The organism is Bradyrhizobium sp. CCBAU 25360 (assembly GCF_028128695.1).
GTDB classification, from domain to species: Bacteria; Pseudomonadota; Alphaproteobacteria; order Rhizobiales; family Xanthobacteraceae; genus Bradyrhizobium; species Bradyrhizobium ottawaense.
Map to the genome: position 1 here is coordinate 507,109 of NZ_LBJA01000045.1, position 51,859 is coordinate 558,967.

Consider the following 51,859-nt stretch of genomic DNA (forward strand, 5'->3'; position numbering starts at 1 on the left):
GGGAGATTGGTTTGGAAAACAAATCGAAATCCTCCGCGAACTGATACCCCATGCCGCAAAAATTGCGCTCTTAGTCAATCGCGACAACCCAATGCACAGGTTGCTGTTAGCTGAGGAGGTACCAAGCACAGCCCGAAAGCGCGGGGTCGCTCTGTCTATAGTCGAGGCGACTAAGACCGAGGAACTCGACACCGCCTTTGCTTCAGCAGCTGCCCAGCGCGCCGATGCAATGATTGTTTTTGGCGACATTCTGACCATTCGCCAAGCCCCGCGAGTTGTCGGGCTCGCGGCGGAGTACCATTTGCCCGCGATTTACTTCTTCCGACAATTCGCCGATGGCGGATTGGTCGTCTACGGCCCCGATATAGCCGATCTATTCCGCCGTGCAGGCGGCTACGTCGATAAGATCCTCAAGGGCGCCAAGCCTGCCGATCTGCCGGTAGAGCAGCCGACCAAGTTCGAGCTAGTCATCAACATGAAAACGGCGAAAGCGCTCGACCTCACTGTGCCGCCCTCGTTACTCGTTCGTGCCGATGAGGTGATCGAATAGAGATGGGATTTGCTGCGATGCATGAATCCAATGCCCGACGCTGCACCGATCACGAACGCAGTCTTTCCAGCGAGTTCCTTCACGCGCAGCCTTCCCGTGGAAGCGGACACCTGGCGCCAATAAGCCAAGTGTCCCCGGGCGCCATATGACCGCGTTTTCGAGCGATTGGGAAGCGTGCCGAATGTCCGCGCGTTGGCCCGTGGCTGACCTCGGTCGCCGCCTGTCGGATGTCAGCAAGCGACCCCAAGGGGACTATTCAATTTCCGTCAGGTACTCCGCGGAAATCCGACCACGCCTGTCAGGATCTCCATCTCCTGCCCACCACGTCACGACTTATTCTGTCTTGCCTCCACATATCGCGTGAAGCTGTCGAGGATCGCCTGCCAACCGCCTTGCTGTTGCTCGACGGAGTGCGTCGGTTCGCTATCGAAGACGACGCGGACGACAACGCCCTTTGGGCCGGGCACGAATTCAACTTCGGCCTTTCGATCGCCGAACGCGTATTCGATCCGCTTGTGTTCAACGATCTTCGTGTAAGTGCCGGCGAAGTCGAAACCCATGCTGCCGTCCTTGGCCTCCATGCGCGACGAGAACGCGCCGCCATCACGCAGGTCGACCGTAGCCCTGGTCGTATGCCAGTCGTCGGACGCTGCGTTCCACTTCACGATATCGGCAGGCGTCGTATAGGCACGCCAGACCTGATCGACGGGGGCTGCTACGTTGGTCTCGACGGTAATTCTCATGGGCATTGCTCCAGGTTCACTTTGACGGTTCGAGGCGACGACATCACTTCACGTCGCGGGTCCATACAGGGCACTTCCGGGAAGTGTCCACCCGAGGACGATCGAGACTGGCCCATGCCGACATGGTCACGCCGTTCATGTGTAAAAAAACGAAAGGGTGTCATCAAAACGCCTCTGGGCCATCCGCTATCGACCGCGATCAAATTCACGGGCACTATCTGTGGCGAGTTCGGTATCGGCGCCGAGGCAAAGATCATGACGCCGATGCCCGAGGCGGAAGTTGCTCTCGACGCGTCGAGGAACGGCCTCTAGCGCAGCTTGTTGGTCCGGGAAGCAGTCAGGAGGCGTGACCATGGAACGCATCAGCAAGGGCCAGATCCTCCTGCTCGCCGTTTTGGCAATGATCCTGATCCTGACCGGTGTCTGGGCCGTTTCGGTATGGAATGCCAGCAGCGGGGTCGAGATCGGCAAGCACGGCTGGATCGCGCTAGGCCTTGGCACATTTTTCTCCTTGCTGATCGGATGCGGACTGATGGCGCTGATGTTCTTCAGCAGCCGCAGCGGTCACGATGACAGCGCCGATCCCTTCCGCCACAAGCAAGACAAATCGGCCGAGTGACGTTCGAGGTCGCATCCAGCCCGCAACCAATTTCGGCGCGGCGAGCCGATCATGTCGCCTCCAAACTCAGAGGAAATGGCAATGATGCGGACGGTCGAGGTTTATGGGCCCCAGGCTGCGGGGTGAAAGGACGGAATTGGCACCCGGCAGGGCGGATCCGTACCCCGCCGGGCTTCCCCTGGGGGCCCGCATGGCCTATGACGCTGCAACGCAAAAATCCCCCAAAAGATACTCATGATCCGCCTCGACAACGTCAGCAAGCAAGCCGGCCACCAAATCCTATTCATTGAAGCCTCCGCCGCCCTCAACAAGGGCGAGAAGATCGGCTTGGTCGGGCCGAACGGTGCCGGCAAGACCACGCTGTTCCGGATGATCGCCGGTGAGGAACTGCCCGACGAGGGGCAGGTTTCGACCGATCGCGGCATCACCATCGGCTATTTCAACCAGGACGTCGGCGAGATGTCTGGCCGCAGTGCCGTGGCCGAGGTGATGGACGGGGCCGGTCCCGTCAGCGAGGTCGCGGCCGAGCTGCGCGAGCTCGAGGCCGCCATGGCCGACCCTGACAAAGCCGACCAGATGGACGAGATCATCACCCGCTACGGCGAGGTGCAGCACCGTTTCGAGGAGCTCGACGGCTATGCGCTCGACGGCCGCGCGCGCGAAGCGCTGTCCGGCCTCGGCTTCAGTCAGGAGATGATGGACGGCGACGTCGGAAAACTCTCCGGCGGCTGGAAGATGCGCGTCGCGTTGGCGCGTATTCTTTTGATGCGCCCCGACGTCATGCTGCTCGACGAGCCGAGCAACCATCTCGATCTCGAAAGCCTGATCTGGCTGGAAAAATTCCTGCACGACTACGAAGGCACGCTGCTGATGACCTCGCATGACCGCGAGTTCATCAACCGCGTGATCTCCAAGGTGATCGAGATCGATAGCGGCTCGCTCACCACCTATACCGGCGATTACGAATTCTACGAGCAGCAGCGGGCGCAGAACGAGAAGCAGCAGCAGGCGCAGTTCGAGCGCCAGCAGGCCATGCTCGCCAAGGAGATCAAGTTCATCGAGCGCTTCAAGGCGCGCGCCTCTCATGCCGCTCAGGTGCAGAGCCGGGTGAAGAAGCTCGACAAGATCGAGCGGGTCGAGCCGCCGCGCCGCCGCCAGAGCGTGGCGTTCGACTTTCCGCCGGCACCGCGCTCGGGCGAGGACGTCGTGGCGCTCAAGAACGTGCACAAGGGCTACGGAGCCAAGCGCATCTATGACGGGCTCGATTTCATGATCCGGCGTAGGGAGCGCTGGTGCGTGATGGGCGTCAACGGCGCCGGCAAGTCGACGCTGCTCAAGCTCGTCGCGGGCGCGAGCGAGCCGGACCAGGGCACGGTGGCTGTCGGCGGCAGCGTCAAGATGGGCTATTTCGCCCAGCACGCGATGGACCTGCTCGACGGCGAGCAGACGGTGTTTCAGTCGCTCGAATACGCGTTTCCGACCGCGGGGCAGGGCTCCTTGCGCGCGCTCGCCGGCTGCTTCGGCTTCTCCGGCGACGATGTCGAGAAGCGCTGCCGCGTGCTCTCGGGCGGCGAGAAGGCGCGGCTGGTGATGGCCAAGATGCTGTTCGACCCGCCGAATTTTTTGGTGCTGGACGAGCCGACCAACCATCTCGACCTCGCCACCAAGGAGATGCTGATCACGGCGCTTTCGGATTTCGAGGGCACCATGCTGTTCGTCTCGCATGACCGGCACTTCCTGGCGACGCTGTCGAACCGCGTGCTGGAGCTGACGCCGGAAGGCATCCATCAGTTCGGCGGCGGCTACACGGAATATGTCGCGCGGACTGGGCAGGAGGCGCCGGGGTTGCGGAGCTAATCTCTGCTCGTTCCCGCAACCTTGCCCGCAATCTTGGCGATGGCCTCGATCTCGTTGGTCCAGACGCCGCCGGAATAGTCTTGCGGCAACTGCGCGAACGCTTCCGGCGTATCGATGCCGGTGGAGAACTCTCCGCCGCTGTAGGGACCGAGCACGAACACCGCGCTGTTGACGCCGTTCATGCGTGCGAGGAAGCGATCGGGCCAGCCCCATAGCCAGGGTGCGGCGTTGATCGGCACCAGCACCATCGCGTTGCGGCAGGCCGCCGGGACCAGGCCGGTCCAGCCATAGCCGATATAACGGATCAGGCAGCTCCGGATCGCCGCACGCGAGATCGTGCGTACGTCGGGGGTGAGGCGACGGATCGCCTCGATGGGCTCGTCGCCGCCATAAACCATGACCGCGCGGCTCCGCTCGGCCGGCAGCGCATTCAGCACGCCGGCAAGTGTCTCGCCTTCGTTCGGGTCTCGGCTCTTCACGTTGATGAGGAGTTTCTTGTCAGGGAAGGTGGCCAACACCTCGGACAATGTCGGCATCATTCCAATCCCCTTGCCGCGGAAGGGGAAGGTCTTGCCGCCGTCGGCGGTGTAGCCGTAGCCGATATCGAGCATTTTCAGCTTCGCCATGCTCTGCTCGCGCGTGACGCCGTGGCCGTCGGTACGGCAGTCGAGCGTCCAGTCGTGGAACACGGCGAATTCGCCGTCGATCGTCGGATGCACGTCGATCTCGACCACGTCGGCGCCGGCGTCAAAACCGGCGCGCATCGATGGAATGGTGTTATCGAGATAATCGTGGGTCGGCGGCAACATCCGCGCGGCGGTGCAGGTGTCGTTCTTCACATCGCGCTCATCGAAGCGTTGCGCCATGCCGCGATGGGCAAGCAGCACCGGCTTGCCGCCCTGATGCGGCGCCAGAAGGCTGGTGTTGTTGATGTAGACGCCTGCCGCGACGGCGATGATGGCTGTCGTCGCGAATTTGAGTTTCCAGCCCACAGATGATTCCCAATTCCGCGATCACCCTCAGTGGTATTTGAGGTTGATTTGCGGCGATCGTTTCGCAGGGGCGCTGTCCGCATCGCACCGCTTGAACGGCCCCATGCCAGTCGCTACGCTCCTGCAAAAAAGGGAGTGAAACGGCGATGCAGCAACTCCGGATCGGAGACATCACCATCGACGCCGTGATCGAGCGGGAAGGGCCGTGGCGGCGGCCGCAGGATTTCTTCCCGGCCTATGACGAGGGCGTGTTCGCCCGTCATCTGCCGACGATGGAGCCGGAGGTCTTTGACGCCGCACGCGGCATGATGGTGATCACCTACCAGACTTTTGTGGTGCGCACGCCGCGTTATACGATCCTCGTGGACACCTGCACCGGCGAGGACAAGGGTCATCCGCCGCCGTTCGATTTTCCCGGCAAGGAGCGCTGGCGCAATGAGCTGTTCGCGCTCGGCATCGGATTTGAGCAGATCGCCTACGTGTTCTGCACGCATCTGCATATCGATCACACCGGCTGGAACACGACGTTGCGCGACGGACGCTGGGTGCCGACGTTTCCAAACGCGAAATACGTCTTTCACAGGGGTGAGTATGCGGCCTGGGAGGCGGAGAACGCCAAGGGCTGCAATCCGCCCGGTACGGTGTTTCGCGACAATTGCCTGCCGATCGTCGAGGCCGGGCAGGCGCTGCTGGTCGACGATGGTTACGCGCTCGACGACACCATCACGCTGACGCCGACGCCGGGGCATTCGCCCTGTCATTGCTGCGTGAACATTTTTTCGAAGGGCCAGCGCGCGGTGGTCGCGGGCGACCTCATGCATCACCAGATCCAGTGCCGCGAGCCAGACTGGTCGGCGAAGCCGGATTGGGACCCGAAGCAGTCGGCGCTCTCGCGGCGAAAATTCTTCGCCTCCGTGGCGGACACGGACACGCTGATCTTGCCGGTTCATTTCCCGGCGCCGACGGTGGGGCTGATCAGGCCGTTGGGCGATGCGTTTGATTACAAGTTCAAGCGGGAGTGAAGTGTCTCCGCATCGTCATGGCCGGGCTTGTCCCGGCCATCCACGAACTTTCAAGCGCCACGAAGAACGTGGATGCCCGGGACAAGCCCGGGCATGACGGAGTTCGTGGAGCGATTGTTCGCTAACCAGAGCGAATGCAAAGCGCCTTACGCGCCGACTTCGCACTTCTTCATAAAGCTGTTCTTGGCGGCGCCGGCGAGCGGCTTGCCGTCGGCGCTGACGGCCTTGGGCGTGCAGGCGTCGGCCTTGCACTTCTTCAGGAACGAGGTCTTGGCGGCGCCGGCCAGCGGCTTGCCGTCCTTGCCGACCGCCTTGCTCTCGCAGGTTTCTTGCGCGAAGGCCGAGCCCGCTGCAAAGGTGGCGACAATCGCAGCCAGGAAAATCCGCTTCATCATGGGTGTCTCCGTAAACCAGAAATGGCGGAGAGATTGGAGCCGGGAATCGTGGCGCAATCAAGCTGGATGAGGGCCTGCCATCCGGTCCGGCTGGCGATTTTTTCGAAGCGGAGTCGGCCAGGCTCGCTTCCTGTTGCACTGCTCGCTGACCACGGCGGGCAATGCTGCTAGGCTTGGCCAGCTTAGCCGGACGGAGCATCGTGATGGACGCCGTGATCCCGAAACGCCAGGAAGCCGCCGATCAGCATTCGCATCTGGTTCGGCCTCAAGACATGGATTGGCAGACCACGCGCTTTCCCGGCTGCGAGGCCAAGACGCTGCTGTTCGATCGCCGTACCGGCCTGATGACCGCCTTGATGCGGTTTGCGCCGGGATCGGTGCTGCCCGATCACGAGCATGTCGGCATCGAGCAGAGCTGGGTCATCGAAGGCACGCTCGTCGACAAGGAGGGGCCGGCCAGGGGCATCGCCTGCAAGGCCGGCGAATTCATCTGGCGCGAGGCAGGCAGCCGGCATGCCGCCTGGTGCCCGGACGGGGCCCTGATCCTGGCGATCTTCCAGGTGCCGAACAAGTTCTTCGAAGCCGACGGCCACGTGGTCGACGCCGCCGGTCAGGACTGGGACGAAACCTGGGGACACACGGCGGCGCAGCGGGCGCGGAGCGGGTGATAGGCGGTTCGGCGCGGCTCACGTCTTGCCGCCGATGCTTCTGACGAGCATGGCGACCTGAACGGCGATCAGGCGCCGCATCTCCTTGCCGCTCCTGGCCGTTTCCCGCAGTCCGCGCATGCCGAACACGAGGCAGCGCGCCAAAACTTCGGGCTCGTCCGCTCCCCTTGCAGACCGCACCTGATCGCCGATGAGCTCGACGACCAGGGACTGGAAATTGTCATAGACCTGTCTGACCGCGGGGAAGCGGAGGTCGAAGAGATCGGCCGAATCCGGATGCGCCTCGACCAGGTCGAAGCCATGGCATCCCCAGGATTTGCAGGCGTGGAGCAGCTTGGCGTGAAGCCCGTCGAGGCGGGCGATCGCGGCCCTGATCTCGCGATGCTTCTGCTCGTCCATTCCCCGGATGACTGCCGCGAACACCGCGTCCTTGTCGGGGAAGAGCAGGTAGAGCGCGGGTCGCGATATCCCCGCCTCAGAGGCGATGTCGCCCATCGTCGTGCGGGCATAGCCGTAGCGCGAAAAGACCTCGGTCGCGGCCGCGACGGCAAGCTGTTCTTTCGAGGCGCGGGATTGAACCATGGTCTCCCCATCAATCGTTCGCATCTTGACAAAATTTCGATAATTGTCAACTTGTCATAATCCGGCGAACCAAGAGGGTGTTGCGAGATGAACGACGAAGCGCGACTAAAGACGTGGAACGCCTATCAGGCCGCATGGGGGCCCGTTGGGGAAAGCGAGCGGCGTCGGCTGCTCGAACAGAGCGTGGCCGCGGATTGCGTGTACACGGATCCGGGCTCGCAGGTGGCGGGGCGGGAAGCCTTGATGGCCCGCATCGGGCAGACGCAGCTAAAATTTCCGGGCGCCTGCTTCAGGAACGACAGCTTCCTCGAACACCACGAGCAGGCGCTTTTCCGCTGGACCATGTACGACGGCACCGGCCGCGTCTTCGTCAAGGGCGAGAGTTTTGGGCGCTTTGGTGCAGATGGCCGCCTGGTTCAGGCGACCGGCTTCTTCGAGCTGCCGGCTGCCACGTCCTGATGGCTGGCCGACGGGCTCAAACGCCGCGCGCGAGCAGGGCCTTGAAGTCGGCTCGCGCGCGCTGCGCCTCGGCACGCGCGACGTCCGAGGCGTCGCCCATGCCAAAATAGCCGTGGATCAGGCCCGGGCCCTCGTGATGCTTGACCCGCACGCCGGCGGCCTCCAGCGCCCGCGCATAGGCAGCGCCCTCGTCGCGCAGGGGATCGAACCAGGCGGTGGTCACGACCGCGGGTGCGAGGCCCGCAAGTGAGGCGGCCCGCAGCGGCGAGACGCGCCAGTCCAGGGCATGGCCGGGATCGGCGAGATAATGGCCGCAAAACCATTCCATCGTGGCACGCGTCAGAAAGTAGCCCTCGGCATTCTCGGCGCGCGAAGGATAGCGCGCGTTCTCGCGCGCGTCGGCGTAAGCGCCGAGGACGTCGGTAACGGGGTAGACCAGCAATTGTGCGGCGAGCTTGATGCCAGCATCGCGGCAGGCGATCGCAGTGGTCGCGGCGAGATTGCCGCCGGCGCTGTCGCCGGCAACGCCGAGGCGTTTTGCCTCGCCGCCAAATTCCGCGACGCGGTCGAAGATATCACTCACGGCGGCGCAGGCGTCCTCGAACGCGCCCGGAAAGCGAGTCTCCGGCGGGCGGCGATAGTCGACGGAGATGACGACGGCGCCGGTCTCGATCGCAAGGTTGCGCGCCTGCCGGTCATGGGTCTCGAGGTCGCCCGCGACCCAGCCGCCACCGTGGAAGAACACCACGGTTGGCGCGGGCGTGCTGCCGATCCGATAAACGCGTGCAGGAAGCGGGCCGGCGCCGCCTTTCACCTTGATATCCTCGACGCTGTCGACGGGCGGCGGCGGGATGGCGGCGCGCGAGGCAGCCAGTGCGCGCAAGGAATCGCGGGCGCTCTGTGGCGTCATGACCGTGGGATCGCGCATCGGCATGAGCGGAATGATCTGGGCGATGACGGGATCGAGTGGCGCGGCCATGGCAGTTCCTCCAGGGTTCTTGGTCTTGCTTGCGAGTGAGCATAGATTCTGCGCGCCGCATCGGCAACCGGCCGTGTCGTCACGCCGATGGATGAAGGGCAGGGAGGTCCACGAGGTGGAATTCGAAACGCTGGTCCAGTCGCGCCGGAGCGTGCGCGGCTTCAGGAACGAGCCGGTGCCGCGCACGGTGATCGAGGCGATCATCGAGAGCGCCAAGCGTGCGCCGTCGTCGATGAACACCCAGCCCTGGCATGTTCATGTGCTGACCGGCAGCCCGCTCGAGGAGGTCCGCCGCCGCAACATGGACGAGATGATCGGCGGGGCCACCTGCGCTCCGACATCGTGCGCGAGGTCGCGAAAATTCCGGAGGACGAGGTGATCATGACCTGCGTCGCGATGGGCTATCCCGACGACGACTTTGCCGCAAACGCCGTTCGCTCGGACCGCGAGCATAACGAAGAGTTCGTGCGCTACGTGGGTTTTGCCGATTAGGACGATGAAGAGGAGATTATTCTCTCGCAAAATTTTTTTGGTGCGGAGTCGTTCGCAGGCTCTTGCAATCTCGAAAATGCGGGAGGAACAATAAGCCTCGTGATAGGTTTGTTGCTGGCGCGAGGGAATTGACATGCGGCGGCTGGCTAGCCTGGTTCGATGGTTCTTCGGCCCGCGGCTGCGGCGCCCCATCGATGCTGATCCAAGTCTTCCTTTCACACCCGAAGAGTTCGGCCGGCTGATTCGCAGCGGCCGGCATGAGGACATGAAACTGCTGGCCGATGGGCTGGCCTGCCGGTCCATCCCGCACCGCGCCAGCCATCGCGCCACGCATTAGCCGGGGCTCGCTTCGCGGCCATCGCCAGCCGCCGGCCTTATCGCGTGAGCGCGACCTGCCTGAACGAGGTCACCAGCACTTTTTCCAATTTTCCGCTCATCCCGCAGAGGACGTCGTAGGCTTCCGCACGAGGCATGGTGGGCTTGTAATGCCGGTACTCGATCAGCGCTGCGAAGATGTCGGAGATCGTGAGAATCCTTACGACGTCGCCGATGCTCTCGGCGCAGAGCGCATCGGGATAGCCGCTCCCGTCGAGATATTCGTGATGATGGCGAACGGCATCGAGGATCTCCGGCGAAATCTTGTCGTGGCCCTTTAGAAACTCATGGCCAGCGGCCGGATGGGTCTCGATCAGGGCACGTTCCTCCGCATCGAGGCGGCCCGGCTTGTCGAGAATGGCGAGCGGGATCTGCGCCTTGCCGATGTCGTGGAACATGGCCGCCGAGTAGAGGCGCTCCAGATCGGCTCTTCCGACACCGAGGCTCAGGCCGAAGTCGATGGCGACGCCGGTCACGAGCAGGCAGTGCTGATAGGTTCCCTCGTGATGGCGCCGCACCGTCGTGAGCCATTCCGAAAGGCCTCGCTGAGTTATGCGGTCGGCGATCTGGCGGCCGGCCTCCTTGGTGCCATCGACGTCGAGGGGCTGGCCAAGGGTGACGGCCGTAAACATCGAGGCGATCGCGGTTGCCGCGGCCTCGACCGCGTTGTCGGACCGTGCCATCTCGCCCGGCGCGGCGGAGGACGGATCCGCCGGATCGCACAGCGCAGACAGTAGTTTGGGCCGGTTGATCGTACCGGACAGGACGTGCGTCGCCCCGAGCGCGTAGGCTTGCGAGATACCGACGTGAGAGCTGTGCTCGAGGAGAAATATCCGCTTCTTCGCCTTGGCGAGCTTGCCAGCCCGTCTCTTGAGGGCAGCGATATTGTCGACGTCGCGCAGGTCCGCGCGGATGACGATGGCGGCGGGCACCTGCGACAGCTTGGCTTCGGCGTCCAGCCGTTCGCCGGCGACGGCGAAACGGTCCTCAAGGATCGTGCAGACGCCGGCCAGCCTTTCGGACGTATCCGCCAGCACATGCACGAAGGAACGGGCCGCTTCCTTCTCGCGGATGCCGTCCGCGTTGACGGGGCTGAGGATGGTTCGCGCGTCCTGCACGGCTCGACCTGGACTATCGTGGATTGCAATAATTGGGATGAATTGTTGGCCTATTTGCTCCGGGCGACGGTCTGCGTAGCGGCCGAGGGTGCGCTCGCCGGCTTCTTTTTGCCATCAGCGGTGACGAAGTGAATGCCGGCCGTGGTGCCATCGATCCAGACCAGCTCGCAGCGCCGATAGGCGAGCCCGGTCGACGACAGCAGCATGAAGAATTCCTTGGCCTGCAGCACGTCCAGCGTGCCCTCGACCTCGACCTTTGCGCCTGTCTGCGACACGTCGAGCAGAACGCAGCTGCGCCGCCATGTGCCGTCAGAGCCCATCAGATTGACGGCCTGCCTGTGGTCCATCCGCACGCGCGCCGCCTTGCGGCCGTCGAACTTCATCGGCTCCCCCCCGTTTTTGCGCCGCGATCTCGCCGACTGCTCTCCTTGACGCTTGCGGCGATTTCCCCCCACCGCACCGTCCACTGACTGGTCGACAGAAGCAGCGTCTCGAAAACGTGTTGTGCGCGTTCGCGCTCGGCAAAGGAAAGCCTGGTGCCGCTGCGGTTGCTCAGGATGGCAAGCGTGGTCTGCCAGTTCAGCCGCGACGCCCGGCAGGCCATCACCAGGCCCTCGCAATCGCCGTCGGTCATGACGTGCTCGACGATCTCGATGGGGGTCCCCGAAAGCACCGACAAGGCGGTGAACAAATTGGCGGTCTCGCCACGGATCGCGAAGCGGTTCACCGCAGAATCGTTGAGCTTGCCGATGCGGTTGAGCGCGACGATCTCCGGCCGTGCGCTTGCATAGGCGGCCGCGCTAGGCAGCTTGGGCACGATCGGCGCTGCCGCTCGAGGACACGAGACGGTGGAAGCCTTTGGCTCCGCGCGAGCGTCGGGGGCCGGCGAGGCCGGCAGCAACTTCCGCAGGACCGGATCTGGCGTGCCTGGTCTGAGCGCCAGGGCCTTCGTGAGTTCGTCATCGCTTGCACACGTCTCAACGAGCGCGACGTAGGCGGCATCGGAGAACCGTGCCCCTGCGTTACTGATCAGCGCAAGGTGAACGGAGCGGCCGCCGCGCTTGATGAGCGTCTCGGTCAATCGGGGTTCGATGCGCGCTCGGACAGCAATCGCGAGTTGCTGCGGTTCGCCACTCGAAATCGCGATTGTTTCGAGATCGGACGTGGAGAGCGCCTGCGATTTGAGCAGAACGGGGCAGGCCACGCCGGGATTGTCGTGTAAGGCAAGACGTTGCAGGGTCTTCGGCGGAGCCACTTTGAGCTCGGCAAGCGCCGCGCCGAGTTGAATCAATGCGCTGGCCTCGACTCGCTCCGTCAATCGAAGCAGGACGCCGTCGACCACACTGGCCAGCAATTCCTGAGGCCGGTCGCGGCTGCCGGTGAGCAGCTGCAAAATGCCTTCGAGGATGCGAGCGCAGCGGTCCAGCGGGCAAGTTGCGACCGCATCCTCCAACTCGACCAAAATATCAGCAGGCGAATTTGCCATCATGGCAGGAGCCTGAAATAAAATAGCTATACAATTTAACGAGCTTTATTGGGCCTCAAAGGTGTTAATTTTTAATTTTGATAATTAAATCCCAGGTGTTAATGCGCCGCGGCATTTCGGGAAATGCTATCGAAATTCGGCAAGGCTCGACGTCCGGGCTTGTCCTTTCAGTTGGACTCTTCCCAATTGATCAGGACACGTTAGGATTGATTCTTCAGGTCCGACGAAAACCAAAAAGGGGGGAGCGGATCGGCACCGTTGCCAAATGCGCGTCGATTGCGACGCCGGGTTTCGTATTTTCATGAACAGCATTGATGATGTGCCCAGGCTGGCACTCAAGACATTTCGTTTTTCAGATGTCGACGAATTTCGAAGCGCCATACGCGGGCTGAATTTCGAGTTCACGCCTTTCGTACGGAAGATTTCGTCTGAGCAGACAATTCTGTCGTTGCCCGGGTGCGACGTGAATTTGACGCGCGCGTTTCCCCGGGTCGTTGATGCACAGCTCGTCGGGAATTGCACGGCGATCGGCTTCACGATGGACGACCTCAACGTCCCCATTCGCTTCAATGGCTCGCAACGTGCACGTCCAGTCGTGGTCATTGGCAGCGGCGGTGCGGCCTACACCGTCATCGAGGAGGTGCAGCGGCAAATCGCCTCAGTGATTTTCAGCCCGGAGGTGAGGGACCGCGGCTGGCCCAGGGCTTCCCAGAGCTTCAAGATTTTCGAAACGAGTGCCGCTGGCCTGGACCGGCTGCGCCGTGTGGTGCGTGAGGTGCTGGCCGCGGCCTCAGAGCCCGTCGAGGCGTCAGATCTCCCGGTCAAGGCAAGAGCAATGAAGGAATCCCTGCTTGCGGCCGTCGACCACGTGTTGGGAGATGTCGTTTCGGTCCGCTGGACGCTGCGCCCCAATAACGAGCGGAACTTCAGGATGTTCCGGGATATCAGTGCGCTACTGTCCGATGACCTCTCCCAGCCGATCTACAGCGAGGAGATTGCCCGCAAGCTCGGACTGTCCGTCCGCACCATGCACGACGTCATCCGCCGCTATCGCGGCATGAGCCTGCACCGTTACTTGCGCCTGCGTCGGCTGTGGCTGGTGCGCCGGCGGCTGCTCGCCGGCGCCGACAGCGTCAAGGCGGTGGCTCTTGCGTTCGGCTTCTGGCATCTCAGCGACTTCTCCCGAAGTTACCGCGACCAGTTTGGCGAGACGCCGTCGCAAACGCTGGAGCGCGGACGCGGGCGATAGTTGACGGATCGAGTAGGGCCGGACGCCGGTTTGTGCTACCGTCCGGCCATGAGCAATCGCATCCTCGTCCTCTACGGTTCCTACCGTTCCGACCGCATGGGCATCCGCCTTGCGAATTTCGTCATCAATCGGCTGCGCGCGCGCGGCGACGATGTCACCTTCATCGACGCCAAGGCGATCGGCCTGCCGATGCTCGACCGCATGTACAAGGAGTATCCGAAGGGTTCGGCACCTGAAGCGCTGGAGATTCTGGCTGGACAGATCCGCGGCGCCGACGGATTTGTCTTCGTCACCGGCGAATACAATTGGGGTATCCAGCCCGGCCTCAAGAATCTCACCGACCACTTCCTCGAAGAGTGGTTCTGGCGTCCGGCCGCGATCGTGAGCTATTCGGCCGGCCGCTTCTCGGGCGCGCGCGCCGCCACCGCCTGGCACGGCACGCTGTCGGAGATGGGCATGGTGGTGGTGTCCAGCACCATCGGCGTCGGCCCGATCGCGCAGACGCTGTCGGCCGAGGGCGAGCCGATCGGTGATGGCGGCAAGGCCCTGGAGCGCTCGTTCCCGCGCTTTGCCGACGATCTCACCTGGTGGATCGAGGCGGCGAAGGCGCAGCGGGCGCGCAAGGCGCCGCCTTACTGAGGCTCGTTACGCCGCCCTGACCTCGCCGAGGAAGCGGTCGAACTGGCCGGCGAGATCGCGCGACTGGGTCGAGAGCTGCTCGGCGGCGCCGAGCACTTCCCTTGCAGCTGCGCCGGTGTCGTCGGCGGCGCGCTGCACGCCTGCGATGTTGGTGTTGACCTCCTGGGTGCCGCGGGCGGCCTCCTGGACGCTGCGGGCGATCTCCTTGGTCGCCGAGCCCTGTTCCTCGATCGCCGCGGCGATCGCGGTGCCGATCTGGTCGATCTCGCCGATGACGTCGGCGACGTTGCGGATCGCGGCCACGGTTTCGTCGCTCGCGCTCTGGATCGCCGTGATCTGCTCGGAGATCTCGGTGGTGGCCTTGGCAGTCTGGCCCGCCAGCGATTTCACTTCGGAGGCGACCACGGCAAAGCCGCGGCCGGCCTCGCCGGCGCGGGCGGCCTCGATGGTCGCGTTCAGCGCCAGAAGATTGGTCTGCTCGGCAATGCTCTGGATCAGCGTGACGACGTCGCCGATCTTCTGCGCGCCCTCGGCGAGGGTGCGTGCGGTGTCGCCGGTGCGGCGGGCGTTCTCGACGGCGCGGGCCGCGATCTCGGTGGATTGTGCGACCTGACGGCCGATCTCGGAGATCGAGGAGGTCAGCTCTTCGGTGGCGCTGGCGACGGTCTGCACGTTGGTCGAGGTCTGCTCCGACGCTGTGGCGACGACCGCGGCCTGGCTGTTGGTCTGGGCCGCCGTCGAGGTCATCGACTGTGCGGTGCTTTCCATGGTCGAGGAGGCCCGGGACAGGCCGCCGACGAGCTCGGTGACCTTGGCCTCGAACGCGCGGGTGAGCTCGTCGAGCGCCTGGGCGCGGCGCATCTTGCCGTCATTCTCGGCCTGCTTCTCGGCCGCGAGCCGGTCGGCCCGGATCATGTTGTCCTTGAAGACCTGGACGGCGGCAGCCATCGCCCCGATCTCGTCGGAGCGCGCGGCGCCGGGGATACTTTCGGCAACCTCGCCCTCGGCAAGCCGCGACATCCGGCTCGTCAGGCTGACGATCGGCGCGCAGACGCGGCGGCGAACCATCCCGATGAGGCCGACGCTCGCGACGAGCACGGCGGCAAGGCCTGCAAGCGCGATGGTGAAGCTGGTGCGCGCGGCCGAGGAGGCGCCGGCGAGGATCTGCTCGGCATTATCGTAGAACGCGTCGCGGACCTCGATGATGGTGCTGAGGCCGCGCTGCGTGGCGGCGTAATAGGTGTCCATGTCGTGTTCGTACTTGCCGCTGACCGCGCCGTCCTTGACGAGCTTGAGCTCGCGGCCAAATTCCTCGACATAGATCGAATTGAACTTTTCGAGCGCAGCGCCGACGTTCGCCGGCGTTGCCGGATTGCCGCGCAACTCCAGTAGTGCCATCACGAGCTGGTCGTTGCGGCCCTGCGAGCGGCCGATGTCGGCCTTCTCGGCGTCGGTCGCCGGCTTCTTGCCGCCGACGAGGTTCTTGTGCAGGCTGGAGTTGAAGCCGCCGACGTCGCGCAACGTCATGGCGGTATTGGCGTAGCTGGCCTGCCGGTAGGCATCACCGTTCAGGATCGCCATGCGGCGGACCTGCTCGTTCAGCAGCGCGGTCACGCCGCTGTTGAGCACGGCATTGTCGGTGACGATCTTCTTGGCCGCGTCCTTGCGGGCCTCCGCCGGCCCGGTGAGCGCCTTGTCGATGGCCTCGCGCAAGGCGGTGAATTTCGCATTGATGCCATCGATGTTGCTGCCGATGGTGTTGCCGTCGTCGAACGAGCCGGGCAGCTCCTTGCGCAGCGCGTTCATCCTGTCGCGGGCGCCGTCGGTCTGCTTGCGCAGCTTGTCCTGTTCGGCGAGCAGCGCAGGGTCGATGGTGGCAGGGCCGTAGAGGATGTTGGTGGAAAAGCCGCGCTCGGGGTTGAGATAGCGCGGGATGTCGCTGGCAGCGCGGACGATCGCCAGGCGGCCTTGCGCCTCGCTGATCCGCTCCATCGTCTGGTACTTGGTCACGGCAACATAGACGGCGAGGCCGCCGCCCACGGTCGAGAGCGAGACGATGGCGGTGGTCAGGAGCGTACCGATTTTCATGATCTATCCGGCAATTGGCGCGGGGGAGAAAGATATTCTCCGAAAGTTAGGATGCCCGTGTTAATCTCGGGTTTACGCTCAGGCCGATGGCGCCCTCTCAACTGTAGGTCGCGCTTACCGATCCCAGCGGACCAAAATCGGCAACGTAGGTTTCGCCAGCCTTCGGCCGCAGCATGCCAGTCAGCGTGCCCGTGCTGATCGTCTGGCCGGCCTTGAGACCGATGCCTGTCCGCGACAGCTCGTTGGCAAGCCAGGTCAGCGGCACCAGCGGATGGTCAATCGCCTCTGCAGCGGAGCCGCGGCGCCTCTCGGCGCCATTGCAATTGAGGATGACGTGCTGATTGGCGATGTCGCGGTGGCGCCAGTCGGTGATGGGCTCTCCGAGCACGATCGTTCCCGATCCAGAGCCGTCCGCCATGATCGCCGGCATTGCGGGAAATGCCGCATCGTGAACGAAGCGGCACTCCGCTAGCTCGATGCCGGGATGCAACGAGGCGACGGCGTCGCCGACCTCACCCACCGCATAGGGCTTCGCGCGCGGTGGCAGGTCGGCGCCGAGACGTGCCTGATACTCGACTTCCGGTATCGGGCTGCATTGCCTGGCGTGCTCGACGCTGGCGGGCGAGCTCTTGATCAGAGGCGCGAACACTCGCCCATAGATCGGCGAAGAGATGCGGAGCTGGCGCTGGAGTCCGGGCTTCATGCCGGCGATCTTCCAGCCGACGACATCCCAGCCCAATTCCTCTTCCACCATCCGTGCAACGTGGTACGCCGTGTCTGCATCCGGCGGTACCAGCCGTTCTTCGAGGCCGCTTTGTTGCCGGCCCTCGCGGCGCAATTTGGCGAGATGACGGGCGAGTTCGCGCTGTCGGGAAAGGTCCACGGTGCGTCTCCAATCTATCCGTTGGTGCGGGCGAGGGCGGCGTCCAGCACCGTCTCCAGTTCCTCTTGAACCTGATCGAGCGCATCGGCACTGCGGTTGGCGCGGCACATGGCGACCGTGCCTTCGATCGCGGCGACGACGAGTGTCGCTAGCCGCTCGGCGCGCTCTGCGGCCAGCCCTTCGCGCAGCAAGGCTGCGCGCATGATTTGCCGCCACTCGGCGAACACCCCGTCGGCGAGGTCGAGCAGATGCTGCTGCGCCGCCTCATCGTCCTTGTCGGAGGCCTCCCCGACATAGCCATCGACGGCGACCGCCAGCACCGGACATCCGGCCTTGAAGCCGGTCGCCTCGAGCCGGCGGCGCCAGGACGCGACGAAGGCCCGCAGGCCGTCGATCACGCCGCGATCGCGCATGGCTTTCTCCAGAGGAGTAGCGACCTCCCTGCCGGCGAAGGTCACGGCCTCGGCGATCAACTGCCGCTTACCGTCCGGAAAGTGGTGACTGATTGAGCCGCGCGGCGTCGCCGTATGGCGGACGACGTCGCGCATGCTGGTGGCGTTGACGCCGCGGCGGCTCATCAAATCGGCGGCGCCGGCGATCATCTTGTCGCGGGTAGTGGAGGTCATGGGAAATCCCTGGTCGGCGTTCTGATCTAGACTATGACGCTTGACATAAGCAAGCGGGACTGAAATATGACGATCGTCATAATTCTCTTGGAGGGCGCCTTTTGACCATCATTACCGTGACCGCGCCTGCGGGCCGGCTCAGCCTGACCCAGCGCCGCCGCCTCGCGGAAAGCCTGACCGATGCCGTGCTCGAGCCTGAGATCGGCCAGCACGTGGCGGCCGCGCGAATGGGCTTTCAGGTCCATTTCCACGACTTGGCGGCTGACTGCATGGCGATCGGCGGCCAGCTCCTGTCCGATCAGCACAGCCCTCGCGACATCATCACCGTCAGGATTGCGGTGATGAACGCGGCCTGGCCGGCGGAGGTGCGCGCCGAGGTGATCCGCAACGTGCTCGCGCGGCTCGCGGAGGCCTGCGGCATGCAGACGCCGGCGCCCACCTGGTGGGTCAATCTCGAGGTCATCGACGAGGGAAGCTGGGGATCGCGGGGTGGCGTGCTCTCGATCCTTCAACTGCTCGAATCCGGCGTGTTCACGCCGGAGCGGATCAAGGCGATCCGCGGGGCGATTCAGCCGTCGGCCTGACGCCCGCCGACACCGAACGACAATCATGGAGAGACACACATGAGCGAGGGACAGATCCGCACCGAGGTGCACGGCCATGTTCTCAAGATCCTCATCGACAATGCCGCGAAGAAGAACGCGTTCACGCCGGTGATGATGGAGCAATTGTCCGATGCGCTGACCGAGTTGCACAATAACGATGCCTACCGCGTCGGCGTGATCTGCGCCGAGGGCAGGGACTTCACCGCAGGTCTCGACATGCCGAAATTCTTCGGGCCCACCGCGGAGAAGCGCAACATCCGGGAAGGCAATGTCGATCCGTTTGGCCTTGCCAAGCGCTGCCGCAAGCCTGTTATCACCGCCGTGCAGGGCATCGTGTTCACCATCGGCATCGAGCTGATGCTCGCCGGCGACATCGTGGTGACCGCCGCGGATGCGCGCTTCTGCCAGATGGAATCCAAGCGCGGCATCGCGCCGCTTGGCGGAGCGCATTTCCGCTTCCTGTCGCGCGCCGGCTGGGGCGACGCGATGTACCATCTGTTCCTGCGCGACGAATTTTCGGCCGAGCGGGCCCACGCGATCGGTCTCGTCCAGGAGGTCGTGCCCGCAGGCGAGCAGGTCGAGCGTGCGATGGCGCTTGCCGCCATCATCGCGCGCAATGCGCCGCTCGGCATCCAGGTCACCAAGGAAGCGGCGGCCAAGTACGTCGAAGGCGGCGAGGCGGCGGCGATCGCCTACATTCCGGAGATCCGTGCCCGCGTGCTCGGCAGCGCGGACGCGAAGGAAGGCATTCAGTCCTTCATCGAGCGTCGTGCCGCCATCTTCCAGGGACGTTGATCAACGTGGAGCTTGCCGATCCAGCTTCGACAGGATCTCCAGCGTTGCGGCGTCGCGCTCGCCGGCGAAATAGCGGGCGAGTGCCTCGCCGAAAACCGGCTCATCGGAGACCGCGCCGAACAGCGTCATCGACGAGCGGAATTTGGCATCGTCAGGCGCACCGAGGATGGCGTTGATGGTTCGCCCGTCGACGGCGAGCACGAGGCGGGTGCATTCGACCAGGCGCGGACCGAGGACGGGGTGCGCGAGATAGGCCTTCGCCTCCGCCCGCGAGCCGATGGCGTAGCGCTGCGACATGGCGCTGAAGCCGAGGCCCGCGATTTGTGGGAAGACGAACCACATCCAGTGAGTCTGCTTCCGGCCCCGGGCCAGCTCCCCCCGGACGTCGCGAAAAACCGTGTTCTGGGCCGTTACGAAGCGCTCTAGATCGAGAGGATCGGTCATTGGATACCTTGGAGGGCCTTGCCGGCCGCGATTATGCCTAACTTTTGGCTCCCAATGTGGTAGCTGGTATAGAGTCTCCGGGCGGGGGTTGGGCCCCCCGGGGGTCGATTTGGGGATCTGATGGTTTCCGACGCAGCACATGCCGAGAGGCTGTTGTCGCGCCGCCGTGTCGGGCGAGCCGAGAGAGTTCTGCTGTCTCTGGCCGCCGTCGCGCTGGCGCTGGGGGCTGCTGCCTGGGTTGTCGATATCGGCGACACGACCCCGCTGGTCACCGCTGCACTGCCGCCGGCCAATAGCCCGTCTTTCGAGGACCGTTTCGCGTCGGCGTCCGGCAATCCGCCCGCCCGCGAGCTTGGCCTGCGGACGATGGAGCGTTCCGCCCTGAGTGCGGTCCAGCTCAAGCTCCGCGATGCCAAGGCGATGCTCGCCCAGAAGCTCCAGGGCGACGATTGGCGCTCGACCCTGACCGATGACGACCGGCACGTGGTTGACGAGACGCGGCCGTCGCAGCGTGCCGACGCCATCCCGATGCCGCGCTCGCGCCCGACGCAGGCGGACTTCTCCGCCCAGATCGCGTCCAGCCAAGCCTATGCCGAGACCAACCCAAGGGTCGACAACCGCAACTTCTTCGAAAAATTCACCGACAAGATCAGGCTGGCCTCGCTGACGCCCGGCGACGGCCTGTTCGGCAAGGCGCCGGATCTGGCCGCCCTCGGCTACGATTCGCGGACGGCGGTCTATGACATCAAGGCCAAGGCGCTTTACCTGCCGAGCGGCGTCGCGCTGGAAGCCCATTCCGGCATGGGCGCGCTGATGGACGACCCCAATCATGTCGACCAGCGCATGGTCGGCGCGACTCCACCCGCAACCTACGACCTGAAGCCGCGCGAAAAGCTGTTCCACGGTGTCCGCGCGCTGCGCCTGACGCCCACCGATGGCACAAGCGCGCTCGGCCGCGTCGGCCTTCTCACCCACAATTACATGCTCGGGCCGCGCGGCGATTCCAACGGCTGCGTCTCGATCAAGGACTATGATCGCTTCCTCAAGGCTTACGACAATGGCGAGTTCAACCGCCTGGTCGTGGTGCCGAGCTTGAGCGGATCTGCGACTGCCTCGCAGCGCGCCAGCACCGACTCCTGATATTCGCCTGCTGCGGCGGGGCTGCCGTTTCCCCTTCGTTAAGCCGTCATCGTCCAGAAGCAGCCTATGAGTGATCCATCAAGTTCCGAGACCCCGCTGCGTACGACGTTCAAGATCAAGCTGAACGGCGACACGTTGGCGATCGCGACCGTCGGTCAGGCCTATCAATTCCTCACCAACTTCAAGTCGGTCGAATGGATGGAATTCCGCTCCCTGCACGAGGACGCCGTCGAGGCTCTGGAAGGCGCAGCCGGTAACGCGATGCTGGCGGTGCAGGCGACCAACGCCGTGCGCGCGCTGTTCGTCAGCGCCAAGCTGCTCTGAAGCCTTTCAGCTTACAGTCTCGTTGCCCGGCGGGAGCGCAGCGTCATCCGGGACCCATGTCCTCGCGCATCTTGTCCTCGCGCATCTTGAACTCTGCTTTGGGAACGGGCAAACGGTCCGCGAAGATCGTCGCCGCAAGCCCATATGTTTGAAATTTAGTTCAGGGAGAGACCCATCATGAAACGCCGTACATTCCTCCAGGGCGGCGCGGTTGCCGGCGCGACGACGCTGGTTGCCGCACCTGCGATCGCGCAGAGCGCGCCGGAGATCAAATGGCGCCTGACGTCGAGCTTCCCGAAGTCGCTCGACACCATCTACGGCACGGCGCAGACCTTCGCGAAATACGTCGCCGAGGCCACCGACAACAAATTTCAGATCCAGACTTTTGCCGCCGGCGAGCTCGTCCCGGGTCTGCAGGCGCTCGATGCCGTCAGCGTCGCGTCCGTCGAGATGGCGCAGACGCCGCTCTATTTCTACATCGGCAAGGAGCCGGCGCTGGCCTATGCCACCGGCGCGCCGTTCGGCATGAACCATCGCCATCAGGAATCGTGGTGGCACTTCGGTGGCGGCGCCGACCTCACCAACGAGGCGCTGAAACCGTTCAAGGCGCACGCCATCCTCTGCGGCAATTCCGGCACCCAGATGGGCGGCTGGTTCCGCAAGGAGATCAAGACCGTCGACGATCTCAAGGGCCTCAAATTCCGCATCGCCGGCATGGGCGGCCATGTGCTGGCACGGCTCGGCATCGTGCCGCAGCAGCTCGCGGGCGGCGACGTCTATTCGGCACTGGAGAAGGGCTCGATCGACGCCGCCGAATTCGTCGGCCCCTATGACGACGAGAAGCTCGGCTTTCAGAAGGTCGCCAAGTACTACTACTTCCCCGGCTGGTGGGAGGGCGGCGCGATGCTGCACATGATCGTCAATGATGAGAAATGGGCATCTCTGCCGAAGCAGTATCAGGCCATCGTCAACCAGGCCGCCTCGGCGGCCGGCGCCTGGATGCTCGAGAAATACGACAGCGTGAATCCGGCGGCGCTGAAGCGGCTGATCGCCAACGGCGCGGAGCTGAAGGCGTTCCCGCAACCGGTGCTGGAGGCATGCTACAACGCGACCCAGGACCATCTGAACGAACTCGCCGCCAAGAGCGACCTGTTCAAGCGGACCAAAGACAGCCACGACGCGTATATGAAGGAGCTGCTGTTCTATACGCAGATCGCGGAGAACTTCTACGACAACTATCTGCTCAGCAAGATGCGCAACAAGAGCTAATTGTGAGGAGGGCGCGGTGACAACGCCGCGCCCGGCTCTCGTAGGGTGGGCAAAGGCGCGCTTGCGCCGTGCCCACGACTGCCCCGCGTTTCATAGAATTGGTGGGCACGCTCCGCTTTGCCCACCCTACGGCACCTGTCGTGTGGCGCCTTACACCGCGCCCAGACCCAGCTTCGCATAGATGCGCCTTGCATAGGCGCCGAACGCATCGGTCGTCTTCAGCGGAAGATCGCGCGGGAAGGGCAGGTCGATCGGAAAATAGTCGGCCATCTTCGCCGGTCCCGCCGTCAGCACCGCGCAATGCGACGACAGGAACACCGCCTCCTGGATCGAATGCGTGACGAAGACGATGGTCTTGCCGCTCTCCCGCCAGATCCGCAGCATCTCCAGATTCATCTGCTCGCGCGTCAGCGCGTCCAGCGCGCCGAACGGCTCGTCCATCAGGATCAGCTTTGGGTCGTGAATGAAGGCGCGCGCGATCGCGGTGCGCTGCTGCATGCCCCCGGACAGCTGCTGCGGATATTTCTGCTCAAAGCCGGTGAGCCCGACCAGGTTGAGCAGGTCGCGCGCCCGCTCGCGCGCCGCCTTCATGGGCAGGCCGACGATCTCGGCCGGCAGCAGCACGTTGTCCAGGATCGTCCGCCATTTCAGCAGCAAGGCCTGCTGGAACACCATGCCGATGTCGCGGCTCGGATCGAACGGGCTCCTGGCATTACCGATCTTCACCGTGCCGCCGTCGGCGCCGTGCAGGCCAGCCAGGATCTTCATCACCGTGGTCTTGCCGCAGCCGGACGGGCCGACCAGCGAGACCAGCTCGCCTTCCTGCACGTCCATGGTGACGTCCGACACGGCCAGAAACTCGGCGCCGCCGCTGCGATAGACCTTGCGGACGCCCTGCAGGCTGATGAAGGGGTCTGGGCTCATGCCAGCCACTTGTCCCGATTGGCGGCGACGAAGGCATCGTCGCTGAGGTCGGCGTGCGCGCGATAGACGCGGTCGATCTCCTCTTTCTGACCCGGGCTGAGGCCCTCGTCCGGATCCAGGCACCACAGGCCTTGCATCAGGCCCTGGCGCCGCAGCACTTCATGGCAGCCTGCGATGCAGCCGTGGAAATTGTTAGCGACGTCGAAGAAGGCGCTGTTGCAGTCGGTGACGCGGGCATCGAGCGCCAGCAGGTCGGCCGGCACGCTGTCCTTGTGCCGCGCCGCCTTGCAGCGTTCGAACTGCTTGATCGCGCTCGCCGTCCACACCGACCAATGGCCGAGCAGACCGCCCTTGAAGTAGGTGCGCGTGGTGACGCCGTTGTCGCGCAGATCGAACGGAAGCATCAGGTCGAGCAGGATGTGATCGTCATTGCCGGTATAAAGCGCGACGCGGTCGAGCGCGCCCGCGGCCGCGACGCCGCGCAGGACGTCGAGGGTGCGATAGCGGTTGAACGGCGCGATCTTGATCGCGATGACGTTGTCGATCGAGGCGAAGCGCTGCCAGAACCGGGCGGAGAGGATGACGCCGCCGACGGCCGGCTGAAGATAGAAGCCGACCAGCGGGATCTCGGCGGCGACCGTCGTGCAGTGCGCGATGATCTCGTCCTCGGAGGCGCTCTTCATCGCGGCGAGGCTGAGCAGTCCGGCATGATAGCCGATGTCGCGCGCGGTGCGGGCTTCGGTGACCGCCTGTCTTGTCGGACCCGCGAGGCCTGCGACCATCGCCAGCGGTCGCTTGGTCCAGCTCGCCGCGGTCTCGGCGGCGAACTCGAGCACCGGACGGTAGAGACCGACGTCTCGGATCGCGAACTGCGTGGTGTGCACGCCGACCGCTAGGCCGCCTGAGCCGGCGTCGATGTAATAGCGCGTCAGCGCACGCTGGTGCGTCTTGTCGAGCTGGCGCGCAGCAGTGAGTGCGAGCGGATGCGCCGGTATCACGGTGCCCTCAGTGATCAGGTTGCGGATGTCGCTGTTGATCTGGCTGTGATGCATGATGTCCTATCCGAATTCAGGGCCGGCGACGGCGAATGGCATTTCCTCGCCCGTGACGGTGGCGGGACCGAACCGCATGCGCTGGAACGGGCGCTCGATGGTCCAGCTGGAGGCGGTCAATCCTTCGAGGAACGCGTCTTGCGACGCGACGACGTCGAGCAGGAGCGGGCTGGTCTCGGAGCGCACGATCGCGTCAACCAAAGCCAGAGCTGCCGCGGCATTGTTGCCCAACAACGGGCCGATATGGCGGGCGGTCCGGCCGTCGCGAACCAGCGCGATGGCGCCGTTGGCGCCGACGATGCGCGAGCCGGAACGTTGTGCGAAGGCGGAGAGGAGCGCAGTCCGGTCGAAACCGGTGGCCCGCAGGTCCCGCACGCAAAGCGCTTCGATGGTCGCGGATGACGATGGCGGCGCTTCGGCCCGCGCAGGCTTCAACAGCTTCAGGCGACGCAATTGCAGGGTCGGCGTGAACCCCAGCGGTCCGTAGACGGCAGCGCCGTCGGGCGTGGCGTCGAGCCAGCTGGTCAGGCCGTTCTGACGCGCCGTCTCCAGGCAGGCATCGACGAGACGGGTGGCAAGGCCACGGCGGCGATGCGTGCCTGATACCAGCACCATGCTGATCCAGGCGTTGTTGCCGGAATAGGGCAGCAGTGCTGCGGTTGCGACCAGCCGCATGCCGTCGCGAATGCCGAACACGACGCCGTCGCGCAGGAAGATGCGCCAGTCCTCGTCGGTCTGGTTCCAGTACGCTTCCGTCGACAACGCCAGCCCCGCGATCGCGTCGTCGACACCGAGCTGGACGATGTGCGGGACGTCAGTAACGGCCATCGCGCACCTCGTATTTGGTGGGCTTGCCGAGGCTCGGCATGGCGCGCGAGACCCAATCGGCGGTCCAGGCGATCAACTGTTCGGTGTCGACGACCGGAAGGCCGAACAGCTCGACCGCCTTCGACGTGTCGGTCAGCCATGCCGTCGGCTCTTCCTTGCCTGTCAGCACCGGCGCGCGGCCGAACCTTGCGCCGAATCTCTGGGCAAGATCGCGCACCGCCAAAATCTCGTGGCCGCTGACATTGATCGGCGATGTGGGCGCGGTGCAGTGCGCAAGGCAGCGCAGCGCCTGCGCGGAGGCATCGCCCTGCCAGATGAAGTTGACATGACCGAGGCTGACGTCGATCGGCGTGCCGCCAAGCACATTCGTCGCGATGTCGTGCAACACGCCATAGCGCATGTCGATCGCGTAGTTGAGACGGAATAGCCGGCCCGGCGTTGCGAATTTGTGCGAGAAATACTCGAACATGCGCTCGCGGCCGACGCAGGACTGGGCGTATTCGCCGGGCGGGTTCGGCGCCATGTCCTCGGTCGAGCCTTTGCCGTCCACAGCGACGAAGGGATAGATGCAGCCGGTCGAGAACGCCACGATGCGCGAGGACGGGAAGGCCTGGGCGACCAGGGCGGGCACGTGTGCGTTCATCGCCCAGGTCAGCGACAGATCGCCCTCGGCGCCGAATTTGCGGCCGGCCATGAAGATGATGTTCGGCGCCTTCGGCAGCGCCGCAATTGCCTTCTCGTCCATCAGGTCGCAATTGATGGTTTCGACGCCGCGCGCGTGCAGCCAGTCCTTCACGCCGGCGTCGCTGAAGCGGGCCACGCCGATGATCCGGCGATCGGGCGCGGCCGCTTTGGCCAGCCCGGCCAGCGTCGGGCCCATCTTGCCGCCGACGCCGAGGATCATGATGTCGCCCTCGACCTTGGCGAGGTCGTCGATCAGCGCTTGCGTCGGACGGCACAGCAGCTCGTCGAGGGCTGCGATATCGGGAATGGTCTTCGGCAGCGTCTGGCGGGTGAGCAGCATGGATTTGTCCCTTGGTTCTGCCGTTGTCAGGTCTGTCTTGCGTCGCCGACCACGAACATGCGTTCGAGGACCAGGACGAGGCCGTAGAGAGCGACCCCGAGCAGCGTCAGCAGCACGACGGCCATCACCATCGCGGGCGTGTCGAGCGATGACTGCACCTGGATCATGAGGTAGCCGAGCCCGCGCTCGGAGGCGATGAACTCGCCGACGATGGCGCCGGCGACCGCCAGGATGGCGCCGACCTTCATGCCGGAGAACACGTAAGGCAGCGATCCCGGCAGCTGGATCTTGCGGAATAGCGTCCAGCGCGAGCCGCGGAGGGATTTGACGAGATCGAGCAAATCCGGCTCGACCTCGCGCAGGCCTCGCGCGGTGGTGAGCAGGATCGGAAAGAAGCAGATGCTGAAGGCGATCAGGATGTTCGGAATGATGCCGTAGGAGAACCAGACGATGAAGAGCGGGCCGAGCGCGACCTTCGGGATCATGTTCAGCGTCACGAACAGCGGCAGCAGCACCAGGCTGAGCAGCGGCGCCCAGCTGAAGATCACGGCCAGCGCGACGCCGACGAAGGCGCCGAGCGCGAAGCCGCCGAGGATCTCGATCGCCGTCACCAGCGTGTTGGCGCCCCAGGCGTAGTTCGCGGTCCCCAGCGTCTGGATCGTCGCGAGCGGCGAGGGCAGGATGAATTTCGGCACGTGAAAGGCGTCGACCGCGACCTGCCAGAGCACGAGCACGGCGAGGTGCACGATCAGGATGATCGCAAAGCTGCGCGAGGCGCGTGCGCTGTCTCCTGTCACCGATTGCTCCCTGTTGGCGCGGCGACGCCGCAGGTCGCAAGCCTAGCCGCCTTCCGGGGAAGTTTCAACCAGATGGTTGATTATGGCCGGAGCGACTGCAGCACCAGATCGGCGACATGGCGGCGGCGGGCGCGCCGTGCGGTGCGGCTCGACAGGTCCTTGCCGAAGATCGCCGACAGCGTCGGCGTGTTGGAGAAGAAGAAATAGCTGAGGCCCGCAATGGAGATATAGAGCTGGACGGGATCGATGCCCTTGCGGAACACGCCCGCGCGCACCCCCTCGTTGAGAATGTGGGAGACGCTCTTCACCAGCGGGGAGTGCATCGCTTCCAGCCGTGTCGAGCCGCGGACATGGCGGGCGCCGCCGCGGTTCTCGTCGTTCAAAAGCACGATGAAATCAGGGTGTGCGGCCAGATGGTCGAACGAAGCCTCGATCAGCTTGCGGATCGCCTTCTCCGGCGGCAGGCCTTCGAGATTGAGCTTCCGCTCCTGCTCGCGGATATCCTCATAGACCCATTCGAGCACTGCGAGGTACAGCGCGTCCTTGTCGCCGAAATAATGGTAGACGAGCTGCTTGTTGACGCCGGCGCGCATTGCGATCTCGTCGACGCGGGCGCCCGCAAAGCCGTGCCGGGCGAATTCCAGCCGCGCCGCGGTCAGCAGCTTGTTGCGGGTGGCGACGGGGTCGCGGCGCTGCGGCACGGTGTCGCCAGATCGTTTTGCGGGCATTTCCAACCAAACAGTTGACAAGTGGAGGACAGGCTTGTTGCATTGGTATCCTCACAAGGGGAGAGCGACAAGCCGGGTCACGGCAACGAGGAGAGATGCGATGAAGCGTTTGCAGGCGGTGGGCTCGGCCCTGGTCTTGACCCTGATGCTCGGTGCAACTGCGGCGCCCGCGCATGCGGGCGAAGCGGTCAATCTGATCCTGAACTGGACGCCGACGGCCGATCACGCGCCGTATTATTATGCCAAGGCGCAAGGCTGGTACGAGAAGGCAGGCATCGACCTCACGATCGAGACCGGCAAGGGCTCGGGCGTCTCCGCCGCCAAGGTCGGCTCCGGCGGCTCGCCCTTCGGCGTCGCCGATCTCGCCACCATGCTGGTGGCCAAGAGCAAGGGCGCCGATACCGTCGCGGTGATGAGCGTCTATGCCAATACCGGGCAGACCTTCTACTGGCTGAAGAGCTACGGCGTGAACGGCGTGAAGGATTTTGCCGGCCACAAGGTCGGCAATCCGCCCGGTGATGCCTCGCGCGTGATGTGGCCAGCCTTCGCCAAGGCTGCGGGCATCGCGCCGGATTCCGTCGGCTTCGTCAATGTCGGGCCAACCGCGAAGATCGCGGCGCTGAAGAGCCACACCGTCGACATCATCAGCGACTTCTACAACGAGCACGATCTGAAGGTGATCGAGTTCGGGGCCGACCTCGGCTACGTCAACTGGAAGGACATCGGGCTCAACCCTTACGGCAATTCGCTGATCGTCAACGGCGCGTACTTGCAGAAGAACCCGAAGGTCGTCGAGGAGTTCGTGCGCGTCACGCAGAAGGCCTTTGCGGCCTGCGTCGCCGACGTCGCGCCGTGCCTGAAGGCACTGCTCGACCAGGTCTCCGGTCTCGACCAGGCGAACCAGGAGCGCCAGTGGGAGCGCATCAAGTTCCTGATGACGGACGAGTTCACGACGACGAAATCGCTCGGTTGGATCGACGGCGAGCGGATGAAGAAGGACTATGAACTGGTCCAGACCTATCTCGGCATGGAGAAGCCGTTCGACGTGACGACGGCGTTCACGACGAAGATGCTGGATCCGGGCATCAAGATGGATGCGAGCAAGGTGAAGAAGTAGGGGAGGCACCTCCGTCATTGCAAACGCTGTGCGCCGCATTCCTCATCTCGTGCCCCGGACGCAGCGCAGCGCCTCTTCGGCGGTGCGCTGCAGAGCCGGGGCCCATTTCGCCGGAGCAACCCGTGTGGCTTGGGTCCCGGCTCGGCGCAGCAACGCTTGCGCGTCGCAGCGCGTCCGGGACACGAGAGCGCAATACCGGCTGCCCCCACGTAACCCCGCGGAGAAATTAACCGGCCGTTAACCATATCCGCCGCATCGTTAACCATTCAATAACTGGGAACGAGTCGGCCGATATGGAGGCTGCAGTCAAACCTCAACGCCAAATGGTGCGCCTGCGCGGGCGCTCCTATGTGGCCTTCGTGTTCACGCCGACGGTTCCGGTGCAGGACTGGCTGCACGAGATCGATGCCACCATTGCGCGTTCGCCGGGCTTCTTTGCCGGCCGGCCCGTGGTGATCGACCTGTCCTCGGTCGACCTCAGCCAGTCCGGGATCGGCCATCTGCTCACCAGCCTTCAGGACCGCAACATCCGCGTGCTCGGCATCGAGGGCGTGGAGGAGGCGAGGCTGACCCCGATGATGCCGCCGCTGCTCTCGGGCGGGCGCAGCTGCGTGATCGAGCCGAACGCGCCGAAGAAGGCCGAGACGAAGGCCGACGCCAAGCCGACGTCACTGCTGCTGGAGACCCCCGTGCGCTCGGGCCAGACCGTGATCTTTCCCGAAGGCGACGTCACCATCCTCGGCTCAGTCGGGTCGGGTGCCGAAGTCGTCGCCGGCGGTTCCATCCACGTCTATGGCGCGCTGCGCGGCCGCGCCATGGCGGGCGTGAACGGTCGCACGAGCGCGCGCATCTATTGCCAGAAGATCGAAGCCGAACTGCTTGCAATCGATGGGTTTTATCAGACCGCCGACGATATCGACGAGGCCCTGCGCGGCAAGCCGGCCCAGGCCTGGCTGCAGGGCAACACCATGCGAATTACCGCGCTGAACTGACCAGAAGGAGATTTCAGAAATGGCAAAGGTACTGGTCGTGACATCAGGCAAGGGGGGCGTCGGCAAGACCACGACGACCGCCGCCCTTGGGGCTGCGCTGGCGCAACGCGGCGACAAGGTCGTCGTCGTCGATTTCGACGTCGGCCTGCGTAACCTCGACCTCGTGATGGGCGCCGAACGCCGCGTTGTATTCGACCTCATCAACGTGGTGCAGGGCGTCGCCAAACTGCCGCAGGCACTGATCAAGGACAAGCGGCTGGAGAACCTCTGGCTGCTGCCGGCCTCGCAGACCCGCGACAAGGACGCACTGACGGAAGAGGGCGTCGGCAAGGTCATCGACGATCTGCGCGCCCGCTTCGACTGGGTCATCTGCGACAGCCCGGCCGGTATCGAGCGCGGCGCCTCCATGGCCATGCGCTTTGCCGACGAGGCCGTGATCGTGACCAACCCGGAAGTCTCCTCGGTGCGCGATTCCGATCGCATCATCGGCATGCTCGATTCCAAGACCGTGCGGGCCGAGAAGGGCGAGCGCGTCGAGAAGCACATCCTCATCACCCGCTATGACCCCTCGCGCGCCGCGCGCGGCGAGATGCTGACCATCGAGGACATCCTCGAGATCCTCGCAACGCCCCTGCTCGGCATCATCCCCGAGAGCCAGGACGTGTTGAAGGCCTCCAACGTCGGCACGCCGGTGACGCTGTCGAATGCGGATGGAGCGCCGGCGCGGGCCTATATGGACGCGGCCAAGCGCCTCTGCGGCGAGAACGTGACGATGCATGTTCCCGCCGAGCGCAGAGGTCTGATGGATCGTCTGCTGCGACGGAGGGCTGCATGAGCATGGGTCTGCTTCGACTTCTCCGCGGCAAGAAGGCCTCGGCACCCGTCGCACGCGAACGGCTGCAGATCCTGCTTGCCCATGAGCGCGGAATGCGTGGCCAGCCCGATCTGCTCGGCGTGCTGCGCGAGGAAATTCTCGCCGTCGTGTCCAAGCACGTCATGCTGGACCCGACCAAGGTCATCGTCCGGCTCGAGCGCGGCGACGAGGTATCGACCCTGGAGGTCGATATCGAGGTACCCAACGACTTCGAGCGCAAGAAAGCGGCGGTCGCGTAGGGACGCGGCCGGCGACTCCCAGCTTTGGGGTGGGTGAGAGGGCGGTCCGCTGGGCATAGCGGGCCGCCTTTGTCTTTATGGGCGGTCCAGTTCCAGCGCGTGCCGATGTGATCGGCACGCCGGAACGGTGATCACGGCGAGATCGTTATGTGAGACGCGGAGCGCCGAGCCGGGCGCCGCGGTATCCTCATGACGGGAGAGCGCCCATGATGTCCGAGGTCCAGGTCCACACCGTCGCGCGGCAGATGCTCGAGCGGCATGGATTTGCTGCGATCGCGAAGGCCGCCGAGCAGGCCCAGGCCTGCGACGGCCGCGGCGAGGCCGACGAGGCCAAGGAATGGCGTCACATCGCCGACGCCATGAAGATCATCCGCGGGCCGCACCAGAGCTGATCGCCGGACCGGAAACGCTTCAGCGTTCCTCGCGATCCGGCCCCCGTGCCGGGGATCGTTGCTGCGTCTGCGGCTGGCCGCGCTCGCCCGCCTCCTTGCAGGGGAGTTGCTCCCACGATCCGTCCGGCGCCTGCTGATAGGCGCTGCATGAGGACGATGAGGTGGTCGATTTGTCCTCGCCCTTTTGGGCGTCGGAGTTCTTTGCCTGTGCCGGGGCGGCCAGCGCTGCGCTCATCGCGAGCACGCCGGCGACCATGAGATGCGTCATCCGCATGGGGCTTCTCCTGAGCGAAGGAGCCCGCATGCTGGCGAGGAATGTGACGATTATTGGCCGAAACGCAGGTTCCGTCGCGGTGTGCTTAACGCCGCGACAGCCGGCTTGCTAGCCGCCCTTGGCCCGGATCAGGCCGGCGAGGTTGGTCTTCTGGGCCTCGCACCAGTTGGGCATGCCGAGGCGGCGCTGGTTGAGATCGGTCGCCTGGGTCGCCACCGCGACCTCGGCCATCAGATCGTCGTCCTGCTTCTCGCCCATCTTGCCGCCGGTATGCATCCAGGCAATTGCCTTGCGCACCTTCTCGGTGGTGCCGTCGGGCAGCTTCATCTGCGCCGCCTTCTGTACGAGATCCTGGTAGACGACGTCCGTGCCCGGGCATTCGACCTTGGTGGCAAAGGCCTGCAGGACCAGGGTCACATAGGTCGAGCGTAGATGGTCCTCGGCCTTGGCCGGAGCGGCGATCAGCAACAGGCCAGCCATCAGGAAACCGTAGCGCATCCTTGGTATCTCCTCCATTTTTTTGGGAGGCTAGCGTCCGGCGGGCTGCTCCGCAATGGTGCCGGAGCGAATTTGTCGCGCCCCGGCGCGGTGCGCTATCGTGGCCCGCATCCCGGCCTCGGAGAGCGACATGAGCCTGTTCAGCACGCCATTCGATCCTGCCCGCGACACAGCGCTCGTCACCGGCGCGGGCAACGGCATCGGGCGCGCCATCGCGCAGGCCTTGGTTGGCGAGGGCGTCCGGACCGTGTTTGCCGACATCAGCGCGGAGCGGGTGAGCGCCGCGATCGGCGCGAGCAAGAGGCCAGAACTGGCGGTGCCCTGGGTCGGCGATCTCGCCGAATTGGATGCGTGCGACGCGCTGCTTGCTACCGCAGACGCTGCGTTGGGCGGGATCACGCATTTCGTCCACAGCGCATCGCCGCCGCGGCGAGAGGCCGATCATGCGCTCGCGGTCGATCGCAGGATCTGGCAGCAGATGCATGCCGTCAATCTCGATGCCGGCTTTCACTTGGCGCGCGAACTCGCAAAGCGGCTGATCGCGGCGAAGCGGCCGGGCTCGTTCCTGTTTCTCACCTCGCTGCATGCGGGCACGCCGCGCAACCTGCCGCATTATTCGACGGCGAAGGCGGCGATGGCGATGCTGGTGAAGGAGTTGGCCAAGACGTTCGGCCGCCACGACATCCGCGTCAATGCGCTGGTGCCCGGCGCGATCGCCGCCGGCGGGTTCGTCGCGGATCCCGCGCTGGCGCGGCACATTCCGCTCGGGCGTCTCGGCGAGGCCAATGACCTTGCGCCGATGGCGCTCACCGTCTTGTCGAACAAGCTCTCCGCTTACGTCACCGGCGCAGCCTTCGTCGTCGACGGCGGATTGTCGCTGACGAACTGGTTCGAGCCGCCGGCGCTTGACGAGTAGTCAGCGGCGCCAGGCCGGCACGGGATCGAGCGGCGTGCGGTAAAGCTCGTTGTCGTCGCGATCGGTGACGCGCACCGCGCAACCCTTTTGCTGCAGCTCCGGCTTCACCTGCGACAGCTCGGTGGCGAGCTGGTCGGCGCGATCGGAGGCAACCTCGATGTCTTCGAGGATGATTCCGCCCTGGTTCCTGAACTCTCCACCAACCACAAGATCGAAAGAGTAGTACGGCATCCGAATTCCCCGGTGTGACGAGATGAGCTTCAGTGGAAGTCTCAACACATGTCGGATGGTACCACTGAGTCGACATCTACCGATGAACGGACCGCGCAATCTCTGTGCTTATGGCGCAGAAATGATGTGCAGCGTCTGACGGCCTTAACATTTAATTAAATATGTTGGCGTGATCATAAGGCATGGAATTGCAGCAGAACCGGGCTCCGGGAACCGGCAGCTGCAAGAGAAGGCCGCCGGCATAGATCCCGACGGCCTTTTCTCTTGAGCGAGAAAAATCGCTTTCCGTAATTGTCCGGACTCAACGCATCACATCGACTCGGACAGCCTACGCGATGTTGTCGCAGCGCGCCGTGCTGCTTGCGCGGTCTCGGTCTAGCGCAACGGCATCGGCGGGCGCACGACCGGTCCATCGTCATCGGCGACGGCTTGAGTCGTGGTAACAGGTGCGGCTGGCGGCGGCGGCATCGCGGCAGCCTGCGAAGGCGGCGGCGAAGCTGCGAGCGGCGCGGGCGAATAGGCCGGCATGTAGGTGTGCGACACGACCGGTTTCGGTTTGCGAACCGGCGGCGGTGACGGAGCTCGCGGTGGGACCGCAGCAGCACGTGTGCGCGGATCAACAGGCTTGACCTCAGCTACCGGCTTCGGCGCAGGCGGTTTTGCCATCTCGCGCGCCATCTGCTCCTGTCCGGCCTTCAACTCGGCGATGTTGGCCTTGAGCGTTTCGATCTGCTGCGCCATCGCGGTGAGGTCGCGCGTCATCGCTTGCACCGACTGCGCTGCATCGGACTGCGTCGCTGCGGGCGCAGCGGCCGCGACCTGGACTGCGGGCGGTGTCGCCGATTGATCGGCCGTTTGATCGGTTGCCGCTTGCGGTGCGGGCGGGGCGGCCTGCTCCACGGGCGGTGCGGCCTGCGCGGCAGCGACCGGCGCGGTCTGCGATGTCGATGGCAGCAGCGACGTCAATGCCGGTGTCCATTCGGCGAACATCTGTTTGGCGGTGTCGCCGTGTTTCTCCCAGGCGATGGTGGCGGCCGCACTACCGCCTGCAAACAGAAACGTGACGAAAGCGCCGCGCAGCCACTTGCCCGCGGGGGATCGCTTCCGCGGACCGAGGCCATCGCTCGCCGCGACACGGACGGCCGTGTCGACAGAGGGCGGGGGCGCCGCCTGCGGCTCCGAGACGGGACTGAACTTGGGCTCAATAGAGATCTTGCGCTCGAGCAAGGCTTTGGGCTCCGGCGCGAATTTCGGCTCCGGACGCGTCGCAATGTCAGGCGCCAGCGCGGGCGCAACGCTGATGGGGCGCGAGGCCAGCACAATGTCGGGCGAAATCTGAATCGCGTCGTGCGGATCGTTGTCCTTGACCGTGTCCTTCACGATCTCATCGACGATTTGCTTGGGGTTCAGCGTCGCGAGCATCGCAGCTCCTTTGAAGCCCGGTGTTTGAAGGCCGGGCGCTTGAAATACTGGTCGTCCGCATTGGCGCGAGCCGATCTATTTGGGGTGAGTCCATCCCAACCGGATGAGCCTCGCACGATGACGCACGAGTCCAGCCGGGTTTGACCAAAGCAAGGCGAGGGGATGGAGATGATGCGACGGTCTTCCGCCGTTTGTGGTGATGGAACCCCTTTTGTTGAACACGCGCACGTGTTCCGCGCTGCCTTGTTTTCAGCACGATTTTGGCAGCATCTGGGGATGCTGGGGGCGCTGCTATCCGCTATCGGGGGCCGGCGGTGCCAAGATCTTTAATCGCCTTGTTCGTCGTTGCCTTGTTGCCGCTGGGCGGCTGCATGCAGGCAACGCTTTCGCCGTCGACCGACGCGAGCATGACGCCGCGCGACCGGCAGTTGCTTGCGCACACGCCTTACGCGCAAGCGAATGTGCCCGAACAATATCTCCGTCACGTCGTCGACTATCAGCGCAAGGAGCAACCGGGTACCATCCTGGTCGATACCGACGCACGCTATCTCTATTACGTGCTGCCAGAGGGCAAGGCGATCCGCTACGGCGTTGCGGTCGGCGAGGAAGCCATGGCGTTCTCCGGCGTCGCGCGGGTCGGTCGCCTGGCGGAATGGCCGGACTGGGTTCCGACGGCAGATATCCAGGCGCGGCTCGGGCCGTACCCGGCGCGCGTTCCCGGCGGTCCCGCCAATCCCTTGGGCGCGCGGGGCATCTATCTCTATTCCGGCAACAAGGACACGCTCTACCGGATTCATGGCACCAACCAGCCCGAATATATCGGGCAGGCGATCTCGTCCGGCTGCATCCGGATGCGCAACGAGGACGTGATCGATCTCTACGACCGGGTGAAGCTCAATTCGATGGTCGTGGTGCTGCCGCCCGGACAGAACGCGCAGGCCGAGACCGGCGCGCGCTGGCGCGGGTGAGCGCACAGCGTCCCAATCCCGACGAGTTGATCATCGTGCGCATGCGGGCACGCTGATGGCGGCTTTGCTTATTCGCCGGGCCGGGCGACGCGCCATTGCAGGGTCGTCGCATTGCCGTTGACGTCGCCCGGCGTCTTGTCGGCGGCCGAGGTGTAGAGCGGGCGATAGCGGTACGCCCACATCCTGCTGCCGTCGTTGCGGCTGATCACGGTGAAGTCGCCAATGGCCTTGGCGTCGGCCGTTGCGGGCAACGGCATCCAGCTCTCGGTGCATTTGCCGTTGCAGTTCGACGTCTTTCCGGTGGTGTCGCGCTCGTAATAGTAGAGCGTCATGCCCTTGAGATCGACGAGCTTGGGACCCTGCTTGGTCAGGACCACCTTCGCCGGTGCGGTCGTCGCTTCGGGCTTGGGCGGAGGAGCGGCATCGCCGCCGCCATGGCCGTTTGCGAGCGCATGACCGGTCGAGAGCGCGACGGCCGCTGCCGCAATGAGGAACCTGAACATCCTGATCTCCCGACCGGCAAAGTTAATCGCGCGTTAAGCGCAGAATGTTGCCGACCGTAACAGCCGAAGGTTAGTTCCTGGTTTCGCAGGCCTGCGACAATTACGTACAAAAATACCGGATCATGCCTGCAGATCGCGGAGCGGGGCGCGGCTCAGATCGTTGCCGGCGGCAATCGCCTTGCGCAGCAGCCGCATCAGATCCTCGCCCTCCTTTGCGCTGAGGCCACGCAGCAGGATGCGCTGGGCCGATTCCACGGCCGGGGTGATCTTGCGCAGCGTGCGCCGGCCCTCGTCGGTGATCTCGAGTTCGCGGGCGCGGCGATCGCGGCTGGAAGCGCGGCGCTCGGCCAGTCCCTTCTGCACGAGGCGGTCGATCACGCCGGTGATGGTGGTGCGGTCATAGGCGATCAGCCCTGCAAGCGTCACCTGGTCGAGCCCCGGATTGGCCTTGATGGTCGCAAGCGCGGCGTATTGCACCGGCGTGAGATCGAAGCCGGCATCCTCGACCTCGGCCAGGAACACCGCGACGGCGATCTGCTGGAACCGGCGCGCCAGATGCCCGGGCATGTCGTTGTTGTCTTTCACCGAATTCTCCTCGGAGGCAGGACGGCGTACGATCGTTGACAAGCATACTGATAGTCAGCATACTGAGCAATATCAAAACAGAAGGTTGACGGGAGAGCCTCATGCAATTCCATCTGAATGGATTTCAGCCGGGCGACCCTGACATCGCCGACCCCGCCGAGCGCGTTCAAGCCCCGGGCGCGGCGGGCGCCGTGCCTGGCGAGGTCGATGTCCTCATCGTCGGCTGTGGACCGGCCGGCCTCACGCTCGCCGCCCAGCTTGCGCAATTCCCTGAGATCAAGACCTGCATCGTCGAGCAGAAGCCGGATCGCTTGCTGGTCGGGCAGGCCGACGGCATCGCCTGCCGCACCATGGAAATGTTTCACGCCTACGGTTTCAGCGAGCGCGTGCTGAAGGAGGCCTATTGGGTCAACGAGACGACATTCTGGAAGCCGGACGAGGGCCAGCCCGAGACCATCGTCCGCAGCGGCCGGGTGCAGGACGTCGAGGACGGCCTGTCCGAATTCCCGCATGTCATCCTCAACCAGGCGCGCATCCATGACGGCTTTCTCGACGTGATGCGGAAATCGCCGGCCAAGCTCGCCCCTCACTACAGCCGCCGCCTGCTCGACCTCGAGGTCGATCCGGCTGCAGGTCCAGCCGACCATGCCGTGACCGTGCGCCTCGAACGCGTCGATGCCGCAAGCGAGGGCAAGGTCGAGCAGATCAAGGCGCGCTATGTCGTTGGCTGCGATGGCGCGCGCAGCACCGTGCGCAAGTCGATCGGGCGCGAGCTGCACGGCGATTCCGCCAACCACGCCTGGGGCGTGATGGACGTCTTGGCGGTGACCGATTTCCCGGATATCCGCTTCAAGTCGCTGATCCAATCGGCGAAGGACGGCAGCCTGCTGATCATTCCGCGCGAAGGCGGCTACATGGTCCGCATCTATGTCGAGCTCGCCAAGCTCGATGTCGGCGAGCGCGTCGCCAGCCGCAACGTCACCGCCGATGACGTGATTGCGAAAGCGCAGCGGATCCTGAAGCCCCATACGCTCGACGTGAAGGAGATCGCCTGGTGGTCGGTCTACGAGATCGGCCAGCGTCTCACCGACAAGTTCGACGACGTGCCGGAAGCCGAGATCGCAACGCGCCTGCCGCGCGTCTTCATCGCCGGCGATGCCTGCCATACGCATAGCCCGAAGGCGGGGCAGGGCATGAACGTCTCGATGCAGGACGCCTTCAATCTGGGCTGGAAGCTTGCCGCCGTCCTCCGGAAGCAGTGCGCCCCGAGCCTGATGCATTCCTATTCGGCGGAGCGTCAGGCGGTTGCGAAAGAGCTGATCGATTTCGATCGCGAGTGGGCGGGAATTTTGGCTTCGTCAGCAAAAGCGGGTGGCGGCGACGCTGCCGAGACGCAGGACTATTTTGTCAGGCATGGCCGCTACACCGCGGGCACGGCGACACATTACACGCCATCGATTCTCACCGGTGCAGCCTCGCATCAGCACCTCGCAGAGGGATTCATCATCGGCAAGCGCTTCCACTCGGCGCCCGTGATCCGACTTGCGGACGCAAAGCCGATGCATTTGGGTCATGCCGCGCAGGCCGACGGTCGTTTTCGGATCTACGCGTTCTCGCCCGCTGAGAATCCCGCTGCCTCGGACTCGGCCATTCGTCGCTTGTGCAATTTTTTCGCCGAGTCCCGGGAATCGCCGATCCGGCGATATACGTCCAGAAATCTCGACATCGACAGCGTGATCGATCTGCGCGCAGTGTTTCAGCAGGATCATCGAGAGCTCGCGATCGAGGCAATGCCGCCCATGTTGCTCCCAAGCAAGGGCCGGTATGGCTTGTATGATTACGAGAAAATGTTCTGTCCGGACCTCAAGAGCGGCCACGACGTCTTTGCGATGCGCGGCATCGATCGGAAGGCGGGCTGCACGGTTGTGGTGCGGCCCGACCAGTATGTCGCAAGCGTACTGCCGCTCGATGACTATGCCGGGCTCGCGTCCTACTTCGACGGGTTCATGTTGCGGATCAAGTGACGGTCGAGCTGCGTCTGCGCAGGTCGATGAACGGCGGATGAATATTGAACCGCGCGCGGCGTGCGTTTCAGTCTTTCGACGGATGAGACCCTCGTGCGCGGAACGCCTGTTCCGCTGGCGCGTTCCGCCTCTCAAAGGAGGAATGCGCCATGAAATTCAGAACTGCTTTAGTTGCAGCATTTTTGCTGGTCCCGACAGCCGCATTGGCCGCGCCGGGCATCGTTACCGTCTCGACCGGCCTGCGCGCCGGACCGGGCTCGGGCTTTCCCCTGGTCGATCGCGTCCCCGGGGGCGCCCGCGTCAACATCCATGGCTGCCTGCGCGGCAATGCCTGGTGCGACGTCAGCTTCTCTGATGATCGCGGCTGGGTGTCGTCGCAATATCTCGAATATCTCTATCGCAATCACTACGTCTATCTCCCCGACTATGTCGACGAGATCGATGTGCCCGTCGTTCCCTTCGTGCTGACCTCGTATTGGTCGAGTTACTATGGGGGACGTCCCTGGTATCGACGCCATGCCTATTGGAATAATTACTGGACCTCGCATCAGAGCGTCGCGACGCGGATGACGATCGATCCGCGTGCTGCCCGCATCGGCCGGGCGGCAACGCGCGACGCCGCGATCGCACTCGAACGCAGCGGTGTGCGCGGCAAGGGGGCCGCCGCGATCTCAACGCGTGACGCCGCGACCACACAGCGCGACGCTGCGATCGCCAAGCGCGACGCTGCGATCGCCAAGCGCGGCGCTGCGGTTACGCCCGACCGCGTTGGACGAAGTGAGCGCATCGCGCATGAGCGGACCAATGTGCAGACCCGCAATCCGCGTGATGCACAAGCCCGCATGATGCGCGAGCAGGCCGCCACCCGCGCTACGGTGCGTTCGCAGCCGATGGCCCGCGCGCACGAAGCGCCGCGTGTGGCCGAGCCTTCAGCGCGTCCCGCGACGCCACATGTCGCCCAGCCAAGCGTGAGCCATGGTTCGCCGATGAATGCCCGTGCGCAGATGCCGGCGCCGCGCGCGGCCGCGCCCGCAATGCCGCACGGCGGCGGGGGCGGTGCTCCGCACATCAATGCCGCCCCGCGTGGCGGCGGCGCCCCGGCGGGCGGCCCCGCTGGCGGACATCAGAAGCACTAGCTTTGCAAAGAAAAGCCCGGCCCTGATGCCGGGCTTTTTCTTCGCTGTGTCGAGGCCTTTACAATTTAAGACAGATCTTCGCGGGCAGATTTCATCGATCGTAACATGTCTACCCAAAGCTGTAAGCATCCACTCGGGGCAGCGGGGCACGGGAGGATGATATGAGACAGAGCCAGGCGGAGACGCGCCGCCAGAATGTCGCGAAGCGTTCGATGACGAAGGAGGCCAAACAGCTGACCGGCCTGATTGCCGGGCTGCGCGAATCCCTCGAAGGAATCCACAAGGAACGGACGAGCACAAAGCTCACCGGCGCCGAGATGGGCATGCTCGACGAGCGTCGCAACAACCTGCTGCTCACCATCGCAGCCCTCGACGACCGCCTCTCCGCCGTGCAGGGGCTGATCGATCTCGGCCGACCCCACATCATCCGTGTGCACTAGCGGGGGCTCGGCCACGGGACGATCGGTTCCGTTGCTGCCGTGACGGGCCGCCCCCCGGCGGCCGATCCGGCACGACATGGCCCAGCACGACTTGTAGACGGCTCCCGTCGTCGCAGGCGGAGACCTGCGGCGGGTTGGAATCGCATTCCTGCGGGGCACGGCTCGACGCCGGTCGCCGGCCGATCATCTGCGCCATGCCTGCGGATGGCACCAAATTGCCACGCTCCCGGCGAATTGCCGCCAAAGCCCGCTGCCACGAGGAGGCCGGGTGCAGGGCGACGCAAGGGGATGCGAATTGGCCTACAAGATGATCGCAGAACGCGACAACGAGAAGTACAGTTTCGCCCGCGAGAGCCGGCTGCTCATCGTGGCGAAGGCGAAGGTGTGGGCGAGCGAGGGGTGGCGGGTCGTCATCACCGACCAGGACGGCAAGGCCTACGCACCGCCGGAGTTCGATCAGCTGTCGGCGGCGTGACCGAAGGGCGGGCGAGGGGACGGCATTTGAGATCGCTGTTTCGATCGGGGCGCGACCGGATCGTGCCCGTGATGACCGTTGCAGCCGCCGCTGTTCTGACGGTGACGGTCGCCGCCGCGCAGAATCTCGACGCCGGCAAGCCGCCCGCAAAGCTCTTCGCTGAGGGCTGTGCGACCTGCCATCGCAGTCCGCGCGGCCTTGCCAAGGGTCGCTTCAGCCTGACGCTGTCCTGGTTTCTCAGGGATCATTACGCGACCAGTTCGGACTCGGCCAAGGCGCTCGCGGCGTATCTTGAGTCAGTCGATACTCCGCCGCCGCGCGCTGCTACCAAGCCCGCCAAGAAGCCCGCGCGATCCGCATCGCGTCCGCCCAAGCCGGTGCAGAGCCAGTAGGACGTGCGGGGGCCGCTATCTGCGCTGATAGGTCTGCGCGAGCAGCCGTGCGTGCACGGCGCGTAGCTCGGCGCTCATCCGCGTCTGTCCCGTCGTGACATAGGAGAGCCATGCGCCGTCGGCGGCGAGACGTACGATTTGCAGATCGGGCGCGTCGTCGGTCGTGCGATGACGCTTCAGGCGCGCCTTGATCCAGTCGTTCCAGAGCCGGCGCAGCGGCGGATCGGTGACGACGACCATGCTCAACGCCGCCCATGGGGTCGCGAAGCCGAAGGCCTGGCCGGTGAACACGGCATTCACATAGGCCCGCGTGAAGCGGCCGCGCGGTTTCGGATCGGCTTCAATCGCGGCGTCGATCTCGGCATCGACGTGCGCGAGCAGGTCGGCAAACAGGCCCTCGATCAGCGCCTGCTTGCTGCCAAAGTGGTGAAACAGTCCGCCCTTGGTGACGCCGGCCGCGACTGCCACCGCCTGCACGGTAACTCCGGCGACGCCATGGTCCATGGCGATTGCCGCGGCACAGTCGAGCAGGGCGCGCCGGACCTGCTCCGGCTGCTTGGCGCGGGTGTAGCGGCTTTCCGCCATCAATGCACACTGGCCTGCGAGAACAGGTTGATGACCACGACCCCGGATACGATCAACGCGATGCCGACGAAGGCCGCGGCGTCCAGCATCTGGCGGAACAGCACGAAGGAGACGGTCGCCGTCAGGATGATGCCGACCCCGCCCCAGATCGCATAGGCGATGCTCAAGGGAATGACGCGGATCGCCACCGACAGCGCATAGAACGAGGCGACATAGAACAGCACCATCGCCAGCGTCGGCCACGGTCGGGTGAACTGGGCGGATTGCTGCAGGAAGGCGGACGCCGTGACCTCGAGAACGATGGCGAGGGCGAGCGCTGCGTAGGCATTGAAGGCGGAGGTCATGATCAACTCCGGCGCGGGGCGGACGGAAAGATACCGCGCGGTAGGTATGTTTAGCACGCCGGGCCAGGCTTTGGCCAGAACGAGGTATCACGTGTGAGTGACGAGGCTGCGACACCAGGGAACGCAGCATGAAGCCGCCGCCTGGTGAATAGCGCGGCGGCTCCAAAATTTCGTGGCGTTTCGACTGGTGTCAGCTGATCCGCACGGAGAGTTCGACGTCTTCGGCGAAGGGCGTGGACATGTAGCCGCTGCCGGGCGCGCGCACGCGCGCCAGATAGTCCGGGCTGTCGTCGGCATTGTCGGCGACGATGATCGCACCCGGTCCGAGATGGCCTTCCAGCAGATCAAGGATCTCCGGATAGAGCGCCTTGGCGCCGTCGAGCAGCACGAGGTCGATCGTAGCAGGCAGATCGGTACTGAGCGTCTTCAGCGCGTCGCCTTCACGGATTTCGACGAGGTCGATCAGGCCGCCGGCGATGAGGTTTTCCCGCGCCCGCGCCGCCTTGGACGGCTCGAACTCGCTGGTGACGAGACGGCCGCCGCCATTGTCGCGCAGGCCTGCGGCAAGGTGCAGCGTCGAGATGCCGAACGACGTGCCGAACTCGACGATCACCCTGGCGCGGGAACTGCGTGCCAGCATGTAGAGCAGGTGGCCTGTCTCGCGGGAGACCGCGAGCGGTGCGTCCTTCAGGCGTCCGTAGAGGTCGCGATAGTCGGTCTTGCTGCGCATCAAGCGCGCCCGCTCTGCGTCGGACAAATCCGCGACGGCGGCGCGCGTTGCGCCGTTTGCTGCCTCGGCCTCGTCGAACAGGCGGTCCAGCAGCGGCGCAAGCGTTGTGATGGTCGGGGTGGTCATTGGAGGTCTCCAGGGTTGGCGAAGAAACGCGTGCTTGCGTGCCGAGTGAAATACGACTAATTCGTCGCATTTCCTATTCGCATTGCCCGAGTGAGACATGGCCGAGCGTCGAAGCCGTTCAATTTCTTCACGAAAACAGCCGCAACAGGCCCGCTCCAGCGAGCTTGTCGCGGCCATTCTCGATGCCGCTGTTCAGGTCCTGACGAAGGAGGGCGCGCAGCGTTTCACCACGGCGCGAGTGGCGGAGCGGGCCGGGGTGAGCGTCGGTTCGCTCTATCAATATTTTCCGAACAAGGCCGCGATCCTGTTCCGTCTCCAGAGCGATGAGTGGCGGCGCACGAGCGACCTCTTGCGCGGCATCCTGGCGGACCGGACGAAGCCACCGCCGGTGCGGCTGCGCGCGCTGGTCCACGCCTTCATTCTGTCCGAGTGCGAGGAGGCCGCGATCCGCGGCGCGCTCAGCGACGCTGCACCGCTCTATCGCGACGCGCCCGAGGCGCAGGACGCGCGGGCCGCCGGTGAGGGGATCATCGCGGCGTTCATGCGGGAAGCGCTGCCCAAAGCCTCCGAGGCGACCCGCGCGCTTGCCGGCGAGCTCATCAAGACGACGCTGAGCGAGGTCGGCAAGCGGTTTTCGGAGACGCCGCGCAGCGAGGCCGAGATCGCGCGCCATGCCGACGGGTTGGCCGACATGTTCTGCGCTTACCTCGGCGAACTGGCGCGACGCTGAAGCTGCTCTTGCCACACACGTCGTTTGTCCCTACGGACCTCTTTCATGCTCGTCATCTCCATTCAAAGCCAGGTGGTCCACGGCCATGTCGGCAACAGCGCCGCCGCCTATGCCATTCAGGCGGAGGGCGTGAACGTTGCGGCGGTGCCGACGACGGTGTTGTCCAACCATCCGCGCTATCCGAGCCTGCACGGGCGGGTGCTGGAGACCGAGCTCGTTGCCGATCTTCTGGCCGGCGTCGAGGAGCGCGGGCTTGTTGACGAAGCGGCCGTGCTGGTGACGGGCTATCTCGGCTCGCCGGGCAACGCCGCCGTCATCGCCGATTTCGTCGAGCGGGCGCTCGCGCGGAATTCGAAGCTCGTCTATCTCTGCGATCCCGTGATCGGCGACGATGGCCGCGTTTATGTCGCCGACGGCATCCTGGACGTGGTCCGGCACCGGCTGCTGCCGGCAGCAAACCTCACCACGCCGAACCAGTTCGAGCTCGAGCTGCTCACAGGCCTCAGAACCGCGGATGCGGAGGGACTGCGCGTCGCGTGCGCGGCGCTGGCGGGGACCGGCCGTATCGAAATCGTCGCCACCGGCTGCACGCTCGCCGATACGCCCGAAGGACAGCTGGAGACTATCCTGTGCGCCGACGGGCTATTGTCGCGCTTCGCGACGCTGCGCCTGCCGATCCGCCCCTACGGCACCGGTGATCTCCTCACGGGCCTGATCGCCGCGCATCTGGCCAAGGGCGAGGCGACGGAGGCCGCAGTGCGGCTGGCGGTCGAAACCATCTTTGCGGTGCTGCTGCGCACGCAGGACGCCGGCACGGCCGAGATGCGGCTCGTGCCGCTGCCGACGCCGGGGCGCGCGCCGTAATGGTCTCAGGTCGCGCGCTTGCCGGTCGATTGCGCCGATTTCTGCGGCTTGGCCGGGCTCTTCTGCTCACGCGCGGCCTGTGCCTTTGGCGGCTTTGCTTGGGCCACAGCGCGCGTCTTCTTTGATTTGGCGCTGGCGACTTCCTTGCGCTCGCTCGTGCCACGCTTTGAGATGTATTCAGCGCCGTCGACCGGGCCGACATGCGGCGGATCGCGGCCGAGATAGGGCCGGCCGATGCCGTAGGCCTTGCCGTTGGCGTCGACCCACTTCCACAGAATTTCCGTCGAGACCCAGCGCTGCGCGCGGTTATTGCCCTGGGTGCTGACAATATCCGCCGCCATGCCATGGCCGTAGCCGCCGCGCGTGCTGCCGCCGTGATAGGAGCGGTCGGAGGCGGCCTTCAGACCGCTCGCGATCGACTGGCGATAATCGTCACGGAACGCGCTGGTGATGCCGGGCGAGAGTCCAGCGGCTTCCGCGGCGAGCAGCGTGCGGAACAGCTTCCGCTTGAAGCTCTTGTCCATGCCGCCGATGACGTAGTCCATCATCGACATGCCGGCGTGCTCGGCGGCCTTCGGATCCTTCCAGGTGAAATCCTGGTCGACCAGCTTGGTGAAGCTGCGCATAACCGTGACCGTCTTGCCCTTGCGCTTGATGGTGACGGCGCGGCGCTCCTGGACCTTGATCGAGTCCTCTTTTGCGGTGCGCTGATAGAGCGCCCAGAGGTAGCGGTCGATGCAGGCATCCATGACGAAGCACTCGTCGAGCACGGCGACGGTGTCGGCCGGCGGCGATGCCTTGCTCGCAGGCGTGACGGGGCCGCTCGCGATCGCCGCGGGGGACAGCGCGTCGGTCGTCACGATCTCGGTGGGATCGGCAGATGCGAGCTTGACGGGCGCCGGCGCTGCAACTGGAGCAGTCACGCTGATGACGGGCTCTGGTTCAGGCGATATCTGCGGCGCGGGCGGCGTCTCCGTCGGAAGGATCAGCGCGGGATCTGCTGAGGCGAGCTTGATGGCGGGAGGCTCGGGCACCGCTTCAGTGATCGTCGGGGTTGGTGCCGCAGCGACCGCAGCCGCGATGTCGGCGGTCAAGGCGATGCCGTCCTCGATCGTCGCAGCGTGCGGCACGTCCGCGAGGTCGAGCCGGCTGAGATCTTTCGCGCGCGACACGGCAGCGGCATTGGCGCCGCTGTTCTCGATGAGGGCAGGGGCATAGGCGGAGAGGGAAAGTGCCAGCCAGCCGGCGAGAACGGCCGAGGGGCACGCGACCGCCACCAGAAGAGACCGCCGATCGTTCATGATCCCTGCCTCCAAACGGTTCTGTTCGGACACGCTTTGTCGGAACAGTCATGATGCAAAAACAGTCTTGCACGGAAAGGCACGCAGCGCGTCGATTGTTCGGGGGACCGTGTGGCGACGCAATGGCGTAATTCGGCGAAATCGGGCTTTTCGCGGAGGTGTTGCCAAGCTGCAACGCGAGTTCCCACTGCGGTTTTCAACGGAATCGCCAGCAAATGCGGCGTTCATTGTCGTAACTTGAAGCGATCGAATTCATTCAATCTTGGATTGTAATCGTGCATTTCTCGCCTGCCGGCCGTTCCGGCAGAGTTGGGAAGGACACGATTGTGAAGTTGAAATGCAAATGGGCTGAATTCGTCGCCGATGAATCCGGCGCCACCGCGATCGAATACGGCCTGATCGCAGCCGGCATCGCGCTCGCAATCATCGAGATCATCTATGCGCTCGGCACCAATCTCGTCGCAAAGCTGCAGGCGCTGGCGACGGCGTTGAAATAGGGGCGCCTCGCGCAACTGCATCAATGCTGGAGTGTGGGGTGGGCAACACTCTTGCCGATGCGTTGCGGCAACTTTGTTGCGGCTGGCGCGTTTGGTCGGCCATGACGCATTCCTCGCTTCGTCCCATGGACGCCTTCGATCCCACCGAGCCCGCCATCCTGCACGATCGCCTCACGGACACGATCATCACCTGGACCGCTGACCAGGCCGACGATTATCGCCAGGCCAGCCGCCCGGGCGAGGACGGAACCGTGGCCTGGAAGGCCTATCTCTTCGATGGCTGGGGCAATGTGCTCGGTGGCTGAGCACCGTCCATAAAACCGTCATGTCGCGGCCGGCGGTGATTCGGCCAACGCCTTGTACGCATTAAACATATCGCCATGCACAGCACGCGCTGTTGCAATGCAACAAAACATGTCGCAACGCAGCAAAACGCGCCTAAATATGCTCCGACTCTTCCACTCAGGAGCATTACCAATGAACAAGAAGACTCTGTCGATCGCCGCCGCCATCCTGACGATCGCGGGCAGCACCGCGGCTTTCGCCGCCGAACTGCCGACTTACGAGACCAATGGATTTCCGGTCTCGCCCTTGCAGGTTCGCGTCCTCGGCGCCGGGCATGTCGAGCAGCAGACCACTGCGTCGACCACGCTGGCCTCGGTCCACCAGGCGAAGGTGCTCAGCCCTCGCAAGGTGAAGACCGCGACCGTTGGCGTGGCCCACTAAGCTGACATCGTGAACGGCAGATGGGTTCCGCGGAGAGGCGGGACCCATCTGCATCACGTGATCGAAATCGACGCTGCTCGCGCATCGTGCAAATGTCTCGGCACGATGAATTGACACCGATGCGCTGATTGAGAATCCGGCCGCGAACAAGTTCGCGTGAAGGTGCCGGTGATGTATGCCAGTTCATAACGGGCTTGATCCTTTTAACAGTTGCTTTGCACGTCGCGTTGCTTGATGCGGCCGCCGCATTGTTGCGGCCAATTTTGAAGTCATAATGGAGGCCATTATGCCCGTTGCGCAGAAAGTCGTTGCCGCCACCACGTCGCCGCGTGCGTTCATTCTCAAGCAGACAGCTTTGTTCGCCGCCGCCGCTTTGTTCGTGTTCGTGCTGAGCCTGACCTACGGCCTCGATCTCAGCCCCGGATTTTTCTGAGCGACTTCCCGCGGCGCGCTAAGCTCTCCGCGCGCGCAGGCTTGACGGTGAGCGGCCGTAGAGTTCGGCGAAGGCGGCGTTGAATCTGCGCAGGCTGCCGAAGCCGGCCTGGAATGCGATATCGGTCATGGTGTGGTTGCTGGCATCGAGCAGGCGCTTGGCGCGCTGGACCCGCTGCGTCCTGGCGAGTTGCTGAGGCGTCGCGCCGACGTGGCGCTCGAACAGGCGCGCCAGATGACGCGAGGAGATGCCGAGCCGCATCGCCAGATCGACCACAGAGCCTTCATCGAGCGCGCCGCCATCGATGAGTTTCATGGCCCGCGCCACCGTGGAGCGCGTGCCGTTCCAGGCCGGGCAGAACGGCGCAGTCTCCGGTCGGCACCGCAGGCAGGGCCGGAAGCCGGCGGCTTCTGCCGCCGCCGCCGTCGGATAATAGGCGACATTGCGCGTCAGCGGCTGCTTGGCCGGACAGACCGGGCGGCAATAGATCCCCGTGGTCTTCACCGCCGTGAAGAAGCGGCCGTCATACCGGGGATCGCGGCGCAGGCGCGCGGCGTTGCAGACATCGAAGCTCAGCATGGCCGGATCATAGCGCATGCCGGTAGCGGCGGAAGGGCTGCGGGATGACCGAGTCCGATTGTGGCGAGCTGCAAGGCGCATCGCGCCCTAGAAGGCGCCCCTCAACGAAAACGAGGGAGCGCATCATGTCCAGCCCAAAAGATATCGTCCTGAACGCGTGGAAGATCTTTTCGTCGCGCGATGCCGAGCGCATCGCCGCATTGTTCACCGAAGACGCCGAATGGATCGCGCCGAAGGGCAATGCCACCGCCGTCGCGCTCGATCACACCGACCACATGGCCGGACCGCACCAGATCGCGCGCTTCATCGCGCAGGAGATGCACAAGATGTTCTCGAACATCGATATCGCGTTCCGCGGCGTCTACGCCGACGGCGATGTCGTGATCGTGGAGGAGCGGATGCGCGCCACACTGGGCGGCGGCAAGCCGTACGAGAACGACTATTGCTTCGTATTCACGGTGGCGGGCGACCGGATCAGGCAGGTGCGGGAATACATGGATACGCGCAAGGGATGGCGGATGGTCTTCGAGCAGGAGGCGTGATGCGTAAGCCCACAATCACCGCCGCGTGCCAGCCCTGCAGCCGCGTGGGTTGAGGCGGTATATGCGCTGACATAAGGCTTGGTCCATGGATCAGCGGACGAGCGGCGCAGACGCTCTCTCTCAGAACAAGGATGCGGCGCCGGCACTGGTCGGCGTAACTTGCGGCCTTGCCGCGGCGCTGTTCTGGGCGCTGGGCTTTGCCGCCACGCGGCATGGCCTCAAGCTCGGCTTCACGCCGGTCGATCTCCTGGTGCATCGCTATGTCTGGTCGGGGATCGCGTTCCTGCCGCTGGTGTTCCGCGCCGGCATCTCCGATCTCTGCGGCATCGGCTGGAGCAGGGGCCTTGTGCTGATGGTGCTCGGCGGCCCCGTGATGTCGCTGATCTCCTACACCGGTTTCCTGTTCGTGCCGCTCGGCCATGGCAGCGTGATCCAGCCCTCCTGCGCGACGCTCGGCGGCCTGCTGCTCGCGGTGGTGGTGCTGAAGGAGCACATCTCGGCCTCACGGCTTGCCGGCGCCGTCGTCATCGTCGGCGGCCTCGGCGTGATCGGCGCGGAATCGATCGGTCATATCGGGGCCGACGGCGTGCTCGGCGATTTGATCTTCGTGCTCACCGGATTGATGTTCGCAGGCTTCGGCGCAGCTCTGCGCCACTGGCGCGTCTCGGCCGTGTCGGCAGCGCTGGTCATCAACGTGCTGTCGCTGCTGCTGCTGCCGGTCTACATCGCAACCGTCGGGCTCGCCCATGTTGCGGCGATCGGCGTGAGCGAGAATGCGATCCAGGCGCTGGCGCAGGGCGTGCTCGCCGGCCCCGCCGCGCTCTATCTCTACGCCGTCTCGGTCCAGCGCCTCGGCGTTGCCCGCGCCGCGGTGTTTCCGGCCTGCGTGCCGGCGTTGACGCTGCTCACCGGCTGGCTGCTGCTCGGCGAGCCGCCGACGATGCTGCAGGCCGCGGGGCTGGTGACGGTGCTGTGCGGCTTCTATCTGGCGCAGCGGCAAAGGTAGGCGCGAGCTACGCCTTCTTCACGAACTCCGACTTCAGGTTCATCGCGCCGATGCCGTCGATCTTGCAGGCGATGTTGTGGCCGTCGCTGGCGTCCTGCAGGCGGATGTTGCGCACCTTGGTGCCGCCCTTGACCACCGAGGAGGAGCCCTTGATCTTGAGATCCTTGATCACGATGACGCTGTCGCCGTCAGCGAGCACATTGCCATTGGCATCGCGCACGCCGGCGTCCTGCGCGGTGTCCGCCGCCGCCTCCGCCGCACCGCTCCACTCATGGCCGCATTCCGGGCAGACCCAGAGATCGCGGTCCTGATAGACGTGCTCGGAGCTGCAGGCGGGGCATTTCATCGTGTCGGTCATGGCAAGTCTCGTTGAACCCTTCTCTCGTAGATCGCTTCGTTCGCGGCGCGACCCTAAGGGCAGGGTCGAGGAAAGCAAGGGAAAGCTGCCGCCGGCCTGCAACCGCCATCGCCCGCCGGTGCGATATCACCGAAACAGCGCGACGAAGATCACGTAGAACCAGCCCAGGATGCCGTGGACGATCGCCCACAGTATAGAATGGTTGTTGGTGTAGGAGATCGCGATGGCGAGCGCGGAGCCGAAGCCGACGCCGTATTTCGCGCCCTCGACGCGGACGCCGTAATAGCGATTGCCGTTCATGGTGGTGCCTCCGTGAGTCGTTGACGGGCGCGAGCCTACGCGGTTGCCGCGATCCCTGCGACCGGCTTGATCCACGAGGCCACACCGAGCTCGTGACGTGCTGAGGTTGCGCGCGGAGCTGCGATGCGAAGGCGCAATCCGTTGACGCAGATCAACCCGGTGTGCCGGCCAGGCGTCAAGCTGGCTAAACTGCCGGGCCATCGCGAGGGATAGTCATGTCGCACAGCGCTCGAATCTACATCGGCCTCGCCGTCCTGATCGCGTTGTCGGCGCTGTTTCTGTTCAGCGTCGTCCACACCGCCGCGGGGGCGCCGAGGTCCGGCCCGCGCGCGGTCGACGAAGGGCATCGTCTGGCAGAGGCGTGGTGCCAGAGCTGTCACGCCGTCGAGCCGCACATGGCCGGCTTCTTCGACGAGGCCCCGAGCTTCCAGGCCATCGCTGAAAGGAGCGGCACCACCGCGCTGTCGCTCAAGGTGTTTTGGCGGACCAGCCACCAGAATATGCCGAACCTCGTGATCGCGCCGGAGCAGGCGGATGCGCTTTCGGCCTATATCCTCAGCCTGAGAGGCAAGTGAGGCCGCCGGAAGCGATTTTGCGAAAACAACCCCATGCACAGTAGATACGGCCTTGATAAGGCTTGTATTTTCGGTTATTACGAATTCCCTTTTGCCGCGTCGGGCAAAACAGTGGCATCATGCCATGGTGCCGTCCGCGGAGGGCGTAGCCCGGACGGAGCCAACGGGTCGGCGCGAGGCGCGGCCCGATGACAGGCTCCGCGAATCCGGGGCCGAGCGAGCGGCAACATCCCGGATGACGCTGGCGCTCCATTCGGGCTACGCTCGCGGCGCAACCGCGCAACGAGTCCGGCATGACTTTTCTCCTCAACATCGACGTCCCCGACATCGCGCAGGCCACGAGCTTTTACACCGCCGCCTTCGGCCTCACCGTCGGCCGCCGCTTCGGCACCGACTTCGTCGAGCTGCTTGGCTGGCCGGCGCCAGTCTATCTCCTGACCAAGCAGGCCGGCACGTTAGGTGCCGGCGCAGACCGCCGCCGCTACGAGCGGCACTGGACGCCCGTGCATATCGACGTCGTCGTCGATGATGTCGACGCCGCAGTCGCGCGTGCGCTCAGTGCCGGCGCGATCCTGGAGGTGCCGGCGTGCGATGCGCCGTATGGGCGGATCGCGATGCTGGCCGATCCGTTCGGCCACGGGTTCTGTCTGCTGGCGTTCAGCGAGAAGGGGTATGATGCGCTGGTGGAAAGTTCGTAATTCGCAGCGCGGATGAGCGAAGCCACAATCGGGATCACATGCCGGCAAAACCGAAACGAAAACTGAAGACCTACCAGACCTCGCTCGGCTTCTATGACCAAGCCATCGCCGCACCTTCGATGAAGGCGGCGCTGGAGGCCTGGGGCGCCAGCTCCAACCTGTTCCATCAGGGCGCGGCGAAGGAGACCGACGATCCCGATATCGTCGCGGCGACCATGGCAAAGCCAGGCGTCGT

The 51,859-nt window shown here is 64.7% G+C and carries 70 protein-coding genes (2 of these 70 running past the window's edge); 39 read left to right on the forward strand and 31 right to left on the reverse strand.

Annotated elements, in window-relative coordinates; genetic code table 11:
* On the forward strand, positions 1-550 hold the 3' portion of the coding sequence (locus XH81_RS36560) for an ABC transporter substrate-binding protein (RefSeq protein WP_028144939.1). It extends 410 nt beyond the left edge of the window; 550 of the gene's 960 nt are visible here — the last part of the coding sequence; its start codon lies beyond the left edge, outside the window; it ends in the stop codon at positions 548-550.
* A 326-nt stretch (positions 551-876) separates the two neighbouring features.
* On the opposite strand, the gene XH81_RS36565 is transcribed toward XH81_RS36560, so the two are convergent.
* Positions 877-1,293 (reverse strand): SRPBCC family protein, encoded by a 417-nt coding sequence (locus XH81_RS36565; RefSeq protein WP_028144938.1) that lies wholly within the window; start codon positions 1,291-1,293, stop codon positions 877-879.
* A gap of 114 nt (positions 1,294-1,407) precedes the next feature.
* On the opposite strand from XH81_RS36565, the gene XH81_RS36570 reads away from it, so the two are divergent.
* From XH81_RS36570 to XH81_RS36580, 3 genes are all read left to right on the forward strand, one after another.
* Positions 1,408-1,605 carry a hypothetical protein gene (locus XH81_RS36570; RefSeq protein ID WP_131233219.1) on the forward strand — a complete coding sequence of 66 codons (198 nt, stop codon included), beginning with the start codon at positions 1,408-1,410 and terminating at the stop codon, positions 1,603-1,605.
* A 40-nt stretch (positions 1,606-1,645) separates the two neighbouring features.
* Positions 1,646-1,912, forward strand: coding sequence for a hypothetical protein (locus XH81_RS36575; RefSeq protein ID WP_028144937.1), 267 nt, complete (start codon positions 1,646-1,648; stop codon positions 1,910-1,912).
* Positions 1,913-2,146: 234 nt separating this feature from the next.
* Complete coding sequence (locus XH81_RS36580) at positions 2,147-3,769, forward strand: ABC-F family ATP-binding cassette domain-containing protein (protein WP_028144936.1); 1,623 nt, start codon at positions 2,147-2,149, stop codon at positions 3,767-3,769.
* Here the strand turns inward: XH81_RS36580 and XH81_RS36585 are convergent.
* Positions 3,766-4,761, reverse strand: a complete 996-nt coding sequence (locus XH81_RS36585; protein ID WP_097668196.1) for a glycerophosphodiester phosphodiesterase family protein — start codon at positions 4,759-4,761, stop codon at positions 3,766-3,768. The two genes, XH81_RS36580 and XH81_RS36585, sit on opposite strands and share 4 nt — an antisense overlap.
* A 146-nt stretch (positions 4,762-4,907) precedes the next feature.
* Between XH81_RS36585 and XH81_RS36590 the strand changes: the two genes are divergently transcribed.
* Complete coding sequence (locus XH81_RS36590) at positions 4,908-5,783, forward strand: MBL fold metallo-hydrolase (protein WP_028144934.1); 876 nt, start codon at positions 4,908-4,910, stop codon at positions 5,781-5,783.
* Positions 5,784-5,929: 146 nt separating this feature from the next.
* On the opposite strand, the gene XH81_RS36595 is transcribed toward XH81_RS36590, so the two are convergent.
* Positions 5,930-6,178, reverse strand: coding sequence for a hypothetical protein (locus tag XH81_RS36595; RefSeq protein WP_038970146.1), 249 nt, complete (start codon positions 6,176-6,178; stop codon positions 5,930-5,932).
* Between the two features lie 203 nt (positions 6,179-6,381).
* Between XH81_RS36595 and XH81_RS36600 the strand changes: the two genes are divergently transcribed.
* The gene (locus XH81_RS36600; RefSeq protein ID WP_028144933.1) at positions 6,382-6,846 is read left to right on the forward strand and encodes a cupin domain-containing protein; all 465 of its coding nucleotides are present in this window, start codon (positions 6,382-6,384) and stop codon (positions 6,844-6,846) included.
* A gap of 18 nt (positions 6,847-6,864) precedes the next feature.
* On the opposite strand, the gene XH81_RS36605 is transcribed toward XH81_RS36600, so the two are convergent.
* Positions 6,865-7,428 carry a TetR/AcrR family transcriptional regulator gene (locus XH81_RS36605; protein ID WP_028144932.1) on the reverse strand — a complete coding sequence of 188 codons (564 nt, stop codon included), beginning with the start codon at positions 7,426-7,428 and terminating at the stop codon, positions 6,865-6,867.
* Between the two features lie 87 nt (positions 7,429-7,515).
* Between XH81_RS36605 and XH81_RS36610 the strand changes: the two genes are divergently transcribed.
* Positions 7,516-7,887 carry a nuclear transport factor 2 family protein gene (locus tag XH81_RS36610; RefSeq protein ID WP_028144931.1) on the forward strand — a complete coding sequence of 124 codons (372 nt, stop codon included), beginning with the start codon at positions 7,516-7,518 and terminating at the stop codon, positions 7,885-7,887.
* Positions 7,888-7,903: 16 nt separating this feature from the next.
* Here XH81_RS36610 and XH81_RS36615 read toward each other — a convergent pair whose 3' ends face one another.
* Positions 7,904-8,866: an alpha/beta hydrolase gene (locus XH81_RS36615; RefSeq protein WP_028144930.1), complete on the reverse strand. Its 963-nt coding sequence runs from the start codon at positions 8,864-8,866 to the stop codon at positions 7,904-7,906.
* A 73-nt stretch (positions 8,867-8,939) separates the two neighbouring features.
* Between XH81_RS36615 and XH81_RS36620 the strand changes: the two genes are divergently transcribed.
* Together XH81_RS36620 and XH81_RS36625 are read left to right on the forward strand one after the other, a co-directional pair.
* Positions 8,940-9,245, forward strand: a complete 306-nt coding sequence (locus tag XH81_RS36620) for a nitroreductase family protein (RefSeq protein ID WP_244439104.1) — start codon at positions 8,940-8,942, stop codon at positions 9,243-9,245.
* 246 nt (positions 9,246-9,491) lie between these two features.
* Entirely contained in the window at positions 9,492-9,695 is a 204-nt protein-coding gene (locus tag XH81_RS36625) for a hypothetical protein (protein WP_018322924.1), read from the forward strand.
* 37 nt (positions 9,696-9,732) lie between these two features.
* Here XH81_RS36625 and XH81_RS36630 read toward each other — a convergent pair whose 3' ends face one another.
* From XH81_RS36630 to XH81_RS36640, 3 genes are read right to left on the reverse strand one after another with little or no spacing between them, the layout of a single operon-like run.
* Positions 9,733-10,851, reverse strand: coding sequence for an HD-GYP domain-containing protein (locus XH81_RS36630; RefSeq protein ID WP_028144928.1), 1,119 nt, complete (start codon positions 10,849-10,851; stop codon positions 9,733-9,735).
* A 50-nt stretch (positions 10,852-10,901) separates the two neighbouring features.
* Positions 10,902-11,234: a PilZ domain-containing protein gene (locus XH81_RS36635; protein WP_028144927.1), complete on the reverse strand. Its 333-nt coding sequence runs from the start codon at positions 11,232-11,234 to the stop codon at positions 10,902-10,904.
* Positions 11,231-12,340: a DUF2336 domain-containing protein gene (locus XH81_RS36640; protein ID WP_028144926.1), complete on the reverse strand. Its 1,110-nt coding sequence runs from the start codon at positions 12,338-12,340 to the stop codon at positions 11,231-11,233. The genes XH81_RS36635 and XH81_RS36640 overlap by 4 nt, the downstream gene beginning before the upstream one ends.
* A 298-nt stretch (positions 12,341-12,638) precedes the next feature.
* On the opposite strand from XH81_RS36640, the gene XH81_RS36645 reads away from it, so the two are divergent.
* Both XH81_RS36645 and XH81_RS36650 read left to right on the forward strand, forming a co-directional pair.
* Positions 12,639-13,586: an AraC family transcriptional regulator gene (locus XH81_RS36645; protein ID WP_038974116.1), complete on the forward strand. Its 948-nt coding sequence runs from the start codon at positions 12,639-12,641 to the stop codon at positions 13,584-13,586.
* Positions 13,587-13,634: 48 nt separating this feature from the next.
* Positions 13,635-14,225, forward strand: coding sequence for an NADPH-dependent FMN reductase (locus XH81_RS36650; RefSeq protein ID WP_028144924.1), 591 nt, complete (start codon positions 13,635-13,637; stop codon positions 14,223-14,225).
* A gap of 6 nt (positions 14,226-14,231) precedes the next feature.
* On the opposite strand, the gene XH81_RS36655 is transcribed toward XH81_RS36650, so the two are convergent.
* From XH81_RS36655 to XH81_RS36665, 3 genes are all read right to left on the reverse strand, one after another.
* Positions 14,232-16,313, reverse strand: a complete 2,082-nt coding sequence (locus tag XH81_RS36655; RefSeq protein ID WP_028144923.1) for a methyl-accepting chemotaxis protein — start codon at positions 16,311-16,313, stop codon at positions 14,232-14,234.
* 97 nt (positions 16,314-16,410) lie between these two features.
* Positions 16,411-17,196 carry a 2-keto-4-pentenoate hydratase gene (locus XH81_RS36660; RefSeq protein WP_028144922.1) on the reverse strand — a complete coding sequence of 262 codons (786 nt, stop codon included), beginning with the start codon at positions 17,194-17,196 and terminating at the stop codon, positions 16,411-16,413.
* 14 nt (positions 17,197-17,210) lie between these two features.
* Positions 17,211-17,822 (reverse strand): TetR/AcrR family transcriptional regulator, encoded by a 612-nt coding sequence (locus XH81_RS36665; protein WP_028144921.1) that lies wholly within the window; start codon positions 17,820-17,822, stop codon positions 17,211-17,213.
* A gap of 101 nt (positions 17,823-17,923) precedes the next feature.
* Here XH81_RS36665 and XH81_RS36670 point away from each other — a divergent pair, with 101 nt between their 5' ends.
* Together XH81_RS36670 and XH81_RS36675 are read left to right on the forward strand one after the other, a co-directional pair.
* Positions 17,924-18,406: a tautomerase family protein gene (locus XH81_RS36670; RefSeq protein WP_028144920.1), complete on the forward strand. Its 483-nt coding sequence runs from the start codon at positions 17,924-17,926 to the stop codon at positions 18,404-18,406.
* 39 nt (positions 18,407-18,445) lie between these two features.
* Positions 18,446-19,222, forward strand: a complete 777-nt coding sequence (locus XH81_RS36675) for a crotonase/enoyl-CoA hydratase family protein (RefSeq protein ID WP_028144919.1) — start codon at positions 18,446-18,448, stop codon at positions 19,220-19,222.
* Here the strand turns inward: XH81_RS36675 and XH81_RS36680 are convergent, their stop codons facing one another.
* Positions 19,223-19,666 (reverse strand): DUF1810 domain-containing protein, encoded by a 444-nt coding sequence (locus XH81_RS36680; RefSeq protein ID WP_038974115.1) that lies wholly within the window; start codon positions 19,664-19,666, stop codon positions 19,223-19,225. It abuts the gene before it with no gap.
* Between the two features lie 189 nt (positions 19,667-19,855).
* Here XH81_RS36680 and XH81_RS36685 point away from each other — a divergent pair, with 189 nt between their 5' ends.
* From XH81_RS36685 to XH81_RS36695, 3 genes are all read left to right on the forward strand, one after another.
* Complete coding sequence (locus XH81_RS36685) at positions 19,856-20,806, forward strand: DUF2778 domain-containing protein (protein ID WP_028144917.1); 951 nt, start codon at positions 19,856-19,858, stop codon at positions 20,804-20,806.
* Positions 20,807-20,872: 66 nt separating this feature from the next.
* Positions 20,873-21,130: a hypothetical protein gene (locus tag XH81_RS36690; RefSeq protein ID WP_018322933.1), complete on the forward strand. Its 258-nt coding sequence runs from the start codon at positions 20,873-20,875 to the stop codon at positions 21,128-21,130.
* A gap of 177 nt (positions 21,131-21,307) precedes the next feature.
* Positions 21,308-22,399: a TRAP transporter substrate-binding protein gene (locus XH81_RS36695; RefSeq protein ID WP_028144916.1), complete on the forward strand. Its 1,092-nt coding sequence runs from the start codon at positions 21,308-21,310 to the stop codon at positions 22,397-22,399.
* Between the two features lie 150 nt (positions 22,400-22,549).
* Here XH81_RS36695 and XH81_RS36700 read toward each other — a convergent pair whose 3' ends face one another.
* The 6 genes from XH81_RS36700 to XH81_RS36725 all read right to left on the reverse strand — a co-directional run bounded on the left by XH81_RS36700 (position 22,550) and on the right by XH81_RS36725 (position 27,752).
* Entirely contained in the window at positions 22,550-23,323 is a 774-nt protein-coding gene (locus tag XH81_RS36700) for an ABC transporter ATP-binding protein (RefSeq protein WP_173019836.1), read from the reverse strand.
* Positions 23,320-24,375: a dihydrodipicolinate synthase family protein gene (locus XH81_RS36705; RefSeq protein WP_028144914.1), complete on the reverse strand. Its 1,056-nt coding sequence runs from the start codon at positions 24,373-24,375 to the stop codon at positions 23,320-23,322. The genes XH81_RS36700 and XH81_RS36705 overlap by 4 nt, the downstream gene beginning before the upstream one ends.
* Positions 24,376-24,381: 6 nt before the next feature.
* Positions 24,382-25,203, reverse strand: coding sequence for a GNAT family N-acetyltransferase (locus XH81_RS36710; RefSeq protein WP_028144913.1), 822 nt, complete (start codon positions 25,201-25,203; stop codon positions 24,382-24,384).
* The gene (locus XH81_RS36715) at positions 25,190-26,227 is read right to left on the reverse strand and encodes an NAD-dependent epimerase/dehydratase family protein (protein ID WP_028144912.1); all 1,038 of its coding nucleotides are present in this window, start codon (positions 26,225-26,227) and stop codon (positions 25,190-25,192) included. Before XH81_RS36715 ends, XH81_RS36710 begins: the two co-directional genes overlap by 14 nt.
* A 26-nt stretch (positions 26,228-26,253) precedes the next feature.
* The gene (locus tag XH81_RS36720; RefSeq protein WP_028144911.1) at positions 26,254-27,024 is read right to left on the reverse strand and encodes an ABC transporter permease; all 771 of its coding nucleotides are present in this window, start codon (positions 27,022-27,024) and stop codon (positions 26,254-26,256) included.
* Positions 27,025-27,104: 80 nt separating this feature from the next.
* Positions 27,105-27,752, reverse strand: a complete 648-nt coding sequence (locus XH81_RS36725) for a TetR/AcrR family transcriptional regulator (protein ID WP_028144910.1) — start codon at positions 27,750-27,752, stop codon at positions 27,105-27,107.
* A 100-nt stretch (positions 27,753-27,852) separates the two neighbouring features.
* Between XH81_RS36725 and XH81_RS36730 the strand changes: the two genes are divergently transcribed.
* The 5 genes from XH81_RS36730 to XH81_RS36750 all read left to right on the forward strand — a co-directional run bounded on the left by XH81_RS36730 (position 27,853) and on the right by XH81_RS36750 (position 31,366).
* Positions 27,853-28,869 (forward strand): ABC transporter substrate-binding protein, encoded by a 1,017-nt coding sequence (locus XH81_RS36730; RefSeq protein ID WP_028144909.1) that lies wholly within the window; start codon positions 27,853-27,855, stop codon positions 28,867-28,869.
* Positions 28,870-29,162: 293 nt separating this feature from the next.
* Positions 29,163-29,861 (forward strand): septum site-determining protein MinC, encoded by a 699-nt coding sequence (gene minC / locus XH81_RS36735; protein ID WP_028144908.1) that lies wholly within the window; start codon positions 29,163-29,165, stop codon positions 29,859-29,861.
* Positions 29,862-29,880: 19 nt separating this feature from the next.
* Positions 29,881-30,696: a septum site-determining protein MinD gene (minD, locus tag XH81_RS36740; RefSeq protein ID WP_028144907.1), complete on the forward strand. Its 816-nt coding sequence runs from the start codon at positions 29,881-29,883 to the stop codon at positions 30,694-30,696.
* Positions 30,693-30,974, forward strand: coding sequence for a cell division topological specificity factor MinE (gene minE / locus XH81_RS36745; protein WP_028144906.1), 282 nt, complete (start codon positions 30,693-30,695; stop codon positions 30,972-30,974). The genes minD and minE overlap by 4 nt, the downstream gene beginning before the upstream one ends.
* A 206-nt stretch (positions 30,975-31,180) precedes the next feature.
* Entirely contained in the window at positions 31,181-31,366 is a 186-nt protein-coding gene (locus tag XH81_RS36750; RefSeq protein WP_028144905.1) for a hypothetical protein, read from the forward strand.
* A 19-nt stretch (positions 31,367-31,385) separates the two neighbouring features.
* Here the strand turns inward: XH81_RS36750 and XH81_RS36755 are convergent, their stop codons facing one another.
* Together XH81_RS36755 and XH81_RS36760 are read right to left on the reverse strand one after the other, a co-directional pair.
* On the reverse strand, positions 31,386-31,640 hold the full coding sequence (locus XH81_RS36755; RefSeq protein WP_028144904.1) for a hypothetical protein: 255 nt from the start codon (positions 31,638-31,640) through the stop codon (positions 31,386-31,388).
* Between the two features lie 108 nt (positions 31,641-31,748).
* Positions 31,749-32,138 carry a hypothetical protein gene (locus tag XH81_RS36760; protein WP_028144903.1) on the reverse strand — a complete coding sequence of 130 codons (390 nt, stop codon included), beginning with the start codon at positions 32,136-32,138 and terminating at the stop codon, positions 31,749-31,751.
* 130 nt (positions 32,139-32,268) lie between these two features.
* On the opposite strand from XH81_RS36760, the gene XH81_RS36765 reads away from it, so the two are divergent.
* A complete protein-coding gene (locus XH81_RS36765) occupies positions 32,269-33,054 on the forward strand; it encodes an SDR family NAD(P)-dependent oxidoreductase (RefSeq protein ID WP_028144902.1) in 786 nt (261 codons plus the stop codon).
* Here the strand turns inward: XH81_RS36765 and XH81_RS36770 are convergent, their stop codons facing one another.
* Both XH81_RS36770 and XH81_RS36775 read right to left on the reverse strand, forming a co-directional pair.
* On the reverse strand, positions 33,055-33,285 hold the full coding sequence (locus tag XH81_RS36770) for a DUF6894 family protein (protein WP_018322949.1): 231 nt from the start codon (positions 33,283-33,285) through the stop codon (positions 33,055-33,057). It abuts the gene before it with no gap.
* Between the two features lie 375 nt (positions 33,286-33,660).
* Positions 33,661-34,707 (reverse strand): hypothetical protein, encoded by a 1,047-nt coding sequence (locus XH81_RS36775; protein ID WP_028144901.1) that lies wholly within the window; start codon positions 34,705-34,707, stop codon positions 33,661-33,663.
* 371 nt (positions 34,708-35,078) lie between these two features.
* Between XH81_RS36775 and XH81_RS36780 the strand changes: the two genes are divergently transcribed.
* Positions 35,079-35,675 (forward strand): L,D-transpeptidase, encoded by a 597-nt coding sequence (locus tag XH81_RS36780; protein WP_162832231.1) that lies wholly within the window; start codon positions 35,079-35,081, stop codon positions 35,673-35,675.
* Positions 35,676-35,743: 68 nt separating this feature from the next.
* On the opposite strand, the gene XH81_RS36785 is transcribed toward XH81_RS36780, so the two are convergent.
* Both XH81_RS36785 and XH81_RS36790 read right to left on the reverse strand, forming a co-directional pair.
* Positions 35,744-36,178, reverse strand: a complete 435-nt coding sequence (locus XH81_RS36785; protein ID WP_028144899.1) for a COG4315 family predicted lipoprotein — start codon at positions 36,176-36,178, stop codon at positions 35,744-35,746.
* Positions 36,179-36,298: 120 nt separating this feature from the next.
* A complete protein-coding gene (locus XH81_RS36790) occupies positions 36,299-36,763 on the reverse strand; it encodes a MarR family winged helix-turn-helix transcriptional regulator (protein ID WP_028144898.1) in 465 nt (154 codons plus the stop codon).
* 101 nt (positions 36,764-36,864) lie between these two features.
* Between XH81_RS36790 and XH81_RS36795 the strand changes: the two genes are divergently transcribed.
* The 5 genes from XH81_RS36795 (at position 36,865) to XH81_RS36815 (ending at position 41,230) form a co-directional block, all read left to right on the forward strand.
* Positions 36,865-38,787, forward strand: a complete 1,923-nt coding sequence (locus XH81_RS36795; protein ID WP_028144897.1) for an FAD-binding monooxygenase — start codon at positions 36,865-36,867, stop codon at positions 38,785-38,787.
* A 149-nt stretch (positions 38,788-38,936) separates the two neighbouring features.
* Positions 38,937-39,923, forward strand: a complete 987-nt coding sequence (locus tag XH81_RS36800) for an SH3 domain-containing protein (RefSeq protein ID WP_028144896.1) — start codon at positions 38,937-38,939, stop codon at positions 39,921-39,923.
* A gap of 161 nt (positions 39,924-40,084) precedes the next feature.
* Positions 40,085-40,363, forward strand: a complete 279-nt coding sequence (locus tag XH81_RS36805) for a hypothetical protein (RefSeq protein WP_018322957.1) — start codon at positions 40,085-40,087, stop codon at positions 40,361-40,363.
* Positions 40,364-40,631: 268 nt separating this feature from the next.
* Positions 40,632-40,838, forward strand: coding sequence for a hypothetical protein (locus tag XH81_RS36810; RefSeq protein WP_028144895.1), 207 nt, complete (start codon positions 40,632-40,634; stop codon positions 40,836-40,838).
* 71 nt (positions 40,839-40,909) lie between these two features.
* Positions 40,910-41,230 (forward strand): hypothetical protein, encoded by a 321-nt coding sequence (locus XH81_RS36815; protein WP_028144894.1) that lies wholly within the window; start codon positions 40,910-40,912, stop codon positions 41,228-41,230.
* Positions 41,231-41,245: 15 nt separating this feature from the next.
* Here XH81_RS36815 and XH81_RS36820 read toward each other — a convergent pair whose 3' ends face one another.
* From XH81_RS36820 to XH81_RS36830, 3 genes are all read right to left on the reverse strand, one after another.
* Positions 41,246-41,815 (reverse strand): TetR family transcriptional regulator, encoded by a 570-nt coding sequence (locus XH81_RS36820; protein ID WP_028144893.1) that lies wholly within the window; start codon positions 41,813-41,815, stop codon positions 41,246-41,248.
* Positions 41,815-42,159, reverse strand: coding sequence for a DMT family transporter (locus tag XH81_RS36825; RefSeq protein ID WP_028144892.1), 345 nt, complete (start codon positions 42,157-42,159; stop codon positions 41,815-41,817). The genes XH81_RS36820 and XH81_RS36825 overlap by 1 nt, the downstream gene beginning before the upstream one ends.
* Positions 42,160-42,349: 190 nt before the next feature.
* Positions 42,350-43,015, reverse strand: coding sequence for an O-methyltransferase (locus XH81_RS36830; RefSeq protein WP_028144891.1), 666 nt, complete (start codon positions 43,013-43,015; stop codon positions 42,350-42,352).
* 97 nt (positions 43,016-43,112) lie between these two features.
* On the opposite strand from XH81_RS36830, the gene XH81_RS36835 reads away from it, so the two are divergent.
* Positions 43,113-43,745, forward strand: coding sequence for a TetR family transcriptional regulator (locus tag XH81_RS36835; protein ID WP_028144890.1), 633 nt, complete (start codon positions 43,113-43,115; stop codon positions 43,743-43,745).
* A gap of 45 nt (positions 43,746-43,790) precedes the next feature.
* The gene (gene pdxY / locus XH81_RS36840) at positions 43,791-44,609 is read left to right on the forward strand and encodes a pyridoxal kinase (RefSeq protein WP_028144889.1); all 819 of its coding nucleotides are present in this window, start codon (positions 43,791-43,793) and stop codon (positions 44,607-44,609) included.
* A gap of 5 nt (positions 44,610-44,614) precedes the next feature.
* Here pdxY and XH81_RS36845 read toward each other — a convergent pair whose 3' ends face one another.
* A complete protein-coding gene (locus tag XH81_RS36845) occupies positions 44,615-45,910 on the reverse strand; it encodes a hypothetical protein (protein ID WP_028144888.1) in 1,296 nt (431 codons plus the stop codon).
* Between the two features lie 332 nt (positions 45,911-46,242).
* On the opposite strand from XH81_RS36845, the gene XH81_RS36850 reads away from it, so the two are divergent.
* From XH81_RS36850 to XH81_RS36865, 4 genes are all read left to right on the forward strand, one after another.
* Positions 46,243-46,407, forward strand: a complete 165-nt coding sequence (locus XH81_RS36850; protein WP_028144887.1) for a Flp family type IVb pilin — start codon at positions 46,243-46,245, stop codon at positions 46,405-46,407.
* Positions 46,408-46,445: 38 nt separating this feature from the next.
* Positions 46,446-46,712: a hypothetical protein gene (locus tag XH81_RS36855; protein WP_240536257.1), complete on the forward strand. Its 267-nt coding sequence runs from the start codon at positions 46,446-46,448 to the stop codon at positions 46,710-46,712.
* A gap of 172 nt (positions 46,713-46,884) precedes the next feature.
* Positions 46,885-47,133, forward strand: a complete 249-nt coding sequence (locus XH81_RS36860) for a hypothetical protein (protein ID WP_271596807.1) — start codon at positions 46,885-46,887, stop codon at positions 47,131-47,133.
* A 286-nt stretch (positions 47,134-47,419) separates the two neighbouring features.
* Positions 47,420-47,566, forward strand: coding sequence for a hypothetical protein (locus tag XH81_RS36865; RefSeq protein ID WP_162832230.1), 147 nt, complete (start codon positions 47,420-47,422; stop codon positions 47,564-47,566).
* Positions 47,567-47,584: 18 nt separating this feature from the next.
* On the opposite strand, the gene XH81_RS36870 is transcribed toward XH81_RS36865, so the two are convergent.
* Positions 47,585-48,145, reverse strand: coding sequence for a bifunctional transcriptional activator/DNA repair enzyme AdaA (locus tag XH81_RS36870; protein WP_028144884.1), 561 nt, complete (start codon positions 48,143-48,145; stop codon positions 47,585-47,587).
* 125 nt (positions 48,146-48,270) lie between these two features.
* Between XH81_RS36870 and XH81_RS36875 the strand changes: the two genes are divergently transcribed.
* Together XH81_RS36875 and XH81_RS36880 are read left to right on the forward strand one after the other, a co-directional pair.
* Positions 48,271-48,687 carry a nuclear transport factor 2 family protein gene (locus XH81_RS36875; RefSeq protein ID WP_028144883.1) on the forward strand — a complete coding sequence of 139 codons (417 nt, stop codon included), beginning with the start codon at positions 48,271-48,273 and terminating at the stop codon, positions 48,685-48,687.
* A gap of 85 nt (positions 48,688-48,772) precedes the next feature.
* Positions 48,773-49,693, forward strand: coding sequence for a DMT family transporter (locus XH81_RS36880; protein ID WP_028144882.1), 921 nt, complete (start codon positions 48,773-48,775; stop codon positions 49,691-49,693).
* 7 nt (positions 49,694-49,700) lie between these two features.
* Here the strand turns inward: XH81_RS36880 and XH81_RS36885 are convergent, their stop codons facing one another.
* Together XH81_RS36885 and XH81_RS36890 are read right to left on the reverse strand one after the other, a co-directional pair.
* Positions 49,701-50,051: a zinc ribbon domain-containing protein YjdM gene (locus XH81_RS36885; protein WP_028144881.1), complete on the reverse strand. Its 351-nt coding sequence runs from the start codon at positions 50,049-50,051 to the stop codon at positions 49,701-49,703.
* A 126-nt stretch (positions 50,052-50,177) separates the two neighbouring features.
* On the reverse strand, positions 50,178-50,351 hold the full coding sequence (locus tag XH81_RS36890) for a hypothetical protein (protein ID WP_162832229.1): 174 nt from the start codon (positions 50,349-50,351) through the stop codon (positions 50,178-50,180).
* 215 nt (positions 50,352-50,566) lie between these two features.
* On the opposite strand from XH81_RS36890, the gene XH81_RS36895 reads away from it, so the two are divergent.
* The 3 genes from XH81_RS36895 to XH81_RS36905 all read left to right on the forward strand — a co-directional run.
* Entirely contained in the window at positions 50,567-50,926 is a 360-nt protein-coding gene (locus XH81_RS36895) for a c-type cytochrome (protein WP_028144880.1), read from the forward strand.
* A gap of 293 nt (positions 50,927-51,219) precedes the next feature.
* Complete coding sequence (locus XH81_RS36900) at positions 51,220-51,624, forward strand: VOC family protein (protein ID WP_028144879.1); 405 nt, start codon at positions 51,220-51,222, stop codon at positions 51,622-51,624.
* Positions 51,625-51,662: 38 nt separating this feature from the next.
* A protein-coding gene (locus XH81_RS36905; RefSeq protein ID WP_028144878.1) for a hypothetical protein crosses the window boundary here: on the forward strand, positions 51,663-51,859 show its 5' end (the start). The gene runs 451 nt beyond the window's last position; only the first 197 of its 648 coding nucleotides appear in the window; its start codon is at positions 51,663-51,665; its stop codon lies off the right edge, out of view.

Bases quoted from the DNA above. Each gene is read 5' to 3' on its own strand.
- XH81_RS36565 (WP_028144938.1), bottom strand. From the start codon at position 1,293: ATGAGAATTACCGTCGAGACCAACGTAGCAGCCCCCGTCGATCAGGTC.
- XH81_RS36570 (WP_131233219.1), top strand. From the start codon at position 1,408: ATGCCGACATGGTCACGCCGTTCATGTGTAAAAAAACGAAAGGGTGTC.
- XH81_RS36575 (WP_028144937.1), top strand. From the start codon at position 1,646: ATGGAACGCATCAGCAAGGGCCAGATCCTCCTGCTCGCCGTTTTGGCA.
- XH81_RS36580 (WP_028144936.1), top strand. From the start codon at position 2,147: ATGATCCGCCTCGACAACGTCAGCAAGCAAGCCGGCCACCAAATCCTA.
- XH81_RS36590 (WP_028144934.1), top strand. From the start codon at position 4,908: ATGCAGCAACTCCGGATCGGAGACATCACCATCGACGCCGTGATCGAG.
- XH81_RS36595 (WP_038970146.1), bottom strand. From the start codon at position 6,178: ATGATGAAGCGGATTTTCCTGGCTGCGATTGTCGCCACCTTTGCAGCG.
- XH81_RS36600 (WP_028144933.1), top strand. From the start codon at position 6,382: ATGGACGCCGTGATCCCGAAACGCCAGGAAGCCGCCGATCAGCATTCG.
- XH81_RS36605 (WP_028144932.1), bottom strand. From the start codon at position 7,428: ATGGTTCAATCCCGCGCCTCGAAAGAACAGCTTGCCGTCGCGGCCGCG.
- XH81_RS36610 (WP_028144931.1), top strand. From the start codon at position 7,516: ATGAACGACGAAGCGCGACTAAAGACGTGGAACGCCTATCAGGCCGCA.
- XH81_RS36615 (WP_028144930.1), bottom strand. From the start codon at position 8,866: ATGGCCGCGCCACTCGATCCCGTCATCGCCCAGATCATTCCGCTCATG.
- XH81_RS36625 (WP_018322924.1), top strand. From the start codon at position 9,492: ATGCGGCGGCTGGCTAGCCTGGTTCGATGGTTCTTCGGCCCGCGGCTG.
- XH81_RS36635 (WP_028144927.1), bottom strand. From the start codon at position 11,234: ATGAAGTTCGACGGCCGCAAGGCGGCGCGCGTGCGGATGGACCACAGG.
- XH81_RS36640 (WP_028144926.1), bottom strand. From the start codon at position 12,340: ATGATGGCAAATTCGCCTGCTGATATTTTGGTCGAGTTGGAGGATGCG.
- XH81_RS36645 (WP_038974116.1), top strand. From the start codon at position 12,639: ATGAACAGCATTGATGATGTGCCCAGGCTGGCACTCAAGACATTTCGT.
- XH81_RS36650 (WP_028144924.1), top strand. From the start codon at position 13,635: ATGAGCAATCGCATCCTCGTCCTCTACGGTTCCTACCGTTCCGACCGC.
- XH81_RS36655 (WP_028144923.1), bottom strand. From the start codon at position 16,313: ATGAAAATCGGTACGCTCCTGACCACCGCCATCGTCTCGCTCTCGACC.
- XH81_RS36665 (WP_028144921.1), bottom strand. From the start codon at position 17,822: ATGACCTCCACTACCCGCGACAAGATGATCGCCGGCGCCGCCGATTTG.
- XH81_RS36675 (WP_028144919.1), top strand. From the start codon at position 18,446: ATGAGCGAGGGACAGATCCGCACCGAGGTGCACGGCCATGTTCTCAAG.
- XH81_RS36680 (WP_038974115.1), bottom strand. From the start codon at position 19,666: ATGACCGATCCTCTCGATCTAGAGCGCTTCGTAACGGCCCAGAACACG.
- XH81_RS36690 (WP_018322933.1), top strand. From the start codon at position 20,873: ATGAGTGATCCATCAAGTTCCGAGACCCCGCTGCGTACGACGTTCAAG.
- XH81_RS36695 (WP_028144916.1), top strand. From the start codon at position 21,308: ATGAAACGCCGTACATTCCTCCAGGGCGGCGCGGTTGCCGGCGCGACG.
- XH81_RS36700 (WP_173019836.1), bottom strand. From the start codon at position 23,323: ATGAGCCCAGACCCCTTCATCAGCCTGCAGGGCGTCCGCAAGGTCTAT.
- XH81_RS36705 (WP_028144914.1), bottom strand. From the start codon at position 24,375: ATGCATCACAGCCAGATCAACAGCGACATCCGCAACCTGATCACTGAG.
- XH81_RS36710 (WP_028144913.1), bottom strand. From the start codon at position 25,203: ATGGCCGTTACTGACGTCCCGCACATCGTCCAGCTCGGTGTCGACGAC.
- XH81_RS36715 (WP_028144912.1), bottom strand. From the start codon at position 26,227: ATGCTGCTCACCCGCCAGACGCTGCCGAAGACCATTCCCGATATCGCA.
- XH81_RS36725 (WP_028144910.1), bottom strand. From the start codon at position 27,752: ATGCCCGCAAAACGATCTGGCGACACCGTGCCGCAGCGCCGCGACCCC.
- XH81_RS36730 (WP_028144909.1), top strand. From the start codon at position 27,853: ATGAAGCGTTTGCAGGCGGTGGGCTCGGCCCTGGTCTTGACCCTGATG.
- minC (WP_028144908.1), top strand. From the start codon at position 29,163: ATGGAGGCTGCAGTCAAACCTCAACGCCAAATGGTGCGCCTGCGCGGG.
- minD (WP_028144907.1), top strand. From the start codon at position 29,881: ATGGCAAAGGTACTGGTCGTGACATCAGGCAAGGGGGGCGTCGGCAAG.
- minE (WP_028144906.1), top strand. From the start codon at position 30,693: ATGAGCATGGGTCTGCTTCGACTTCTCCGCGGCAAGAAGGCCTCGGCA.
- XH81_RS36750 (WP_028144905.1), top strand. From the start codon at position 31,181: ATGATGTCCGAGGTCCAGGTCCACACCGTCGCGCGGCAGATGCTCGAG.
- XH81_RS36755 (WP_028144904.1), bottom strand. From the start codon at position 31,640: ATGCGGATGACGCATCTCATGGTCGCCGGCGTGCTCGCGATGAGCGCA.
- XH81_RS36760 (WP_028144903.1), bottom strand. From the start codon at position 32,138: ATGCGCTACGGTTTCCTGATGGCTGGCCTGTTGCTGATCGCCGCTCCG.
- XH81_RS36765 (WP_028144902.1), top strand. From the start codon at position 32,269: ATGAGCCTGTTCAGCACGCCATTCGATCCTGCCCGCGACACAGCGCTC.
- XH81_RS36770 (WP_018322949.1), bottom strand. From the start codon at position 33,285: ATGCCGTACTACTCTTTCGATCTTGTGGTTGGTGGAGAGTTCAGGAAC.
- XH81_RS36775 (WP_028144901.1), bottom strand. From the start codon at position 34,707: ATGCTCGCGACGCTGAACCCCAAGCAAATCGTCGATGAGATCGTGAAG.
- XH81_RS36780 (WP_162832231.1), top strand. From the start codon at position 35,079: ATGCAGGCAACGCTTTCGCCGTCGACCGACGCGAGCATGACGCCGCGC.
- XH81_RS36785 (WP_028144899.1), bottom strand. From the start codon at position 36,178: ATGTTCAGGTTCCTCATTGCGGCAGCGGCCGTCGCGCTCTCGACCGGT.
- XH81_RS36795 (WP_028144897.1), top strand. From the start codon at position 36,865: ATGCAATTCCATCTGAATGGATTTCAGCCGGGCGACCCTGACATCGCC.
- XH81_RS36800 (WP_028144896.1), top strand. From the start codon at position 38,937: ATGAAATTCAGAACTGCTTTAGTTGCAGCATTTTTGCTGGTCCCGACA.
- XH81_RS36805 (WP_018322957.1), top strand. From the start codon at position 40,085: ATGAGACAGAGCCAGGCGGAGACGCGCCGCCAGAATGTCGCGAAGCGT.
- XH81_RS36815 (WP_028144894.1), top strand. From the start codon at position 40,910: ATGACCGTTGCAGCCGCCGCTGTTCTGACGGTGACGGTCGCCGCCGCG.
- XH81_RS36820 (WP_028144893.1), bottom strand. From the start codon at position 41,815: ATGGCGGAAAGCCGCTACACCCGCGCCAAGCAGCCGGAGCAGGTCCGG.
- XH81_RS36825 (WP_028144892.1), bottom strand. From the start codon at position 42,159: ATGACCTCCGCCTTCAATGCCTACGCAGCGCTCGCCCTCGCCATCGTT.
- XH81_RS36830 (WP_028144891.1), bottom strand. From the start codon at position 43,015: ATGACCACCCCGACCATCACAACGCTTGCGCCGCTGCTGGACCGCCTG.
- XH81_RS36835 (WP_028144890.1), top strand. From the start codon at position 43,113: ATGGCCGAGCGTCGAAGCCGTTCAATTTCTTCACGAAAACAGCCGCAA.
- pdxY (WP_028144889.1), top strand. From the start codon at position 43,791: ATGCTCGTCATCTCCATTCAAAGCCAGGTGGTCCACGGCCATGTCGGC.
- XH81_RS36845 (WP_028144888.1), bottom strand. From the start codon at position 45,910: ATGAACGATCGGCGGTCTCTTCTGGTGGCGGTCGCGTGCCCCTCGGCC.
- XH81_RS36860 (WP_271596807.1), top strand. From the start codon at position 46,885: ATGAACAAGAAGACTCTGTCGATCGCCGCCGCCATCCTGACGATCGCG.
- XH81_RS36865 (WP_162832230.1), top strand. From the start codon at position 47,420: ATGCCCGTTGCGCAGAAAGTCGTTGCCGCCACCACGTCGCCGCGTGCG.
- XH81_RS36870 (WP_028144884.1), bottom strand. From the start codon at position 48,145: ATGCTGAGCTTCGATGTCTGCAACGCCGCGCGCCTGCGCCGCGATCCC.
- XH81_RS36875 (WP_028144883.1), top strand. From the start codon at position 48,271: ATGTCCAGCCCAAAAGATATCGTCCTGAACGCGTGGAAGATCTTTTCG.
- XH81_RS36880 (WP_028144882.1), top strand. From the start codon at position 48,773: ATGGATCAGCGGACGAGCGGCGCAGACGCTCTCTCTCAGAACAAGGAT.
- XH81_RS36885 (WP_028144881.1), bottom strand. From the start codon at position 50,051: ATGACCGACACGATGAAATGCCCCGCCTGCAGCTCCGAGCACGTCTAT.
- XH81_RS36890 (WP_162832229.1), bottom strand. From the start codon at position 50,351: ATGAACGGCAATCGCTATTACGGCGTCCGCGTCGAGGGCGCGAAATAC.
- XH81_RS36895 (WP_028144880.1), top strand. From the start codon at position 50,567: ATGTCGCACAGCGCTCGAATCTACATCGGCCTCGCCGTCCTGATCGCG.
- XH81_RS36900 (WP_028144879.1), top strand. From the start codon at position 51,220: ATGACTTTTCTCCTCAACATCGACGTCCCCGACATCGCGCAGGCCACG.